This is a genomic window from Pseudomonas saxonica, from assembly GCF_007858365.1.
GTDB classification, from domain to species: domain Bacteria; phylum Pseudomonadota; class Gammaproteobacteria; order Pseudomonadales; family Pseudomonadaceae; genus Aquipseudomonas; species Aquipseudomonas saxonica.
Genome location: NZ_VFIO01000004.1, coordinates 56,020 through 112,205 on the forward strand (window position 1 = coordinate 56,020; position 56,186 = coordinate 112,205).

A 56,186-nucleotide genomic window follows, 5' to 3' on the forward strand; every position below is an offset into this window, starting at 1 on the left:
GAACGTGAGTGCCTTGACGTGATCAAGGTCTGCCCTGTTGCGCTTCAGGCCGGCGGCACAGTCTACTGCGCAGCCCCCAACGTCAAAAACTCCACCAGATCCGTCAGCGGCAGCGGTTTGCTGATGAAGTAGCCCTGTACCTGGTCGCAGCCAAACTCGCGCAGCAACGATAATTGCTCGGGGGTTTCGACGCCCTCGGCGACCACTTCCAGTTCCAGGTTGTGAGCCAGGTTGATCATGGCTAAAACCAGCTTGCGGTTTTCTTCACGGTCTTCCATGCCGCCCACGAAGCTTTTATCAATTTTAAGCAGTGCAATTGGCAGGCTGTTGAGGTGAACAAACGATGAGAAACCCGTACCAAAGTCATCCAGAGAGAAACGTACGCCCAGTCGCCCCAGCGCATCCATCGTCTGCTTGACCAAATCACTGCGGCGCATCACGGCGGTTTCCGTCAGTTCGAACTCAAGCCAGTTGGCTTCAACGCCACGCTCGGTGATCAGGCGGCTAAGGGTCGACAGTAACTGACTGTCTTGAAACTGGCGGAACGAGAGGTTGACGGCCATATGCAAGGGCGCCAGCCCTCGCTCGCGCAGCGCCTGCATATCACGCAGGGCACGCGAAATGACCCAGTAACCCAGCGGCACGATCAGCCCGCTTTGCTCGGCCAGTGGCACGAACTCATTGGGCGCGAGCAATCCGCGCTCGCCATGTCGCCAGCGCACCAGCGCTTCCAGCCCCACGATATTTCCCGTGATCAAATCCAGACGCGGCTGGTAATGCAACTCCAATTCGTCGCAGCGCAAAGCACGGCGCAGTTCACTTTCGAGGTCGGCCAGGCTTCGGGCATTGCGATTGATGCGCTCGTCAAACAGATGATAAGTACAGCCCTGGGTGCTTTTGGCCTGTTGCATGGCGATGTGCGCATGCCACATCAAGGGGTCGGCCCCGGCATTGACGCGGGCATGGGCAATCCCGAGGCTGCAACCGAGCAGCAGGCTTTCGCCGTCGATCCAGTAAGGCTCGGACAACACCTCGATGATACGTTCGGCCATCCACTCGGCACGCTCCGGCGCTCGCCGGGTATCGATCAAGAGTGCGAACTCATCGCTGCCTAACCGCGCCAACTGATCACCGGCTTCAAGTCTGCTTTTAAGGCGTGCAACCACCTGCAGAATCAATCGGTCACCGGCCTGATGCCCCAGCGCATCGTTGGCGTGACGGAAGTTGTCCAGATCCAGATGCCCAAGCGCCAGGCCCCGCCCTTCGTTTTCAGCAAGGCGTACGGCCAGCAGGGTCTGGAAGCCCTGGCGGTTGGCGATACCGGTGAGCGGGTCCTCTTCGGCCAGACGCTGCAAGGTGTATTCAAGAATGCCGCGCTCACGCACATGGCGTAGACAACGTCGCAGCACATCAGTGGTCAGACTCGGCCTGACCAGCCAGTCGCTGACGTCCTGAGGTGAAGTTTTGGGCTCCGCGTCCAGTAATAATACGGTGGGCAAGCGGCAACGACCCGGAGCAGGTTGCAAGGTGCGCGTAGTCAGGAGCAGTGCGTTTCGATCATTCTCAAACAGGTAGCTGACAGACTCCCAGTTTGGCGCGCACAACAAAATGACTGAGCCTCCCATCGGCAGCAGGCACTTTCGTACCAAAGCTTCCCAAGAAGGGTCTTCAGCCAGTAAAAGCAAACGCAAGGGTTCGACATGCTCAGACAAGCTAACTCCCTGGACTCTACTTAATGGAGTGATGGGCATTATGGTGCTCCCGTGGGTCATGGCACAGAGACCATTTGTCTGGAGCACGCGACCTGAACCTACCGTAAGGTAGACGCAAAATAAGGGGGTAGCCTGCGACAAACGCATAAAAGCGGCAAATTTAGATCAAGAGCCGTGTCACACCGTCGCACAGAGGCAGCATTATCTGCTCAGCCTGTTAAAATGCTCGCCCTTTTTACACACGACTCCCTAACTCGTCATGTCCCGACTCAATCCCCGGCAGCAAGAAGCCGTGAGCTACGTCGGCGGCCCTCTTTTGGTGCTCGCCGGCGCAGGCTCCGGCAAAACCAGCGTGATTACCCGAAAAATCGCGCATCTGATTCAGAACTGCGGCATCCGTGCCCAATACATCGTCGCCATGACCTTTACCAACAAAGCCGCCCGGGAGATGAAGGAACGGGTCGGAACGCTGCTTAAAAAGGGCGAAGGCAGAGGCTTGACGGTGTGTACGTTCCACAATCTGGGGCTGAACATCATCCGCAAGGAACATGCGCGATTGGGTTATAAGCCGGGCTTTTCGATCTTTGACGAAGCCGACGTCAAGGCGCTGATGGCCGACATCATGCAAAAGGAATACTCGGGCGACGACGGGGTCGATGAAATCAAGAACATGATCGGCTCGTGGAAAAACGACCTGATCCTGCCGCCCGAGGCGTTGGAAAATGCGCGTAACCCCAAGGAACAGACGGCCGCCATTGTTTACACCCATTACCAACGCACGCTCAAAGCCTATAACGCCGTGGACTTTGACGACCTGATCCTGCTGCCGGTCAAGCTCTTCGAAGAGCACGCCGACATTCTGGAAAAGTGGCAAAACAAGGTGCGCTACCTGTTGGTGGACGAGTATCAGGACACCAACGCCAGCCAGTACTTGCTGGTGAAATACCTGATTGGCACGCGCAACCAGTTCACTGTGGTTGGCGATGATGACCAGTCGATCTACGCATGGCGCGGTGCCCGCCCGGAAAACCTGATGCTGCTCAAGGACGATTATCCGTCCCTGAAAGTGGTCATGCTGGAGCAAAACTATCGCTCCACCAGCCGCATCTTGCGTTGCGCCAACGTGCTGATTGCCAACAACCCGCATGCCTTCGAGAAACAACTGTGGAGTGAGATGGGCCACGGTGATGAAGTGCGGGTGATTCGTTGCCGTAACGAAGACGCCGAAGCAGAGCGCGTGGCGGTTGAAATTCTCACGCTGCACCTGCGCACCGACCGGCCTTACAGTGACTTTGCGATTCTCTACCGCGGGAACTATCAGGCCAAACTGATTGAATTGAAGCTTCAGCATCATCAAATCCCGTACCGTTTGTCGGGTGGCAACAGCTTTTTTGGACGTCAGGAGGTTAAAGACCTGATGGCCTACTTCCGCCTGATCGTAAACCCGGATGATGACAACGCCTTCTTGCGGGTTATCAATGTCCCACGCCGAGAAATCGGTTCGACTACGCTGGAAAAGCTCGGAAACTACGCCACCGAACGCAAGATTTCGATGTATGCGGCCACCGATGAAATCGGCCTGGGCGAGCACTTGGACGCTCGCTTCACCGATCGTCTGGTGCGTTTCAAACGTTTTATGGACCGTGTGCGAGAACACTGCTCGGGTGAAGATCCGATTGCGGCACTGCGCAGCATGATCATGGACATCGACTACGAGAACTGGCTGCGCACGAACAGTTCCAGCGACAAGGCGGCTGACTACCGTATGTCCAACGTCTGGTTTCTGGTCGAGGCGTTGAAAAACACCCTCGAAAAAGACGAAGACGGCGCCATGACCATTGAAGAAGCCATCGGCAAGCTGGTGCTGCGCGACATGCTTGAACGCCAGCAAGAAGAGGAAGACGGTGCCGAGGGCGTGCAAATGATGACGTTGCATGCCTCCAAAGGCCTGGAGTTCCCTTACGTGTTCATCATGGGCATGGAAGAAGAGATCCTGCCGCACCGTTCCAGCATTGAAGCAGACACCATCGAAGAAGAGCGCCGCCTTGCCTACGTGGGCATTACCCGCGCACGTGAGACGCTGGCGTTTACCTTCGCCGCCAAGCGCAAGCAGTACGGTGAGATCATCGACTGCGCGCCGAGCCGCTTCCTTGATGAGTTGCCCCCGGACGATTTGGCCTGGGAAGGCAACGATGACACCCCTACCGAAGTTAAAGCGGTTCGCGGAAATACGGCATTGGCCGATATACGCGCCATGCTAAAACGTTAAAATCGACTATTTTTCACTCTACCTTCAGCGCATATGCGCTATTTGAGGACGTTACGTTGGAAGCACTGCACAAGAAAATTCGCGAAGAAGGCATCGTGCTTTCCGATCAAGTTTTGAAGGTCGACGCCTTTTTGAACCATCAGATCGATCCGTACCTGATGAAGCAGATTGGCGATGAGTTCGCGCGCTTGTTCAAGGATGCGGGCGTCACCAAGATCGTCACCATCGAAGCCTCGGGCATTGCCCCGGCCGTGATGACTGGCTTGAACTTGGGCGTGCCGGTGATTTTTGCACGCAAGCACCAGTCCCTGACCCTGACTGAAAACCTGCTGACAGCGTCGGTGTACTCCTTCACCAAGCAAACTGAAAGCACCGTGGCTATCTCGCCGCGCCACTTGCAGGCCACTGACCGCGTGCTGGTAATCGACGATTTCCTGGCGAACGGCAAAGCGTCGCAGGCACTGATTTCGATCATCAAACAAGCCGGCGCAGAAGTTGCCGGCCTGGGTATCGTGATCGAGAAGTCGTTCCAGGGCGGCCGCGCTGAACTGGACGCCCAGGGCTACCGCGTTGAATCGCTGGCCCGGGTTAAATCCCTGGCGGGTGGCAAAGTCACGTTTATTGACTAAACCCGATCTGTAGTCGCTGCCGCTGTCAGCGATTGACAGCGCAGCGCACCCTGATTGCAGCCTGCGGCAGCGACTACTGAGTTACGGGGTGATGTTGCGCGTTGCCTCCAATCCCGCCAGCAGCAAACGCTGGTACAGCTCTTCACGCAGACCGTCTGGGTTTTCCAGCCCCATGCGTTCGAGGTGCTCAGGGAATGACTGCGGTGAGGGCGCTTCCAGCGTGGCTTTGCCCAGTTCATAGATCTGCGTGAGCTTGAATTTGCTTTTAAGCCAGTTCAACGCCCGCAGCAGGTCTTGTTCTTGCGCGCTGAAATCGCTCCCCAGCGGATACTCCGGGAATAAATGCGGGTGCCGTTCGGCAATCCCCTGAAGGCGCTCCGGGCAGTTGTCCGTAAACCGTGGGTCAAGGCAAAAATCTTCCGGCAACTTACGGAAGAACTGGGCCTGGGCAATCAGTTCGGCCTGAAAGCGTGAATCGGTGATATTGAGCAACGCTTCGATCACTTGACGATCCGTTTTGCCACGCAAGTCCGCGATGCCGTATTCGGTGATCACAATGTCGCGTAAATGGCGCGGGATGGTGCAATGACCGTATTCCCAGACAATATTGGAATTTACTTCCCCGCCTGACTCACGCCAGCTGCGCAGAAGGATAATGGAGCGCGCGTCGTGTAATGCATGGCCTTGGGCAACAAAATTATATTGGCCGCCCACCCCGCTCAGCACTCGACCGTCTTCCAGTTGATCAGACACGGTGGCCCCGAGCAGCGTCATGGTGAATGCGCTGTTCACAAAACGGGCATCTCGCCGTTGCAAACGCTTCAGGTCTTCCTGGCCGTACAGCTCATTGATGTAGCTGATTGCGGTCATGTTGAATTCAGCACGCTGGCTGAGTGGTAACGCCCTTAAGCGCTGGTAAAAACTGTCTGGCCCCAATATGAAACCACCATGAACACTGACCCCATCGGTGTGCAGGGATTCGTCCAGAGTGCCAGCATTGGCTTGGCTCTGGCGCTCGACATCGGGGTAGACCTTGCGTCGAACAATGCCCGCATCCACCAGCACCATCAGCCCACTTACAAACATTTCACTGCATCCGTACAGGCCCTGGGCAAAGGGCCGGGTGCCACCTTCGCGCTCAATCAGGGCCTGCCACGGGGTTACATCGATCGTGTCCAACAGGGCGCGATAGCCTTCACCGTCGGATTGTCGCGCGAGCAAGGCCGCGGTCAATGCATCCCCCATCGAGCCGATACCAATTTGTAACGTACCGCCATCGCGAATCAAGGTGCTGGTATGCACGCCGATGAAATGATCTTGCAGGGTGAGCGGCATGTTGGGGGTTGAGAACAAACGTGTGCGCTCAACGTCGTCGATCAGGTAATCGAAGTCAGCGGCATTGACCTCTGAATCACCCGGCATATACGGCAAGTCGCCATGAACCTGCCCCACCATCAGAATGGTTTCGCCTGCGGCTCGGCGTTTGGCGATCATGGGCAGCAAATCAAGGGTGATGTCGGGGTTACAACTGAGGCTCAAACGGCTGGAGTCCTGCGGGTCGCAAGCAATCAACTGCGCAATCACGTTCAAACCACTGGCATTGATGTCACGGGCAGCGTGGCTGTAATTGCTGCTGACGTAGTCCTGCTGCGCTGGCGGGCTATCCAGCAAGCTGCCCGCCTGCATATAGAATTGCTGAATGTGAATATTGGCCGGCATACGGTTGTGGCGCAGGTCAGCCAAATAATCGAGCTCGATATAATCGCCGAACACCCTTTCGACAAAGGGCTCAAGAAAGCGTTGCTGCAACCCATCACCCAACGGCGGGCGACCGAGACTCAAGGCGGTATAAATCGTTAACTGGCGCTCAGGCAGACCTTTGATCCGCTGATACAGCGCATTGATCAACCGATTGGGCTTGCCCAACCCCAGCGGAATACCCAGGCGAATATGGGCTGGCAAACATGCGAGCAGCTCATCAACTGTGCGCTCGATCGAACAGGACTGCACCATCTGACCCTCCTTTACCATCCGTGTATAGAGATGTGACAGAGAGTGACTGTAGTAGGTTGCAAAGGCCAGCAATGTGCGCGCCTGTTTGCACGAACGGCGCCCGCTGTTTTTTCAGGAGGGAAACGTGTGCCCGCGCGTTGAATCGCACGGGCACAACACACTTTGACGCGGGGTGTTACAGCTTGATCCAGGTGGATTTCAGCTCGGTGTATTTGTCGAACGCATGCAACGACTTATCGCGGCCATTACCGGATTGCTTGAACCCGCCAAACGGCGCAGTCATGTCACCGCCATCGTATTGGTTAACCCACACGCTACCGGCCCGCAGCGCTTTGGCGGTCAGGTGCGCCTTTGAAATATCGGCCGTCCAGACCGCGGCAGCCAGGCCATAAGGGGTGTCGTTGGCAATCTGGATCGCTTCAGCAGCTGTATCGAAGGAGATGACCGACAGCACGGGGCCAAAGATCTCTTCCTGGGCGATTTTCATGGCATTGCTGACGCCGTCGAAGATGGTCGGCTCAACGTAAGTCCCGCCCGTTTCTTGCAGGATTTGCTTACCGCCCGCGACCAGTTTGGCGCCTTCGCTGTGACCCGATTCGATGTACGACAGCACTGTATTCATTTGCTGTGTATCGACCAGAGCGCCCACAGTGGTTTCAGGGTCCAGCGGGTTGCCTGGCTTCCAGCCTTTGAGGGCTTCGATCACCAATGGCAGGAAGGTGTCTTTGATCGAGCGCTCGACCAGCAGGCGCGAACCTGCGGTGCAGACTTCGCCCTGATTGAAGGCGATCGCGCTGGCGGCGGATTCGGCTGCAGCCTTAAGGTCTGGCGCGTCGGCGAAGACGATATTAGGGCTTTTACCACCCGCCTCCAGCCAGATGCGCTTCATGTTCGATTCGCCAGAGTAAATCATCAGCTGCTTGGCGATCTTGGTCGAACCGGTGAACACCAGGGTGTCGACATCCATGTGCAAGGCCAAGGCTTTGCCGACGGTGTGGCCATAACCGGGCAGCACGTTAAGAACACCTGCCGGGATACCTGCCTCAACAGCCAGTGCAGCAATGCGGATAGCCGTCAGTGGCGATTTTTCTGAAGGTTTGAGGATGACCGAGTTACCCGTAGACAACGCAGGCCCCAGTTTCCAGCACGCCATCATCAGCGGGAAGTTCCACGGCACAATGGCGCCGACCACGCCGACCGCTTCACGGGTAACCAGGCCCAATTGGTCATGTGGGGTGGCGGCCACTTCATCGTAAATTTTATCGATGGCTTCACCGCTCCAGCTCAGTGCACCGGCGGCGCCGGGTACGTCGATGTGCAGCGAATCGCTAATAGGCTTACCCATGTCCAGGGTTTCAAGCAGCGCCAGCTCCTCGGCGTTTTGCTTGAGCAGATCGGCAAAACGAATCATCACCGCTTTACGCTTGGCAGGGGCCAGCCGCGACCAGACGCCTGACTCGAAGGTTTTGCGGGCGTTTTCAACAGCACGCTTGGCGTCGGCGGCGTCGCAACTGGCGACCTTGCCCAGCAAGCGGCCGTCGACCGGGCTGAGGCACTCGAATGTTTCATTGGAGACTGCGTTGGTGTATTCACCGTTGATAAACGCACGACCTTCGATTTTTAGCTGTTGGGCCCGTTGTTCCCAATCAGCACGCGTCAGGGTGGTCATTCGAGTGTCCTCCTCATTGTTCAATGGAAGTGCCACCCTAACGAGTGGCCCTGGAACTTTCAATATATTTGACACATGGGGCGCGAATGGCTTGGCTTGTTCGTTTTAATAAACATAATCTTGTGTCTTTAAAGCCCACACATCACACATTCACGGGGGACAAGCACCATGAGTATCGAAAGTATCGTCGATTTCAGCACGGCCAACACTCAGACGGAGCGCTTCAGCCCGGCTCCAGAAAAAGTGCTCAAGGGCTCTCCTGAGCAAGTCATCCACAATCACTACAACAGTCCTTGTGGGCAGATGAATGCTGGCGTGTGGGAAGGAGCGGTAGGTCAATGGACCGTCAATTACACCGAGCATGAATACTGCGAAATCATGCAGGGCGTTTCAGTTCTGCGTGACCATCAAGGGAATGCCAAGACACTCCGTGCTGGTGATCGTTTCGTAATCCCGGCCGGGTTCAGGGGCACATGGGAAGTACTGGAGCCATGTCGGAAGATTTACGTCGTATTTGAGCAGACCCCTCCCACGCTCTGATTTAGACCACTTGAAAGCCTCGCCCTGATGACAGGGCGGGGCTTTTTATTGCCTGCTCTGGCACCCCTCAATGCACAAACGCCGAAACACCTCAGGCAATGCGCGCGGGTCAAATTAAGCCAGTCTTTGGAGGCAGGAGCTGCGGAGCCAAACACTCATGGACGAGAAGGCACTGACAGTCTCACCGCTCATACTCAATGACTGACAAGGATGACTTATGTCGACTTTTACTGTGGTTAAAGGTGCAGCACTGGCTGCATATGTAGCAATTTCGGCGTTTTCACTGCCATCGATGGCTGCTGAAGACGGGCTGTGCAATAAAAACATGGCAATCAACTATTTTTTGGCACCAGAGGCAACGCCTGAGCTGGTTGAGTGGTTACGCCATGCTTACGGCGCACGCGAGGTTCGCGTAGAACGGCCGGGAGAAGCCTTCACCAAAGAGTTCAACGCCTTTCGCTTGAGAGTGCTGGTGGACGAAGAGAATGTGTTGATCAAACAAATGTGTGGGTAAAGGCGCTTGGGGTCTTTTTGAGGGGCACGCAAACGCAGTGAACTGCTCTGCTGAAGCCCCCGCAAATACCTGCTTTTAATCAATCAAAAATCTATCTATGCAAGGAAGCTACACGATGACGTTAATGAAACTGAAAACAACAGCGCTGGTCGGCTTGGTAGCGCTTGGCTTGGGTGCTCTGGAGGCATCCGCAGCGGAGACGGTCGCAGGCAAATGCCACCTTGAGTTTGCGTTGACCAAAATGATGCACCCGGCCACGCCGGAGTTTCTGGAAGATATCCGTAACCGTTCGGGCTCAGCCACAGTACGCGTTGAAAAACCGGGTGAGAATTACACGCAAGAATTTCGCGATGATCGCTTGCGTGTCATCGTCGACAAAAACAACATCATGCAGCGCTATCTGTGCGGCTAATGGCATGACGCAGGCTTAGCTGTTGAGTCCCCTTCAAACACAAAAAAGGCCCGTATCTCGCGATACGGGCCTTTTTTGTAAGAAGAAAAACCAATTACTTGATTTTGGCTTCTTTGTAGATCACGTGCTTGCGAACCCGCGGATCGAATTTTTTGATTTCGATTTTGTCCGGAGTGGTGCGCTTGTTCTTATCAGTGGTGTAGAAATGGCCTGTACCAGCGCTCGACACCAAACGGATCAATTCACGCATGATTAGCTCCCTTAGATCTTGCCAGCACGGCGGATTTCGGCCAGCACGACAGTAATGCCGCGCTTGTCGATGATACGCATGCCTTTAGCAGATACGCGCAGACGAACAAAACGTTTCTCTTCTTCAACCCAGAAGCGGTGATGCTGCAGGTTCGGCAGGAAACGACGACGGGTTTTGTTATTTGCGTGGGAAATGTTATTCCCAGTCACCGGACCCTTACCGGTAACTTGACAGACTCTCGACATGCCTCAGCCCTCTAAAACCACATGCCCAACCCGGCATGGGTTGGCCGCTTAATCTCTCAGTCATGGCGCCAGGCGCCGCGTTTCTTTAAGGGTCTTACCGGCTACACCTACAAACGCAGGAACCGGGCCCCTAGAAAAGAGCGCTGCTTTATACCAGAAAGACTAAAGAGCAACAACAAGCGATGTGATTTGCTGTAATTAATTTAGCGCGCATTCTAGCGCCAATCTGCGCTAAAGCCTATGTCCGGCTATCTACTACCGCTCGTCGCGAGATGAAAGGTTTCAGTCCGAATTGAGCAAGGCCAAGGGTGCTGCGTAAATTCTGGCTACGCAGGGATGCCACAGATTACGCGTTAAAACGGTAGTCATTTGTCTACCTGCACACTACGGTAGGACTTTTCCAGACTGCACTCGCAGATGGGCCCCATCGACTTGCAAAGGAAACACACCATGCGCCTCGCTGCCGCCCCCTTTTTGCTGACAATGTGCTTGAGCCCGTGGGTTCACGCGGCCCCATTGACCGTTTGCACCGAGGCAAGCCCAGAAGGGTTCGACGTGGTGCAGTACAACTCGCTTACCACCACCAATGCCTCCGCAGACGTGCTGATGAACCGGCTGGTGGACTTTGACGCGCAAACGGGCAAGTTGGTGCCGGCGCTGGCGCAAAGCTGGTCAGTGTCCTCTGATGGCCTTGTGTACGATTTCAAATTGCGCCCGGGGGTCAAATTTCACACCACTAAATATTTCACCCCAAGCCGGGAACTGAATGCCGAAGATGTGCGTTTCAGCTTTGAGCGCATGCTGGACCCCGCCAACCCCTGGCACAAGGTTGCCCAAAGCGGTTTCCCTCACGCGCAATCCTTGCAGTTGCCAGCACTGGTCAAAAAAATCGAGACACCTGACCCGCTCACCGTGCGCTTTACCCTTAGCCATCCAGACTCCACATTCCTGCCCGCTCTGAGCATGGGTTTCGCCTCGATTTATTCAGCCGAGTATGCCGACAAGCTGCTCAAGGCTGGCACCCCTGAGCTGATGAACAGCCAGCCAATTGGCACAGGCCCATTTGTGTTCTCTCGTTTTCAGAAAGATGCGGTGGTGCGCTACAAGGCCAATCCTGATTATTTCGCGGGCAAACCTTCGGTTGACGGGCTGATTTACGCCATCACCCCAGATGCCAACGTACGACTGCAAAAACTGCGTCAGAACGAATGCCAGATAGCCCTTTCGCCAAAACCGCTGGACGTGGACAGCGCCTCCAAAGACCCGGCATTAAGCGTCGCTCAGACCCCCGCTTTTATGACTGCGTTTGTGGCCATCAACAGCCAGCATCCGCCGCTGGACAAACCTGAAGTGCGTCAAGCGATCAACCTGGCATTCGATAAAGATACCTACCTTAAAGCCGTGTTTGAAAACAGCGCTCAGGCGGCTAACGGCATCTACCCGGCCACCACCTGGAGCTATGCCAAGGACTTGCCGGGGTACGCTTACGATCCGAAAAAAGCCAAGGAACTGCTGGCCAAGGCGGGCCTCAAGGACGGTTTCAAAACAACCATCTGGACACGCCCAACAGGCAGCGTGCTAAACCCCAACCCAAGCCTGGGTGCGCAGTTATTGCAGGCTGACTTGGCCAAAGTTGGGATTCAGGCTGATATTCGGGTGATTGAATGGGGCGAATTGATTCGCCGTGCCAAGGCCGGCGAGCATGACTTGCTGTTTATGGGCTGGGCCGGGGATAACGGCGACCCGGACAACTTCCTCACACCGCAATTTTCCTGCGCAGCCGTGAAGTCCGGGACTAACTTTGCGCGTTATTGTGACAAAACGCTGGACAGTTTGATCAGCGAGGGCAAAACCCTCACCGATCAGGACAAACGCAGCGCGCTGTATCAAAAAGCTCAAGGGCTGATTCAGCAACAAGCGCTTTGGCTCCCCCTGGCACACCCAACGGCTTACGCGCTCACCCGCAAAAACGTACAGGGTTATCAGGTGAACCCGTTTGGCAGACAGGATTTTTCGACCGTCAGCGTCAAACCGTAATCCTTACATCCAGCCGTGCTCAACCATTGAAAGCGGCTGGCCTTCGCCAACAATAAAATGATCAAGCACTCGCACCTCAATCAAATCCAGTGCCTCGGTGAGGCGCTGAGTCAGCGTGCGGTCGGCCTCGCTGGGCAAACTAATACCTGACGGGTGGTTATGGCAGAAAATCACTGCCGCGGCGTTGTGCGCAAGGGCTCGCTTGACCACTTGGCGCGGATACACGCTGGCGCTGTCGATAGAGCCCCGGAACAACACCTCAAAGGCTAGCATTCTGTGTTTGGTGTCCATAAACAGACACCCGAACACCTCATGCTGTTCATGGCGCACTTGTGAGGTGAGAAAGTCTCGAACCGCTTGCGGGCTTTCCAGTGCGCAATCACGGCGCAAGCGCTCAGCCAAGTGACGACGGCCCATTTCGAGGACGGCCTGTAATTGGGTGAACTTGGCTGGCCCAAGCCCAAGCGGTCGGCAAAATGAGCTCAAGTCTGCCTCCAGCAAAGCCCGCAGACTCCCGAACTCATTGAGTAGATGGCGGGCCAGATCAACAGCGCTTTTGCCTGAGACTCCGGTGCGCAGGAAGATTGCCAATAGCTCGGCATCAGAAAGACTGGATGATCCATGCTCTAAAAGTTTCTCGCGCGGTCGTTCGGCCGCGGGCCAATCTCTGATACTCATAACACCTCCGTGTGAGTGGTCGCCCGCTGTTCCCTGGCAGGCGCTGTGTTATCTTAGCCCATCATTTTTGCGTGGCATTTGGCCATTTTCCGCGCAGTCATCATCGAACTAAAAGGCAGGCCTATGCAGCGGCTGTATCGAAAACGCATTGTTTTGGGCGTCGGCGGCGGCATCGCGGCTTACAAGAGTGCAGAGCTGGTTCGTCGTCTGCTGGATCAAGGCGCCGAAGTCCGCGTTGTGATGACGCGCGGCGGCAGCGAATTCATCACCCCCCTGACCATGCAGGCCCTTTCCGGTCACCCCGTTCATCTGGACTTGCTCGACCCGGCGGCAGAAGCCGCCATGGGTCATATCGAGCTGGCCAAGTGGGCCGATCTGGTGCTTATCGCGCCAGCGACCGCTGACCTGATCGCACGCCTTGCCCAAGGGTTGGCCAATGATCTGCTGACCACGCTGGTGCTCGCCACTGATGCCACGGTTGCCATTGCGCCCGCGATGAATCAGGCCATGTGGCGCGATCCTGCCACTCAAGCCAACACTCAATTGCTGCAAAGCCGCGGCTTGCGCGTGTTTGGGCCGGCCTCCGGGAGCCAGGCCTGTGGCGACGTGGGCTTTGGACGCATGCTGGAAGCCGATGATCTGGTGCATTGCGCAGCAGAGTGCTTTCAGCGCCAGCTGTTGACCGGCAAACACGTGCTGATTACCGCTGGACCGACGCAGGAAAACATCGATCCGGTGCGTTACATCACTAACCACAGCTCGGGGAAAATGGGCTTCGCCCTCGCCGAAGCGGCGGTTGAGGCCGGTGCCCGCGTGACCCTGATTACAGGCCCGGTGCACTTGCCGACCCCGGATCGGGTGAGCCGCATTGACGTCGTCAGTGCCCGCGACATGCTCGCGGCATGTGAAGCAGCGATCCCGTGTGACGTGTTTATTGCCTCGGCTGCCGTCGCGGATTACCGCCCAGAAGTCGTCGCCCCGCAAAAACTCAAGAAAGACCCTACCAAAGGTGACGGCCTGTTGCTGCAAATGGTGCGCAACCCCGACATCCTGGCCACCATTGCTACACGCCCTGACCGTCCATTCAGTGTCGGCTTCGCCGCAGAAACCGAGCACTTGCTCGATTACGCTGCGCGCAAGCTGAAGGACAAGAACCTTGACCTGATTGTCGCCAATGACGTGGCTAACCCCAGCATTGGCTTCAACAGCGAAGAGAACGCGTGCAGCGTGATTGATCGTCAATTGCACGCCACTGTGTTTGCCCAGACCAGCAAGGGCAAGATTGCCCGCCAGCTGATCACTTTTATCGCCGAACGTCTGAACCAGGTTTAACTCGTATGCACGCTTTACAAGCAAAAATTCTCGACCCACGCATTGGCAACGAATTTCCGTTGCCGCAGTACGCCACACCCGGCTCCGCGGGCCTTGACCTGCGCGCCATGCTCAAACAGGACACGGTGCTGGAGCCAGGGCAAACCCTGCTGATTCCCACTGGCCTGTCGATTTACATTGGTGATCCGGGCCTCGCGGCGCTGATCTTGCCGCGCTCGGGCCTGGGCCATAAGCACGGTATCGTGCTGGGTAACCTGGTCGGTCTGATCGACTCCGATTACCAGGGCGAACTCATGGTGTCGTGCTGGAACCGTGGTCAGACCGCCTTCAACATCACCATCGGTGAGCGCATCGCTCAGTTGGTGCTGGTGCCGGTCGTACAGGCACACTTTGAGATGGTTGAAGCGTTTGACGAAAGCCAACGTGGCGCCGGCGGTTTCGGGCACTCCGGCAAGCTTTGATTGTGAAGTATCCGCTCGGGCGCCCTGCCTGAGCGGATGTGTCTGACGGGTTAATTCAGGATGATTCTCGCCCGGATGGGGATACCTTTTTCAGCCTCGAATTCAATGGCAGCCTTGTGCCATAAGCCCAGTGATGCCAAATGGCCTCTCGAACTCTCGCGCCAAAACACCGTCCAAACCTTCAGTTTGCGTTCAACAGCCTACCTTCACCCCCGTGATTGCAGGCCGTAACGCCCAGTCGTTTTAGCGCGCCTGATCGTTTCAACGCGTCGATTGAATTCTCTGAAAGACAATGGAGTCCCCCTGTAATGAGCAGTCCAGCTACGGTTGCACCGAAGTTCCCTGACAGTATCTTTCGCGCCTACGACATTCGAGGCGTCGTGCCAACCACGTTGACTGCTGAAACTGCCTACTGGGTAGGACGGGCCATCGGCTCCCAGAGCTTGGCTCAGGGCGAACCCAATGTGTCGGTAGGGCGCGACGGCCGCTTATCTGGCCCGGAACTGGTTGAGCGTTTGATTCAAGGTGTAGCGGACAGCGGCTGCCACGTCAGCGATGTGGGCCTGGTGCCAACACCCGCGCTGTATTACGCCGCGAACGTGCTGGCAGGCAAGTCGGGGGTGATGCTCACAGGCAGCCATAACCCGTCGAACTACAACGGTTTCAAAATCGTCATCGCGGGCGACACGCTGGCCAACGAGCAGATTCAGGCGCTGCATACACGCCTTAAAACCAATGATTTGACCTCAGGCGAAGGCAGCATCACCCAAGTCGATATTCTGCCGCGCTATTTCGATGAAATTACCAAAGACATCAAGCTGGCCAAACGCCTGAAGGTGGTGGTCGACTGCGGTAACGGCGCGGCCGGGGTCATCGCGCCCCAACTGATCGAAGCGTTGAATTGTGAAGTGATACCGCTGTTCTGCGAGGTAGATGGCAACTTCCCCAACCATCATCCGGACCCGGGCAAACCTGAAAACCTGGTGGATTTGATCGCCAAGGTCAAAGAAACCAACGCTGATCTCGGGCTGGCCTTCGATGGCGACGGCGACCGTGTAGGCGTGGTGACCAATACGGGCACGATGGTGTTCCCTGATCGTTTGTTGATGCTGTTCGCTCAGGATGTGCTAACACGTAATCCAGCTGCCGAAATCATCTTCGATGTGAAGTGCACGCGTCTTCTGACCCCTCTGATCAAAGAATATGGCGGCCGTCCCCTGATGTGGAAGACCGGCCATTCGTTGATCAAAAAGAAAATGAAAGAAACCGGAGCTTTGCTGGCCGGCGAGATGAGCGGGCATATTTTCTTCAAAGAGCGCTGGTTCGGCTTTGATGACGGTATTTACAGCGCGGCCCGCCTGCTGGAAGTGCTCAGCAAGCAGCAAATGAGTGCCGAAGAACTGTTTGAGACCTTCCCGAACGATATTTCTACGCCAGAAATCAATATCGATGTGACGGATGAGAGCAAATTCAGCATCATTGACGCCTTGCACGACGCTCAATGGGGTGACGACGCCAAGCTGACCTCTATTGATGGTGTCCGCGTCGACTACCCGCACGGCTGGGGCCTGGTTCGCGCATCCAACACCACCCCGGTGCTGGTGCTGCGATTTGAGGCTGAGTCCGAGACCGAACTGCAACGTATCAAGGATGTTTTTCACGCTCAATTAAAGCGTGTGGCACCTGACCTCTCCCTACCGTTTTGATCGACTTTGTAATACCGGAGCCCTGAATGACCCTCGAACGTGATGCCGCCTCCAACGTCGCCAAGGTTTTGTCCGAAGCGCTGCCCTACATTCGCCGTTACGTCGGCAAGACGCTGGTGATCAAGTACGGCGGCAACGCGATGGAGAACGATGAGCTGAAAACCGGCTTTGCCCGCGACATCGTGCTGATGAAGGCTGTGGGTATCAACCCGGTGGTCGTTCACGGTGGCGGCCCGCAAATCGGTGATCTGCTCAAGCGTTTGTCCATCGAGAGCCATTTTATCGACGGTATGCGCGTGACCGACTCGCAAACCATGGACGTGGTTGAGATGGTGCTGGGCGGTCACGTCAACAAAGAGATCGTCAACCTGATCAACCGCCATGGCGGTAGCGCCATCGGCCTGACGGGTAAAGATGCCACGCTGATTCGCGCCAAAAAAATGCTGGTGACTCGCCAGACGCCAGAAATGACCACCCCGGAAATCATCGATTTTGGTCATGTCGGTGAAGTGGTCGGTATCAATACTGATCTGCTAAACATGCTGACCAAGGGTGATTTCATCCCGGTGATCGCACCGATTGGCGTGGGCGAGAATGGTGAGTCTTACAACATCAACGCCGATCTGGTGGCGGGTAAAGTTGCCGAAGCGCTGAAGGCCGAAAAGCTGATGCTGCTGACCAACATTGCCGGTTTGATGGACAAAGAAGGCAAAGTGCTGACCGGTCTGACCACCGCGCAGGTCGATGACCTGATTGCCGATGGCACCATCTACGGTGGCATGCTGCCTAAAATCCGTTGCGCACTGGAGGCGGTACAAGGTGGCGTGACCACCGCGCACATCGTCGACGGCCGTGTACCCAATGCGGTACTGCTGGAAATCTTTACCGACACCGGTGTCGGTACGCTGATTACCAACAGCAAACCTGCATAACCCATGTAAAAAAGCCCCCGCCCGGACATTCCGGGCGGGGGCTTTTTTGTGTGCGCTGTTTTGCTGTGCGGGTTAGATCCCGTACTGCGCGCGATAGGCTTCTACCGCTGGGAGGTGCTGTTTGAGTGTTGCGTCTTGGGCCAGAAACTCCAGTACCTGGTTGAGCGAAACAATGCTGACGACCGGAATTTTGAAGTCACGCTCAACTTCTTGAATGGCCGACAGCTCGCCGTTGCCACGCTCCTGACGGTTCAGGGCAATCAGTACGCCTGCTGCGTTTGCGCCTTGGGCCTGAATGATCTGCATGACCTCACGGATGGCGGTGCCCGCCGTAATCACGTCGTCGATGATCAGCACGTCGCCTTCAAGCGCAGAGCCAACCAGACTGCCGCCTTCGCCGTGAGCCTTGGCTTCCTTACGGTTGAAACACCACGGCATATCGCGTTCGTGATGTTCCGCCAATGCCACAGCCGTGGTCGCCGCCAAAGGAATACCTTTGTAAGCCGGGCCAAATAGCACGTCGAAGGAAATACCGCTGTCTACGATCGCGGCGGCATAGAAGCGCCCCAGTTGAGCCAGCGCTGAACCGGTGTTGAACAAACCGGCATTGAAGAAGTAAGGACTGGTACGCCCGGACTTCAAGGTGAACTCACCGAAGCGCAAAACGCCGCGATCAATGGCAAAACGGATGAAGTCGCGCTGATACGTTTGCATGAAAAAGGCCCTGGATACCACGGATTTAGCTAATTAGTATGACGGCGTGTATCATACACGCACGTGATTTTTGGGGCCATTTATGCGGATCATCAGTGTGAACGTTAATGGCATTCAGACGGCAGTCGAGCGCGGTTTGCTCAGTTGGCTGCAAGCTCAGAATGCCGACGTTATTTGCCTGCAGGACACCCGCGCCTCCGCCTTTGAGTTGGACGATCCGGCCTACCAGCTGGATGGCTACTTTCTTTATGCCTGCGAAGCTGAAGTTCCTGCCCAAGGTGGCGTGGCTTTGTATTCGCGGTTGCAGCCGAAAGCCGTCATCACGGGGCTTGGCTTCGAAACGGCGGATCGCTACGGGCGCTACCTGCAAGCTGATTTCGACAAGGTCAGCATCGCGACCTTGCTGCTCCCTTCGGGGCAGAATGGCGATGAAGACTTGAATCAAAAATTCAAGTTAATGGACGACTTTGCACGCTATCTGGATAAACAGCGCCGCAAACGTCGCGAGTACATCTATTGCGGCTCGCTGTATGTGGCGCAACAGAAACTCGACGTCAAGAACTGGCGTGACGGCCAGCAATCTCCTGGTTTCCTGGCGCCTGAGCGGGCCTGGATGGATGAGATTGTCGGCAACATGGGCTATGTCGATGCCCTGCGTGAAGTCAGCCGCGAAGGCGACCAGTACAGCTGGTGGCCGGATAACGAACAGGCCGAGATGCTCAATCTGGGCTGGCGTTTCGATTACCAGTTGTTGACGCCGGGCCTGCGCCGCTTTGTCAGAAGCGCTCGTTTGCCGCGTCAGCCACGCTTCTCGCAACATGCGCCGCTGATCGTTGACTACGACTGGACACTGACTATCTAAGTGTTTTCGCCGTCAAAAAAAGGCCCGTATCGGAAGATACGGGCCTTTTTTGTATGCCGAATTTGTCGGGGCCGAGTGATCCGGCGGTCATGCTGTGGCGTTGAGGGATACAGTGCCTACATACCAGGAAACAGCCTGCCAAATTAAGGGAAATGGCTGATAGCAACTTAATAAAGCTGCCCGATACAGTCCGCGGACTTCATCGGTTAGGCCTGTAGAGGTCGCGGTGTCTCCGGCACTTTATTAAGGACATACGCTATGTACATGAGACTTATTCGTCGAGATGATCGCGAACGGCTGGGTATTGGTTTACACCGGATTGAGTCACCATTTTTTGCCCAAAGTAAGGTTGAGAGCGCCTTAAGGTCGCCTTTCAGCACGCTGAGCTTATTTGACATTGACACCACGTGGCCAAGCGGCCGGCCGCTAACGCATCAAGAAATAGTAAAAGGCGTCGAAGAAGGTACGTTTTTGTTGGTGACGGATGATCCTTTTAGTCCGTTGAGTGAAGACACCTTCAATAAGTATTACCACATCACTGGCCGAGGCTGGCCAGGAAGTTTTGCTGCGCCTGCAGAGCCTGAGAAACCGACGCCGGCAAAGACAGAACCTGTTCTTAGACAAAAGCCGAAGCCACAACCCGAAGAACCTGGCTTCTATATCGTCATGAAAAGCACCACGGGCGAACGATTGAAAACCGCATTGTTCGCGGCTCAAGATCCTGCAGTAATGAGTAAGTTTGAGGCCTTAAATCCGAACCTCGGCAACATCAACGCGGGGACCATGATCGTATTAAGCGATCCGAATAACCTGCACTGCACCCGAGAAGAAGCCATCTTGATGCAGGCGGCGGCCAAAACCAACGATGCAATCAAAGAACTCAGCCCAGAAGAAGCGGACTTTATGGTGAGGCACCGTGAAGAGTTCGAATCCTTTTTTGCTCACGCGTCGACGTCCATCGGCATGGGCGAGGCGATGTTTGCCAAAAACCTGGACGATGTGAAACAGCTCATGAAGGATATTGAAGCGCTGCATGTCAGGACATTTGAAGCCAGTGGTGGCCTAAGAACCGCTGAGTTCTTTGCCGAACGTAAGCGTTTGCTGTCACAGCTTAATACGCATCTCACCGCTCTGACCCGCAAAAGTATCGGGTTCCCTGACCACCCTAATCTCAAAAGTGCGCTGGGCATTTCCAGCCGCAGCCTGGTTCATCGCTGGACGTTGGCAGGCGGAGCGGATCAAATTCCCGGGTATGCAACTCATATTGAAGGCGTGTCCAGGGCTGCCAAGTATGTGAAGTACGGTGGCTGGATTGGCACCGCTATTGGTGGCGGCGCGTCAGTCATGAAGGTTCAGGATGTGTGTGCAGCGGGTGATGCAGAGGCTTGCAGGAAAGTTAAATTTACCGAGGCGGGAGGGTTCGTTGGCGGCATCGCTGGAGGTGCAGCTGCGGGCGCAGCTCTAACAGGAACAACTGTCGGAATGGCGTGTTTAGCTGTTGGCCCACCAACTGTTGGTATTGGCACATTAATCTGTGGCGTGTTAGTTGTCGGGACTGGATCTCTTGTCGGAGGTTTAATTTTGGGTGCGGCCGGAGAAGAGCTCGGCGAGGTTATTTATGAGCACAGCAAATGAGTACCGCTGAATACATTTTTGGCTATACCGGAGGATTGGTTCTACTGGGTGTTTTAGTTTGGATCAGTATCGCTCTTCATTTGGCCTATACCAAGATAGATCTGATATTGACTCATTTAAAAAACTGCCCTGCGATAATGGTAAGAGCTCCATTGCGACATGGAGGACCGTGGGGGAAGTTATTGCTGGTTGGAGGAATTTCAGGAATTATCACATTCCCGAATTTTTACTTAAAAAGGGGTGAGTTAAACGCAGACGATTTATCCAAGCTGCCCTTCATGCTGAGACGAAAGCTCTTAATTATGCACTGGAGTGTCATTCTGCTTTTAAGCGCCGCTTTTATACTATGGGTTATCGGGAAAATCGTTGGCTGGCATCATTAAACCCGCTCCAATCCCAGTTTTGCTCTTACTGACTTATAAGCTCACCTCAGCGTGCAACGCTGTTCACTAAAGCAAAAACGGCGCCTACCCAAAAATGAATAAGCGCCGTTTTTCTTGGTCTTCACCGCAGCTCTGAACAGCAAGACACTCGGTCAGTGTCTTAAGTAAACAGCAGTGCGCCCCTGCGTGGGCCTTTTTGTCTGGAACCGCGCAGTAACCTTTACTTGATCGGTCGCCACGTGAAGGGATAGCGATAAGCGATCCCGTCATTAGCCTTGACCCCGGCAATCACCACCAGTACGACGGCGCCAATCAGCACCAGCCCCAGCAAGGCAAAGCCGATCAGCACGAACATCAGTACGTAGCAAATAGCCGAAGCTATCGCCACAGTGATCTGGAAGTTCAGGGCTTCCTTGCCTTGGTCGTCGATGAAGGGGTCGCTGTCGCGCTTGAGTTGCCACACGATCAGCGGCCCGATCAGGCTGCCAAACGGGAACCACATCCCCAGGAACGCCGAGAAGTGACAAAACATGGCCCATTTACGAGCGTCGCGGCTCGGTTCGGGTTTTGAAAGGTCCAGCTCGTTCATGGCGTTCTCCAGATAGGGGTTGAAGGCTTGGGCAATCAGTCCGCCAATGCAGCTTGCTGCAGAGCGAAAATCTCGTTCATGCCTTTTTGTGCCAATGCCAGCATGGCGTTCAGCTCTTCAGGCTGGAACGGCGCGCCTTCGGCAGTGCCTTGAACTTCAATGAAACCACCGCTGCTGGTCATGACCACGTTCAGGTCGGTCTCGGCTGCCGAGTCTTCAGGGTAGTCGAGGTCAAGCACAGGCACGCCTTGATACATACCCACCGATACCGCTGCAATCATTTGCTTGATCGGGTCGCCACCTTTGAGGCCGCCACGTTTCTTAATGACTTTGAGGGCGTCAACCAGCGCCACCATGGCACCCGTGATCGAGGCCGTGCGCGTGCCACCATCCGCCTGGATTACGTCGCAGTCGACGTACAGGGTAATGTCGCCCAGCTTGGACATATCGAGTGCGGCGCGCAGGGAGCGGCCGATCAGGCGCTGGATTTCGAGTGTGCGCCCGCCTTGTTTGCCGCGGCTGGCTTCACGCTGATTCCGGTCACCGGTGGCGCGTGGCAGCATGCCGTACTCGGCGGTTAACCAGCCTTGGCCTTGGCCTTTCAGAAAGCGCGGCACGCCGTTCTCGACGCTGACGGTGCAGATGACTTTGGTGTCACCGAACTCGACCAGTACAGAACCCTCTGCGTGTTTGGTGTAGTTGCGGGTGATGCGGATCGAGCGCAGCTGATCGGCAACGCGACCACTTGGACGTTTCATGTGGGATACCTGTACGGGACGGAAAACTGTCGAGCATTATAAAGGGCATGGCTTCATAGAACACGCCTAAAAGCACCCGCTGCCCCTGGCCGCAGCTATACGCCCCTTTGAGCATCGAAAACGGCCTGAACGGCATCAGATATTTCATCTGCGAAAGCTGGCTGAAAGCATTCCCCTCTAACATCCCGTCATCACCGGCATAAGACCGGCCGGCCTGAACTGCATTGCCTCACGCAGTCAGCGCCAAACCCACAACAATAATAAGGGTGACTTTATGCTGACCTTCCTTGGCTTTGCCATGGTCATTACGTTCATGTACCTGATCATGACCAAGCGCCTCTCGGCGCTGATCGCCTTGATTCTGGTGCCTATCCTGTTCGCCGTGTTCGGCGGTTTTGCCCCGAAAATCGGCCCGATGATGCTTGAAGGCATCACCAAACTCGCCCCTACCGGGGTGATGTTGATGTTCGCCATCCTCTACTTCGCCTTGATGATCGACTCCGGCCTGTTCGATCCGGCCGTGCGCAAAATACTCAAACTGGTCAAGGGCGACCCGCTGAAAATTGCCGTGGGCACCGCCGTGCTGGCGCTGGTGGTGTCTCTGGATGGCGATGGGGCAACCACCTACATGATTTGCGTGGCGGCCATGCTGCCGCTCTACCGCCGTATCGGGATGAGCCCGCGGATCATGGCCGGGTTAATCATTCTGGCCGGGGGCGTGATGAACATGACCCCGTGGGGCGGGCCTACTGCGCGCGCTGCCAGTGCGCTGCACGTTGATCCATCCGACATCTTTGTACCCATGATCCCGGCCATGCTCGCGGGCTGTGCGGCCATTCTGGCCATCGCCTGGTGTTATGGCCTGCGTGAACGTGCCCGCCTGGGCGAATTGCACCTGCAAGGCGATGACGTCGATCACAGCGAAATCAGCGTCTCGCAGTTCCCGGATGCACGCCGTCCGAAGCTGATCTGGTTTAACGGTGCGCTGACCCTTGCCTTGATGGTGGCCTTGATTGCGGGTCTGCTGCCCTTACCTGTGTTGTTTATGGTTGCGTTCAGCATTGCCATGATCGTCAACTATCCGTGCCTGCAACAGCAAAAGGATCGGGTCGCGGCCCATGCGGGCAGTGTGCTGGCCGTGGTCGGGTTGATTTTTGCGGCGGGTATTTTTACCGGAATCCTGTCCGGCACGGGCATGGTAGACGCTATGTCCAAAAGCTTGCTGGCGGTTATCCCGCCCGCGCTCGGGCCTTACCTGGCAGTCATTACCGCGTTGGTGAGCATGCCGTTCACCTTCTTCATGTCCAACGATGCGTTCTACTACGGGGTATTGCCGGTGCTGGCAGAAGCCGCCAGTCATTACGGAATTACCGCCGCCGAAATGGCCCGTGCGTCCATTGTCGGGCAGCCCGTGCATTTGCTGAGCCCGTTGGTGCCTTCGACCTACTTGCTGGTGGCGCTGGCCGGTATCGAATTTGGCGATCACCAGCGATTTACCCTCAAATGGGCGATTCTGGTGTGCCTGTGCATCATGGTCGCGGCATTGCTGCTGGGCACCTTTCCATTGTTCAGTACGCTTTAAACCCACACGCACCCGTAGCAGCTGCCGCAGGCTGCGTTCGGTTGCGAAGCGGCCGTAAATTCAGAGCGCTCGGTTCTACCGACACGCTGAGGCTTCTGTTTTTTTACGATGACGCTGTCGCCGGACGCAGCCTGCGGCAGCTGCTACGGAATGTCGCACTGGCAATATATTTCAGAAATGTTTCAAGAACACGCCAGCTATGCGAAGCTGGCGCTAAGCTCGTTTGCCTACTACATCTTAAGAAACATCTGTAGGAATTCCCCGCAGCTATCTGATCCTTCGACACATCCATCACAGGGAGCCAGCATGCTGACCCTGCTCAATTTACTTTCCGCTGTGGCCCTGCTGATCTGGGGCACGCATATCGTACGAACCGGCATTTTGCGGGTTTACGGCACCAACTTGCGTCATGTCATCGGGCGCAATGTTTCCAAACGCATGTTTGCCTTTGTCGCAGGCATTGTCGTGACGGCCATGGTGCAAAGCAGTAACGCCACGGCCATGCTGGTGACGTCCTTCGTCGGCCAAGGGCTGATGGCGCTCACCCCCGCGCTGGCAACCATGCTGGGCGCTGATGTCGGTACCGCGTTAATGGCGCGAGTGCTGACTTTCGACCTTTCATGGCTGTCGCCGCTGCTGATTTTTCTCGGGGTGATTTTCTTTCTCTCACGCAAGCAGACCCGCGCCGGGCAATTGGGCCGCGTCGGTATCGGCCTTGGGCTGATCATTCTTGCGCTACAACTGATTGTTGAAGCCGCAGGCCCCATCACCCACGCCCAAGGCGTGAAGGTGATTTTCGCCTCACTCACCGGCGACTTGCTGCTCGATGCCTTGGTGGGAGCGCTTTTCGCGATGGTCTCCTACTCAAGCCTGGCGGCCGTGCTTCTGACCGCAACCCTGGCGGGCGCGGGGGTGATCAGCTTGCACGTGGCCATCGGCCTGGTGATTGGCGCCAACATCGGCAGCGGCGTGCTGGCCCTGCTCAGTACGAACATGCAAAACGCGGCGGGCCGACAAGTAGCGCTGGGCAGCTTGTTGTACAAGTTGATCGGTTTACTGCTGATCATGCCGGTGCTAGATCCGCTGGTTGAATGGATGGATAGCCTCAATTACAGCGCCCAAGAGCTGGTGATCGGCTTTCACCTGCTCTACAACACGGCGCGGTGCTTTTTGTTGTTGCCCACCGTTGGCGTTATGGCCCGGCTGTGCGCCTGGATGCTGCCCGAGCGCGAACAAACCAATGGCGTCATCAAGCCCCGCCATCTTGATCCCGCTGCTCTCGACACACCCAGCCTGGCACTCACCAACGCCGTGCGTGAAACCCTGCGCATTGGCGACGTGATCGACACCATGCTGGTCAATATGCTCGACGTACTGCGCGGTAAACAAACAGCGATCACCCAGCAAATGCGTACCCTCAGCGATGAGGTCGAAGTGCTCTACAGCGCCGTCAAACTCTATCTGGCGCAAATGCCCCGCGAGGACTTGAGCGAGCAGGACAGTCGACGCTGGGCCGAAATTATCGAACTGGCGATTAACCTCAAACTCGCCAGTGACCTGATCGAACGGATGCTGCGTAAAGTCCAGCAGCAGAAAACGTCACAGCGCCGGGCGTTCTCTGAAACCGGGCTTGAAGAGCTGGTGGGCCTGCAAACACACTTGATCGAAAACCTGCGCTTGGGACTGACGGTATTTCTCAACTCAGACCCGCACAGCGCTCGCCAACTGCTGCGCGAGAAACGTCGCTTTCGTGCACAAGAACGGCGTTTGGCCCACGCTCACGTCAGTCGCCTGCAACGAAAAATCACACAAAGTATCGAGACCAGTTCTGTGCATCTTGAACTGATCGCCGATATGCAGCGCCTTAACTCGCTGTTTTGCGGCAGTGCCTATGTGGTGCTTGAAACCTCTGAAATCGGCGCGCTGGAGCTTAATGAAACGGCGGACACTCAACATTCGCCGTGAACGTTGCACGCCGGGACGTTGTCAGTCTGTAAGCAGCGACTAACCTGCACAGTCTGTTTGACCACCCCGTAGGGATTCAGGGATTTTTTATGCGTTGCCTGCTGTTAATTTGCCTGTTGCTGGGCACCGCCAAAAGCTATGCACTCGATCGTTACAGCGTGGAGGGCTACCAGCTCCCCAATGGCTTGCAACTGATACTCAAGCCGGGCAGCGAGCGCGGGCACGTGGCCATCCGGTTGGTCGTCGGCGTAGGGCTGGACGACTTCAGCTGCGCAGAGCAACAGTTGCCGCATCTGCTGGAGCACTTGCTGTTCAGCGGCACTGACGACACCGGCGAAGGCGGCCTTGAAGAACGCATGCAAGCCCTGGGCGGTGAATGGAATGCCTTTACCAGTCATGCCGACACCACCTTTGTGATCGAAGCACCGGCCAAAAACCAACGAAAAGTGCTCGACCTGCTGCTGGGTCTGCTCACGCGTACCCCGCTGACAGAGAAGCGCATCATCGAAGCCAAGCACGTGGTTGAGCGTGAGGACGGTGGCCACTATTCGCACCTGCAACGCTGGCTCGATCGACAGGACTTGGGCCACAGCGCCAGTAATCAGCTGGCAGTTGAGTTAGGTCTCAAATGCGCCGAGCGCGCCGAAGTGCACAACCTGACCCGCGAGCAACTTCAAGCGGTGCGTCAAGACTGGTACGCCCCCAACAATATGACGCTGATCATTGTGGGTGATCTGGATCGCCTGCTGCCGGCCTACCTGGAACGCACCTACGGCGCTCTCGAACCGGTGGAACCCAGCGAGCACAAACCGCTTGCGGCGATTGATGCCAAGGCCGATGCCGAGCGGGTGCTGATCCGTGGGGTGGTGGGCAATACCGCCAAACTCCACTGGTTACTGCCCGAACCCGTCATTGAGGGCCAAAGTGACGACACGTGGAACCTGCTCAGGGATTATCTGGAGTGGGCGTTGTACAGCGAGCTAAGGCTCAAACAGGGACTGTCGTATGGGCCTTGGGCTGAGCGCGAAGTGTTCGGAGGGGTCGGCTTTTTGAGCCTGAATGCGGACCTGGAGCGCGACGATGTCCCCCGCGCCCGTGACGTCGTTGAGCAACTCAAGGCGAACCTGCTGAAGAATGGCCTCAACCCTGAAATATTTGCCCGCCTCAAAAACGCGGCCGTTTCTCGCCAGGCGTGGGCGTCGCAAGGTAACAGCGCGCTGGCCGATTATTACTGGGCCTCGCTGGGCGACTACGAAGACGGCCACTTTAGCGATCCGGCCAAGCAGCTACAGGCAATCAGCCTTGATCAGGCCAACGTCGCCATGCGTGAGCTGTTCGCTGAACCGGGGTATGTGCGCATCGAGAAGCCTATGTTCAGTTACAACAGCCTGAGTCTAGCCATTTTGGGGGCTCTGGGGGTCATCCTGGTGCTGACCCTGAGTTGGCGGGTGTGGCGCCATCGTCGGCACTGAGCACTAATTGTCACAACCTGAAACGCTTTGATACCGTAAAATAATTGCCATTCGCGGCTGTTCAAATCAGCCGCCAGTGTGCGGAGTATGCATCGTGAGTGATCGTTCCCATCCTTGGCAATTGCAAACCATCGTCAGCCAACTGCGCTCGGCACGTAACCAGTGGCGCACGCAAAACGGGCGCGTCAGCGGTGAGTTGGGCGGCCGTGAGTTGCCCTCGCGTGCGGCAATGGCAGACATTCTGGAAGCCCTGTGCGGCGCCTTGTTTCCGATGCGTCTGGGGCCGGTTGACCTGCGTGAAGAAAGCGAAGATTTCTACGTTGGCCACACGCTCGACGTCGCGCTTAATGCGTTGCTGATTCAGGCGCGGCTGGAGTTGCGTTACGTAGCGCGTCAGGGCGGTCTGCCCGATGATGGCGTGGATGCAACCGCGACGCTGTTGATTCAGGACTTTGCATTGGCCCTGCCCGAACTGCGCAGCATTCTGGACACAGACGTACTGGCGGCTTACCACGGCGACCCGGCAGCGCGCAGCGTCGATGAAGTGTTGTTGTGCTATCCGGGGATTCTGGCGGTGATTCATCACCGGCTGGCTCATCATCTGTACCGTGCCGGGCTGCCGCTGCTGGCGCGCATCAGTGCGGAGATCGCCCATTCGGCCACCGGTATCGACATTCACCCCGGTGCACAGATTGGCCGCAGTTTCTTTATCGACCACGGAACCGGTGTCGTGATTGGTGAGACCGCGATCATTGGCGAGCGGGTAAGGATTTATCAGGCAGTGACCTTAGGGGCCAAGCGTTTCCCGGCCGATGAATCAGGGCAACTACAGAAGGGGCATCCACGCCATCCGATTGTTGAGGATGATGTGGTGATCTATGCCGGTGCAACCATTTTGGGGCGCATTACCATCGGGCAAGGATCGACGATTGGCGGCAATGTGTGGCTGACCCGTAGCGTGCCCGCAGGCAGCAACCTGACCCAGGCCAACTTGCTGCACGATGACGGCACACAGAAATAAAACAGCGCCGTGGGCGAGGGGCTTTTGCTTAAGCCCTTTCCCACACTTCAAAGGTGAACGCGGGCTTACCATCGGCCGCTGCATGCAATTCTTCTGACACCAGCGTCCAGTGCGTCTGATCAAACTCAGGAAACCACGCATCGCCCACCGGGCTCAGGCCCACCCGCGTCAAATACAACCGGTCGGCATGCGCCAAACCCTGGCTGTACAGTTGCGCCCCACCAATCAGCATCACTTCGCTGACGCCCTGCTCTACAGCCCATTCCTCTGCGCGCTCAATGGCAGCTTCCAGAGAGGCAAACACCTCGGCACCTTCAAGCTGCAGATCGGTCTGACGACTGACCACCAGATTCAAGCGACCCGGCAATGGGCGGCCCAGCGAATCCCAGGTTTTGCGACCCATAATGATCGGCTTGCCCAGCGTAGTAGCTTTGAAATATTTGAAATCCGCAGGCAAATGCCACGGCATGCTGTTATCGACGCCAATCACGCGGTTTTCAGCAAGGGCCGCGATCAGGCTAAGAGGGAGTGTTTTTTTCATGGCGCGAGAATACCAGAGCCAGCCGCACCCGCAGTACCCCGCCTGACTAACAGCGGTTATGCTCATGGCTCACTTGAATGGACTGGCCTGTGACTCAACTCTCCCCATTACAACGCCTTTGGTTGACCGAAACCGTGCGTCTGCGTGAAGAACACGCCGGCCCGCTGGACGACCTTGAAGCCAATCGCCATGCCCGCGCCAGTGGCGCAGACTTGCCCACACGTATTCAAAACCGTGCCCTGTGGCTGGCCAAACGCGATGGTTTGCTGGACGCCATGCAGCATTGGTTGCAAGGCGCACGGCTGGCCTTGCTGGTGTTGGCCATAGTGGCCGTTGTCAGCGGTGCCGGGCTGGCTTTTGCTGCGCTGGGCGATGGCAAAGCGCCCGTTAACGTCTTCTGGGCGCTGGGTAGCTTGCTGGGCTTGAACCTGATTCTGCTGGTCAGTTGGGCGCTCGGCGTGTTGTTTGCCGGGGAGCACGGTGCCAGCCTGGGCCGACTGTGGTTATGGCTGAGCGAAAAGCTTGCGCGTGACGCCAAGGCGGCGCAATTGGGCCCCGCATTAGTACTGTTGCTGCAACGGCGCAAGCTCAATCGCTGGGCACTCGGCGCACTGGTCAATGGCCTGTGGCTGTTGGCGATGCTCAGCGCGCTGGTGATGATGCTCTTGTTGATGGCGACCCGGCGCTACGGCTTTATCTGGGAAACCACCATTCTGGGGGCGGACGTCTTCGTCGCTGCCACCCGCGCACTGGGGGCGCTGCCGAACTGGCTGGGGTTCAGCGTGCCGACCGTGGAGATGATCCGCGTCAGCAATGACACCGCCCTCTACAACAATGAAGTGGTGCGTCAGGCATGGGCGGTCTGGTTGGTGGGTGTGGTGCTGATATACGGCGTGATGCCGCGTCTGTTGCTGGCAGCCTTCTGTCTGTGGCGCTGGAAAAGCGGGCGCCAGGCGCTGCAACTGGACCTCAACCTGCCCGGTTACAGCCCGTTACGCGAGCGCCTGATGCCCAGCAGTGAACGGCTGGGCGTCAACGATACCGCACCCGACCACCTGCATAACGTGAGCGCCGGCAGCAGTGACCTGCAAACCGATGGCGCCTTGATCGTGGCCATTGAATTGGACGATCAGCACCCGTGGCCACCCCAACTCCCCGCAACGGTCAAGGACGCAGGCATCCTCGACAGCCGCGAATCGCGACAAAAGCTGCTGGAGCAGATGACCCGCTTTCCCCCAAGCCGACTGGCCATCGCCTGCGACCCGCGCCGCTCACCCGATCGCGGCAGTCTGGCGTTGATGGGTGAGCTGGCCCGCAGCGCCAGCGAAACCCGCGTCTGGCTGTTGCAAGCCCCGCCCGGCCAGGCGCTGGACGCTGATCGCCTGAGCGACTGGCACACCGCACTGGAACAGCTAGGGCTGCCGTACGCCGCCAGCGCGCCGTTGAACTGGTTGGAGAAGGGTCATGACTAAACCACTTACGCTGGCCGTGGTGGGCCATACCAACGTTGGTAAAACTTCGTTGCTGCGCACCCTGACCCGTGATGTTGGCTTTGGTGAAGTGTCCCATCGCCCCAGCACCACACGTCATGTTGAGGGTGCACGACTATCAGTGGACGGTGAACCGCTGCTGGAGCTCTACGACACACCGGGGCTGGAAGACGCCATTGCGCTGCTCGACTATCTGGAACGCCTCGACCGCCCCGGTGAGCGGCTTGATGGCCCGGCACGGGTGGCCCGCTTTCTCGACGGCAGCGAGGCGCGTCAGCGCTTTGAACAAGAAGCCAAAGTGCTGCGCCAACTGTTGGCCTCTGATGCCGGCCTGTACGTGATCGATGCCCGCGAGCCAGTGCTGGCTAAATACCGCGACGAATTGAGCGTGTTGTCCAGCTGCGGCAAGCCGCTACTGCCCGTGCTCAACTTCGTCAGCAGCCCGCAGCACCGCGAGCCGGAGTGGCGTGACGCCTTGGCCCGGCTGGGCCTGCATGCACTGGTGCGGTTTGACAGCGTGGCCCCGCCTGAAGATGGCGAGCGCCGTTTATATGAAAGCCTCGCCCTGTTGCTGGAGCATTCTCGGGACGCCTTGCAGCGCTTGCTGACCGACCAGGAAGCACAGCGCGAAGCCCGCAAGCGCAGCGCCTTGCGCCTGATTGCCGAATTGTTGATCGACTGCGCGGCCTGTCGCCGCAGCGTGGCCAGCGAGAAGGCCATTGAACAACAGGCGATCAATCAACTGCGCGAAGCCGTGCGCCAGCGCGAACAACGCTGTGTTGAAGCCTTGCTCAAACTCTATGGCTTTCGCTCCAATGACGCCTCGGCTAGCGACCTGCCATTGCTGGACGGACGCTGGGGCAACGATTTGTTCAACCCCGAAACCCTCAAGCAGTTGGGCGTGCGTGTAGGCAGCGGCGTTGCCGCGGGTGCCGCTGCTGGCGCGGGTGTGGACTTGATGGTCGGTGGTCTGACACTGGGCGCCGCCGCACTGGCGGGCGCAATTGCCGGGGGCGCGCTGCAAACCGCGCGCAGTTATGGCAGCCGCCTGCTTGGAAAACTCAAGGGCCAACGGGAATTGACCGTGGATGACAGCGTGCTGCGCTTGCTGGCCCTGCGCCAACGTCAATTGCTGCATGCGCTGAATGCGCGCGGGCATGCGGCGGTAGACAGCATCAAAGTGGCTACGCCTGAGGACAAAACCTGGCGCGAAGGCAAACTGCCCGAGGCGTTAAAAAAAGCCAGGGCACACCCGCAATGGTCGTCGCTAAACCCGCATCCCAAGCTAAGTCAGGCCGAGCGACAGGAGCAGATTGAGGCATTGGCACAACAGATATAGCATCGCCACTTTTGCGTAGCCGTTGCCGAAGGCGACGTCCGGCTGCAACGCAGTCGTCTAACCGGGGACTCCATGATTTTACGACCGCTTTGCGCTCGGGGCAGCCTTCGGCAGCGGCTACCGAGTAAGCAGGCGCAGGGCTTTGTCCTTGAGCATGTGCAGATCAATCAACGGCACGTGCACTTGCTTGGCCTGCTCGTCCCACGCCCGCATTCGCAAACTGATGGCACACAACGGGTCGCGCTCGAACGCATCCGCCTCGGCTTCAGTCATGATTCCCCCCTGATACGCCAAGGTGCGAATACTCGCTTCACTCAACAGCGCGTAATAGCCGGGTTGCCGCAGGGTTAGATAGCGCTTGGCCTGCACGTGATATTCCACCAGTCTGGCAACCCGTTCACTGAACCCTGCCCGACGCAAATAATCCGCGCCCAAGCGCTCGTGACTGACCACCCCGTATCCGCCCATGTTCTGTGCCTCTTCGCCACAGAAGTGCCCAATATCGTGAAAAAAAGCCGCCAACACCACTTCATCATCACAGCCTTCATCGAGCGCCAGCTGCGCGGCCTGTGACATGTGCTCAATCTGTGACACCGGCTCACCGATGTAATCTTCAGCGCCGTGTTGCTGATACAACCCAAAAACGGCTTCAACCACGTGCTGCGCAGCCGTCATGCTGTTTCTCCCAGCAGGCGAGCGATATGAGCCTCAGCCATCGCAGGCCCGACACTCATGCCAACCCCCGTTTGCATCAGCGCAGCACTCAACCCCGGCTCAACGTCCAGACACGTGAAGGGCTTGGCACCCCGAGCGCCGTATACGCCCTGCCAACGCTCAATCACCTGAACTTCGCAACCAAGGGTCTCTTCACACAGTTGCAGCATCCAGTTATCGACCTGTTCGCCGTTGAACGGTGAGGAATCGCGACTGTAATCATGGGAATCGCCGATGATGAGATCACCATAAGGGGTGGGACTGACCAGCAGATGGATGCCGTGCTGATCCAGATGAGGGCAGTCACGCAGGATTTCCGACTGCACGGCCGCTGCTTGCGGCAAGTCGGCAAACGCACCGTAATGCACGCAACTAAGCCCGGTCAGCAACGCATGCTGCAAGTTCAGTTCGACCTTGGGGCGCACCCGCAGCATTTGCAGGCGACAGGTCTGCGGGTTGAGCCTGGCCAGCGGTTCGGCCAAGAGCGTCAGGTAGTCGTGACCTGCACAGACAATTACCTGTGCACCATGGAAGCGGCCTGCCGTCGTGTGAACCTGCCCAGGCTCAACGTCGCGGACCAGGGTCGAGAAGTGGAATTCCACCCCCAGCTCGCGTTGCAGGTAGTGGACCAGCGCCGGGATGGCTTCGCGTGAATACACCAGTTGGTCGTCAAGGCCGTGCAATGCGGCCCGGTGATGATTGAACCGGCCGTCGTAAAGGGTATTGAGCTCGGCACCGCGCAGCAGCTCGACACGGTAGTCATACTCGCGCGCCCGGCCTTGGCAAAATGCCTCCAGCACGTGTTCTTCAGCTTCAGTGCGGGCGAACAGGTACGAGCCGTTACGCTTGAGATCAAAGCCCGCGTGGTGCGACCACTCGGCCCAGATGCTGCGGCTGGCACGGGCCAGATCGAGCATTTCGCCCGGCGGCTGGCCGGTGACCAATGCCTGGCCAAAGTTACGCACTGAGGCACCCAGTGGCGTACCGGTGCGCTCGAAAACCTGAACCTTGAGTCCCCGTTTGGCGGCAGCGAATGCGTGGGACAACCCCAGAATGCCTGCGCCAACGATAAGGATTGATTGCGAGTGGGGCATGTTGAAGTCCTTGAATAACCACGACCCTCACCCCAGCCCTCTCCCAGAGGGAGAGGGCGCAGATATGGGTCGTACACACGATTGAGTCACTCCCTCGGTCCAGCCCCCTCTCCCTCTGGGAGAGGGTTGGGGTGAGGGTGATTATTGCGCCGCTTTCTCAGACTTGCCGTCATAGCGCTTGCGCCACTCAGCCAGAATGCTGTCGCGGTTCTTCGAAGCCCAGGCGAAATCATTTTTGATCAGCCGCTGCTCATAATCCGCAGGCAATTCAGTTTGCGGCTTGGCAATCCCCGGCTGCGCCAGCACGGCAAAGTTCTCTTTATAAAGGTCCATCGCGGCTGCGCTGGCAGAGAAATCAGCCAGCTTTTTCGCCGCTTCTTCGTGCGGTGTACCTTTGATCACCGCCGTGGCTTCAATCTCCCAGCCCAAACCTTCCTTCGGTAACACGATGTCCAGCGGCGCGCCCTGACGCTTCAGCTGCACGGCCGGGTATTCAAACGAAATCCCGATCGGGAATTCGCCCGCAGCCGCCAATTTGCACGGCTTGGAACCTGAATGAACGTACTGGCCGATGTTCTGGTGCAACTCGTCCATAAACTGCCAGCCCTGCTTCTCGCCGAAGGTCTGCAACCAAGCGCTCACATCCAGAAAACCCGTGCCGGATGAGGCGGGGTTGGGCATTACGATCTTGCCCTTGTACTCGGGTTTGGTCAGGTCCTGCCAACTCACCGGCTTGGTCAGCCCCTGCTTTTCAGCCTCGATGGTATTAAAGCAAATGGTCGCGGCCCACACGTCCATCCCTACCCAGGCTGGCGGGTTGGCCGTATCGCGGTAGTTAGGGCCGATTTTGCCCAGATCTTTGGGCGCGTAACTTTGCAACATGCCCTGCTGATCAAGAATAGCCAGGCTGGACGCCGCCAGCCCCCAGACCGCGTCAGCTTGCGGGCGGTCTTTTTCAGCCAGCAATTTGGCCGTGATGATGCCGGTGGAATCGCGCACCCATTTGATTTCAATGTCCGGGTTGGCTTTCTCGAAAGCCTGCTTGTAGGTTTTCAACTGCTCGGCTTCAAGGGCCGTGTATACGGTCAATCCGGTTTTCGCAGCAAACGCATTAAAGCTAAAGGCAGTGAGGACAGCAGCGGCAAGAGCCAGTGGCTTGAACATGGTGCGGTTCCTTTGGGGTTTTTATGAGTTATTGCTCAGGAGCGCCCTGACGCCAGGCTTGGGAGCGACGCAGTACGCCACGTGAGGCCCAGGCCAACAGCAGGGAAACACCCACTGAAGTGAACAGAATCAGGGTCGACATGGCCGCAGCACCGCCCACGTTGCCTGCGTCGTCCATGTTCAGTACTGCCACCGCCGCGAGGATCGTATCGGGGCTGTAGAGGAAGATCGCTGCCGAGACCGTGGTCATCGCCGAGACAAACAGGTAGCGCACAATATCGAGCAGCGCAGGCAGGCAAATCGGCACGGTGACGCGCCAGTAATGCCGATACAGCGGCGCCTTGAGCGACAACGCAGCGGCTTCGAACTCACTGTCGAGCTGACGCAGGGCTGTGGTGGCGGTCATTTGAGCGGTGGTCAAATAGTGAGCAATGGTGCACACCACCAGCAGCGTCATGGTCCCGTAGAACACATGAAGCGGGTTGTCCGGCAGGTTGAAAAAGAACACATAGCCCAACCCCAGCACTAAACCCGGCACCGCCATCGGCACAAAGCTGAGCATGCGCAATGCCAGGTTCAGGCTCTTCTGGCCCTTGGTTTTTTCCATCAGGTAAGCGCCGGTGAAAATCACCACGCTGCCAATCAAGGCGACACAAACCGCCATCGTTACGCTGTTGCGATAGGCCAGCCAGCCGCCACCGGCCGTGTCATTGAACTGGTAGTGACTCAGCGATAACGACAAGTTATACGGCCAGAATTTGACCAGCGATGAGTAGACCGCCATGCCGAACACCAGCAGCAAGATGGCGCAAATCAGCAGCACAATGGCCAGATAGCAGCGGTCACGAACCTTCGACGGCTGCGGCTTGAACACTTGAGCTCGACCGCTCATAGCGTCGCCGTGCTGGCGGCGCAGCCACGCATCAACCCCGAAGCTGAACAGCGCAGGCAGCAGCAGCACCATGCCTATCAAGGCACCCCGGCCAAATTGTTGCTGCCCCACTACCGCTTTGTAGGCTTCCAGCGCCAGCACTTGATAGTCGCCGCCCACCACAACGGGTACACCGAAGTCGGTTATGGTCAGTGTGAACACCAGGCAGAAGGCCGCAAACACGGCTTGCTTGGTGCCCGGCCAGGTAATGCTGCGAAACGCTTTGAAAGGGCCAGCGCCCATGCTTGAGGCTGCGTCGAATAACCGGGCATCGGCCAACGACAGCGCTGACAGCAAAATCATCAACGCATGGGGAAAGGTGTAAATCGCCTCGCCCAGCACGATCCCCCAAAAACCGTAGATGTTGTCCGCAATCAGCCCGCGCAACAGGCCCTGATTACCGAACAGATACACCAGCGCAATACCCGGCAACATCGACGGTGCCATCAGCGGTAACAACGACAGCCCGCGCCAGATGCGCTTGCCGGGAATCATTGTGCGTTGCAGGGCGTAGGCAAACAGGTAGGCCAGCGGCACCACAATCGCCGCCACGCTGAGGGACACTTTCAAACTGTTGCCGACCAACCAGTGGAAGTTGTCGCTGGTGACTAACTCCCGCGCGGCAATCCAGCCACCCCCCAGGCCCTCTTCGGCGCTGAAGCCGCGCCAGAAAATCGCCAGCAACGGCATCAAGACCGCGACGATCAATAACAGCAGTAGCAGCAGCTTGCCGCCCACCACGAATATCCGGTCACCCAGTTCAGCCCTTGAGACCTGTCTGCCGGGCAATGGCAGCGCCCTGTCAGCGGCCATCTTAAGCGAAGACCTGCAAGCTGCTCGGCGGCAAGGCTACAAAGATGTCCTGCGTGCCAAGACGCGGCATGTCTTGGGTGCCCACTTCAACGGTCAGCGCATGACCGGGTAGATGATTGAGCTCAAAACTCATGCGACAACGATTGCCCAGAAAGGTGATTTCCTGGATCCGCGCCGGGAACAGGTTCTCTTCATGGTGCTGCGGGTTGACGCTGATTGCTTCGGGCCGGCAAAACAAGCGACCCGAAGCCGCTCGCCCAGCATCGGCGGCCAGACGCATGTTCAGGCCACCGACCTGGGCATGGGTGTCGTTGCGATGTTGAAAAGGCAACCAATTACCTTGCCCCACGAACTCGGCTACAAACGGTGTGGCAGGTTTGTCGTAAATCTCTTGCGGGGTGGCGTATTGCTCAACCTGACCATTGTTCATGACGGCGATACGATCAGCCATCAACATGGCTTCATCCTGGTTGTGGGTAACCATCAACGTAGTGATGCCCAGGCTGCGCTGCAGTTGGCGCAATTCGGTGCACAAATGCTCTCGCACACGGGCATCGAGCGCCGACATCGGCTCATCGAGCAGCAACAAAGAAGGCGCCGGTGCCAAGGCGCGAGCCAGTGCGACACGCTGCTGCTGGCCGCCTGAAAGCTGGCCGGGAAATTTCTTTTCACTGCCGGTCAGTCCCACCAGTTCCAGCATCTCGGCCACACGTTTACGCAGCACCTCGCGTTGACTGCCGACGAGGCCGTAGGCGATGTTCGCTTCTACAGTCAGATTGGGAAACAGTGCGTAGGACTGGAACAAGATGCCGTAATCGCGCGCCTGCGGAGCCAGGTCAGACACATCGCGATCGCCCAAATAGAGAACACCGCTGTCCTGACGTTCAAGGCCTGCTATGCAGCGCAGCAGAGTGGTTTTACCGCAACCGGATGGCCCCAGCAGGCACACCAGTTCACCTGCGGCCACCTCCAGCGAGACGTTATCCAGTGCGGTGAAAGCGCCAAAGCGCTTGCTCACATCACGCACCGTCATCGGTACGCCGGGTTGGGTCAAAGCGGTTGCAGTCGAACGGTTCATGGATGCACCTCATCAAGCAGATGAAGGCCATCCTAGAGAGGCAATGCGTACGGGATGTGGCAGCAAGGCAAAAACTGCCGATAGTGGTATTGGTGGATTTGGCTAGCCCCTCACCCCAACCCTCTCCCGGAGGGAGAGGGAGCTCGCTGTTGCCTTTAGTCCCCTCTCCCTCTGGGAGAGGGCTAGGGTGAGGGGCTTTTGAGGTTAGTCAGCACCCGCCATTTCCTGCGCCAAGCCCAAAAACGCCGCCGGCAAGCGCGCCGATTTACGCTCTTTAAGGCAGTACAGGTACTCGGAGATCACCGGCGCATTTTCCAGCGTCAGCACCTTCAGTTGCGGGTCATGCGGCACTTCCTGACGGGCAATGATGCTGATACCGATATTGCGCAGCACTGCTTCGCGGATCGACTCGCGACTGCCAATCTCCAGCAACGGGCCATAGCCAACACCCGCCTCTTCAAGCAGTTTTTCAGTGAGCTTACGCGTCGTCGAACCCGATTCGCGCATCAATAAACAATGCCCCGCCAGCGCGCTCAGCGGCACATGATCAAGCTTGGCCAACGGATGAGTGCGGTGCACCGCCAGCACCAGCGGATCGGCGCCCAGCAGCCGGCGGATCAGCCTTGGGTCTTCGAGCAGCTGCGATGATGCAGCAATATCGACCCGGTATTCGTCCAGCGCCTCCAGCACTTGCTGCGAGTTGCCAATGTCCACCGACACGTCAATCTGCGGCAAGCGTTGGCGAAAGGTTTTTACCAGGTCAAGAATGTAATACGGCGCTGTGGCGGCAAGGCGCAAGGTGCCGCTGCCCTGACCACTGTTGCGCAGAAAGAACTCAATCTCGGCTTCTTGTTGCATCAAGGCCTTGACCATCGGCAACAAACTTACGCCTTCATCGCTGAGGGTCAGGCGCCGACCGCCGCGGAAAAACAGCTCCACGGCGTATTGACTCTCAAGCTGTCGAATCTGTGTGGTCACGGTTGGCTGACTAAGCCCAAGCTTTTTAGCGGCCTGAGTAATGCTGCCCAGTTGGGCGACCCGGTAAAACGCTTTCAGCTCGGCACTCAGCACTGCGGCCTCTCTTGGTCTATTTACGCAACAGGCGCAAACCGTTAAACACCACCAACAAACTGACGCCCATGTCGGCAAAGACGGCCATCCACATGGTGGCCATGCCGAGGAAGGTTACCGCAAGGAAGATCCCTTTGATGACCAAGGCCAAGGCAATGTTCTGCTTGAGGATGCTGGAGGTCTGACGTGACAAACGAATGAATGCCGGTATCTTGCGCAGATCATCGTCCATCAAGGCGACATCGGCCGTCTCAATGGCGGTGTCTGTGCCGGCAGCGGCCATGGCAAAGCCGATCTCGGCACGTGCCAGGGCAGGCGCATCATTGATCCCGTCACCCACCATGCCAACGTGATGACCTTGGGCGTACAGCGCTTCAATCGCCTTGAGTTTATCCTCCGGCAGCAAGTTGCCTTGCGCCTGGTCGATGCCCACTTGCTCTGCGATTGCCTTGGCTGTATGCGGGTTGTCGCCGGTCAGCATCAGGGTTTTGATGCCCAGTTCATGCAACTCGCGTATAGCCTGGCGGCTACTGTCCTTGACGGTATCGGCGACTGCAAACAGCGCCATCGGCCCTGAACGGTCGCACAACAGAATAACGGTCTTGCCCTGTTCTTCCAGCGCAAAGAGTTTTTCTTCAAGCTCGGGCGAACACAGCTCCAGTTCTTCCACCAGACGATGATTGCCCAGGTGGTACAGCTTGCCGTCGATTTCGCCACGTACACCACGCCCTGCCAGGGCCATGAAGTTATCCACAGCGAGTAACGACACGTTGTTATCCACAGCCGCGGTGGCCACGGCCAGTGACACCGGATGGTCCGAACGGCTGGCCAGGCTTGCGGCAAGTAACAAGGCCGTGTCAGCAAACAGCGGATCAAGCACCACGTAATCGGTTTGCACCGGTTTGCCGTGGGTGATCGTGCCGGTCTTGTCGAGGGCCAGAAAGTCGAGTTTGTGGCCACTTTCGAGGTAAACCCCGCCTTTGACCAAAATGCCCTTACGCGCCGCTGCCGCCAACCCGCTGACAATCGTCACCGGGGTCGAAATCACCAGTGCACACGGGCATGCCACCACCAGCAGCACCAACGCGCGATAGACCCAGTCAAACCACACACCGCCCATGAAAAGGGGCGGAATCACAGCCACCGCCAACGCGAAGATAAACACCACAGGGGTATAGATTTTCGCAAAGCTGTCGACAAACCGTTGCGTCGGCGCCCGTGCACCTTGTGCTTGCTCTACGGCGTGAATGATGCGCGCCAGCGTGGAGTTGCTGGCCGCGGCCGTGACCCGGTACTCCAGTGCTCCAGCCTGATTGATGGTGCCGGCAAACACTTTGTCGCCCACCGTTTTCTCGATGGGCAGGCTTTCGCCGGTAATCGGCGCCTGATCAATGGTTGAGCTACCCGCCACCACTTCGCCGTCCAGCCCGATTCGCTCACCGGGCCGCACACGCACGATCTCCCCTAGCGCGACGTCTTTCACCTCGCGCTCTACCCACGTGCCATCCGCTTGCTGCACGGTGGCTTTATCCGGAGCCATTTGCATCAGCCCCCCGATGGCATTGCGTGCCCGGTCGAGGGATTTGGCTTCGATCAGTTCAGCCACGGTAAACAGGAACATCACCATGGCCGCTTCAGGCCATTGACCAATCAATACCGCGCCGGTCACGGCGATACTCATCAAGGCATTGATGTTCAGGTTGAGGTTCTTCAGGGCAATCCAGCCCTTTTTGTACGTGGTCAGGCCGCCGCTCAGAATAGAAACCAACGCCACCAGCGCAATGACCCAAGTCGGTGCAGCATCGGTGAAGTGCAGGACTTCAGCGGCCAACGCACACACACCGGCCACGGCCAGCGGCCACCAGTGTTTCTTGGCAACGGGTGCTGGAGGGGTGTCGGAGTCCGACTCCAGCGGATCGGCCTGCATGCCGAGGGACTTGATGGCCGCAACAATCGGATCAGTGGTCGGCAAATCGTGGGTGACACCCAGCACCCGATTGATCAGGTTGAACTCCAGCTGTTGCACACCGGCCAGCTTGCCCAACTTGTTCTGAATCAGGGTCTGCTCGGTCGGGCAATCCATGGCTTCAATGCGAAAGCTGCTCAGGCGAGCGCCCGCTGTTGGCGCCGCGCTCAGCTTGATCACGCTTGGCGCAGCGGTGCTTGAACAGCAACTGTGCCCATGGCTGGCATGATCATGTTTTTCTTCATGGCCGTGATCGTGGTCATGGTCATGGTCATGGTCATGGTCATGGTCATGGTCATGACCTGCGTGGGGTTTATGCGGGGTGTGAATGGAGTCGCTCATCAGGTTGCGTCCAATAAAGGTGCTTATTGCCAAGTAAAGACCCTGTAGCCACTATAGGGTCAAGCACCCTTTCGGAGATTGTCGCGATGAAAATTGGCGAACTGGCGAAACTGACTGACTGTCAGGTCGAAACGATTCGATATTACGAGCGTGAAGGGCTGCTACCGGAGCCGGCGCGCAGTGATGGCAATTACCGCTTGTACACGCAGGCGCATGTTGAGCGCCTGACATTTATCCGCAATTGCCGCAGCCTCGACATGACCCTGGAAGAGATCCGCAGCCTGCTTAACCTGCGCGACAGCCCACAAGACCAGTGCGAAAGCGTCAATGCGCTGATCGACGAACATATCCACCACGTCAAGGCACGGATCGACAGCTTGCAGGCATTACAGGCACAACTGCTCGACCTGCGACAACGCTGTAGCGCGGGCGCAGACAAGGATCATTGCGGGATTTTGCAGCGTCTGGAGGTAAGCGGCTCGGTAACCGCACCCGAAGGCGAGCCCAGCCATGTGGGCAGAAGCCACGGGCATTGACCTACACCCGTAGCAGCTGCCGCAGGCTGCGTCCGAGGGCGCAGCCGTCGCAAAACCGTTGATCGCGGTACAAGCAACAGACCGCGACGCCTGACTTTACGACGGCTTCGCCGCCGGACGCAGCCTTCGGCAGCTGCTACGGATTAAGCCGGGGGGGTTACACCGCCATTGGTGCGGTCATGGGGGCGTGGTGCTGATAGCCTTCAAGGCTGAAGTCACTCGGCTCAATCAGGCCTAGCCATTCAGGCTGGTAGATACCGGTTTTAGCAAATTCCGGGACGCGATCGGAGATCACCAGTTTGGGCATCGGGAAGGGTTCGCGAGTCAGCTGCTCGTTGAGCATGTCCAGGTGGTTTTCATACACGTGGGCATCGCCGATAAAGTAGGTGAACCAGCGCGGCGTATAACCGGTCAGGCGCCCGATCAGGCTCAGCAGTGCCGCGCCTTCGGTCAAGTTGAACGGTGTACCCAGGCCCAGGTCATTGGAGCGAATGTACAGCGTCAGAGAGATTTCCCGCGTCTCGACATTCGGGTGAAACTGGTACAGCAAATGGCACGGTGGCAATGCCATCTCATCAAGCTGGGCGCAGTTCCAGCCGTGAAACAGGATGCGGCGGCTGCCGGGGTCATTGATGATGGTGTCCACGCATTGGCGCACTTGATCAATGGCTTTGTACAACACCACGTAGGCCTGACCGTCTTCTTCACCTTCAGCAATCTGGCGATAACCCTGGCTCAGGCACAGCTCGATAGCGGCCACGTTGCTGCGCTCGACTTGCTTGTAGGCAGGCCATTTACGCCATTGCACACCGTAAATTTCGCCCAGATCGTCTTCGCCCTGACGGAACGGGTTGGCCAGCCACTGTGCATTTTCATTGGCGTTTTGGTCCCATACCTTGCACCCCAGCGCGCGAAAGTCTGCCGCGCTGTTCACTGGGCGCAAGAAACCACACATCTCGCCAATGGCCGATTTGAAGGCCATGCGACGGGTAGTGATGGCCGGGAAACCTTCCTTGAGGTCATAGCGCAACATGGCGCCGGGCAGACTGATGGTCTTCACACCGGTACGGTTGGCTTGCAAGGTGCCATTTTTAATAACGTTGGCAACGAGGTCGAGATATTGCTTCATGGTTTTCCTACCGTTTGAATGCAGGGCTTCTATAAACCCTGCCATTCGAATGTATTACGCCGCTTTTTGAGCCACGGAGTCGCGCTGGTAAGCCCACCAGATGAGGAACAGGCCACCCAAAATCATTGGGATACAGAGAATTTGCCCCATCGTTACCCAACCGAATGCCAGATACCCCAGTTGTGCATCGGGAACACGGACGAATTCGACGATAAAGCGGAAGATGCCGTAAAACAGCGCGAACATCCCGGAAACCGCCATAGTTGGGCGTGGTTTACGCGAATACAGCCAAAGAATGATGAAGAGTGCCACACCTTCCAGGGCGAACTGGTAAAGCTGCGACGGATGACGCGCCAATTGTTGCGGGTCGGTCGGGAAAATCATCGCCCACGGCACATCACTGGCTTTGCCCCACAATTCGGCGTTGATGAAGTTGCCGATACGTCCGGCGCCCAGACCGATTGGCACCACAGGGGCGATAAAGTCCATGATCTGGAAGAACGACTTGTTATTGCGCTTACCGAACCACCATGTGGCCAGCATCACGCCAATCAGGCCACCGTGGAACGCCATGCCGCCTTTCCACACTTCAAAAATCAGCAGCGGGTTGGCGAGGTAAGCACTCAGGTCATAGAACAGCACATACCCTAAACGACCGCCGACAATCACACCCATCGCCACCCAGAACACCAGATCCGAGAGCTTTTCTTTGGTCCACGTGGGATCAAAGCGATTAAGGCGGCGCGACAGGATCAGCCAAGCGGCGCCGATACCGATCAGGTACATCAAACCGTACCAATGGATTTTCAGCGGGCCGATGGCCAATGCCACCGGATCAATCTGCGGGTAAGGCAGCATTACGACTCCTCGTTAGATCAGGAAACTCAAACCGACACAGAACAACAGTGCGGCAAACAGCCGTTTCAGCAGGCGCGGCGACAATTTATGGGCCAAACGCGCACCAAAACGGGCGAAAAACATACTGGTCAGGGCAATCCCGAGCAGCGCCGGCAAGTAAACAAAACCTAGACTATGCGCGGGCAAGTCAGGATTGTGCCAGCCAATGATCATGAAACTTAATGCGCCCACCAGCGCAATGGGTAAACCGCAGGCTGCCGAGGTGCCCACGGCTTGCTGCATCGGCACACTGCGCCAGCTGAGGAACGGCACCGTCAGCGAACCGCCACCGACCCCGAAAATAGCCGAGGCCCAGCCAATCACAGTGCCGGCGACCGTCAGTCCGACTTTACCGGGTACCGTGCCAGTGGCTTTGGGTTGCAGCCCCAGCGCCATCTGAAGGGCAATGACAATGGCGAATACGCCGATGATTTTCTGCAAATAAGGGCCGGAAATGGCTTCAGCTGTCAGCGCACCGATACCTGCGCCTATCAAAATGCCGACTGTCAGCCAGATAAACAGCGGCCAGCGCACAGCGCCTTTGCGGTTGTGCTCACGAATCGAATTGATCGACGTAAAAATGATCGTTGCCAATGATGTACCGACGGCCAGGTGGGTTAACACTTCGCTGTTAAAGCCCTGCAAAGTGAAGCTGAACACCAGCACCGGCACAATGATGATCCCGCCACCGACCCCGAACAACCCGGCCAGTACGCCCGCAAAGCCTCCAAGCACCAGATAGAGCAGAAATTCCATAACGCCCCCCCAAATTTGACCCGCATGGTAACGGAGCAAAGGCCAAGGCTCCACTCAATGGCGCGACACGGCAGAGCAATCTATAAGTAGTGGGGTTAAAAAAACATTAAGGAGTGCCTGCCCATGTGCCTGATTGTTTTCGCTTGGCGCCCCGGCCACGCTCAGCCGTTGGTCGTTGCGGCCAACCGTGATGAGTTTTACGCACGTCCCAGCAAACCGCTGGCCCATTGGGCCGAGTCGCCGCAGGTGTATGCCGGTCGTGATCTTGAAGCCAGCGGCACGTGGTTGGGGATTGGCCCCAACGGCCGATTTGCTGCGCTGACCAACATTCGTGAACCGCACAAGCCACCGGCCCGACGCTCACGAGGCGAACTGGTGTCTGATTTTTTGAGCGGTGACATTTCGATCGGTGAGTATTTCAAGAATGTGGGGCAACGGTCAGTGGATTACGCAGGGTTCAACTTATTGTTGGGCACCGCTGATCAACTGTGGCATTTCAATTCCAGGGATGTGACTGCACAACCCGTGGAGCCAGGACTTCACGGCATATCAAATGCTGGCCTGGATACACCCTGGCCCAAACTGCTCAAAGCCAGGGCAGCGCTGAATGAAGTGCTTGTCGACCCACAGCCTCAAGCGCTGTTGGCGCTGCTCAAAGATTCGCAGACTGCGCCCTTTAGCGAGCTGCCGGATACCGGAGTAGGGTTGGCTACCGAGAGTCTGCTTTCGAGTGTGTTTATTGCCAGCCCCACCTATGGCACACGTGCCAGCACCGCGCTGATCGTCAATGCAGACGGCTCGAGGGTTATGGTGGAACGCAGCTTTGGCCCGTCGGGGGCACGTTTGGGGGAAGTGACGTTGACGGTGTGACCGCTACCCTCACCCCAACCCTCTCCCATAGGGAGAGGGAGCTGATTCGGGGCGCTGCGCAAATCTGTTGTTGCCTTTAGTCCCCCTCCCTCAGGGAGAGGGCGCTGATACGGGGTGCTGCGCAAATCTGCTGTTGCTTTTAGTCCCCCCTCCCTCAGGGAGAGGGAGTTGATACGGGGCGCTGCGCAAAATCTGCTGTTGCCTTTAGTCCCCCCTCCCTCAGGGAGAGGGAGTTGATACGGGGTGCTGCGCAAATCTGCTGTTGCTTTTAGTCCCCCCTCCCTCAGGGAGAGGGAGTTGATACGGGGCGCTGCGCAAATCTGCTGTTGCTTTTAGTCCCCTCTCCCTCCGGGAGAGGGTTAGGGTGAGGGGCTTTTGATTTTCAGCGTGCCTTGCGCACACCTTCCGCCAGTGCCGCGCACAAGCTCAGCACACCATCCACCGCTTGCTCAGGCGTTGCAGCATTTTCGATCTTGTCGATCAACGCTGACCCCACCACCACACCGTCAGCCAGTCGGGCAATCGCAGCGGCCTGCTCCGGGGTGCGAATCCCGAAACCAACGCTGATCGGCAAATCGGTATGGCGACGCAGACGCTCGATCGCCGTGCTCACCTGCTCAGTCGTCGCAGAACCCGCACCGGTCACACCCGCTACCGACACGTAATACACAAAGCCCGAGCTGCCGGCCAAGACCGTCGGCAGACGTGCATCGTCAGTAGTCGGCGTGGTCAGACGAATAAAGTCCAGACCTGCCACCTGGGCCGGGTCGCACAACTCACCGTTGTGCTCAGGCGGCATGTCGACAACGATCAGGCCATCCACGCCCGAGTCTTTGGCCTCTGCAATAAAACGCGCCACACCATAGTGGTGAATAGGGTTGAAATAGCCCATCAGCACCAACGGCGTATCTGTGTTGCCTTCACGAAATTCGCGAACCATTTGCAGGGTTTTCGCCAGATTCTGCTTGGCGCCCAAGGCCCGGATATTAGCCAGCTGAATGGCTGGGCCATCCGCCATGGGATCAGTGAAGGGCATGCCCAACTCGATCACATCAGCGCCCGCTGCAGGCAACCCCTTGAGAATGGCCAGGGAGGTGGCGTAATCCGGGTCACCCGCCGTGACGAAGGTCACCAGCGCAGCGCGGTTTTGTTCTTTAAGGTCAGCAAAACGTGTTTGCAGGCGGCTCATCAGTGTTTCTCCTGCTGGGACTGTTCCATGTGGTGCATCACAGTTTGCATGTCTTTGTCGCCACGGCCCGAAAGGTTGACCACCATCAGGTGATCCGCCGGCAGCGTCGGTGCACGCTTGAACACTTCGGCCAGGGCATGGGCGCTCTCCAGTGCCGGGATGATGCCTTCAAGACGGCAGCATTTATGGAACGCATCCAAGGCTTCGTCGTCGGTCACCGAGGTGTACTCAACGCGACCAATGTCGTGCAACCACGCGTGTTCAGGGCCGATACCCGGATAGTCCAGGCCTGCGGAAATCGAATGTGCGTCTATGATCTGTCCATCGTCGTCCTGGAGCAGAAAAGTGCGATTGCCGTGCAGCACGCCCGGCACGCCACCATTGAGGCTGGCCGCGTGCTTGCCGGTTTCAATGCCGTAACCCGCCGCTTCAACGCCGATAATTTCAACGCTGGTGTCATCCAGAAACGGGTGGAACAGGCCCATGGCATTGGAGCCACCGCCGATACACGCCACCAGACTGTCTGGCAGACGACCTTCCTGTGCTTGCATCTGGTCGCGGGTTTCCTTGCCGATCACGGCTTGGAAATCTCGCACCATCGCAGGGTAAGGATGTGGCCCGGCCACGGTACCGATCAGGTAGAACGTGTCATCAACGTTAGTCACCCAGTCGCGCAGGGCTTCGTTCATTGCATCTTTGAGGGTGCCAGTGCCCGCCACAACCGGGATGACTTCGGCGCCCAGCAACTTCATGCGAAACACGTTGGCCTGTTGACGCTCGATGTCAGTGGTGCCCATGTAGATCACGCATTGCAGGCCAAAACGCGCGGCCACAGTGGCCGTAGCCACGCCGTGCATGCCGGCACCCGTCTCGGCGATGATGCGTTTTTTACCCATGCGCCGGGCCAGCAGTATCTGCCCGATGCAGTTGTTGATCTTGTGCGCACCCGTGTGATTCAACTCTTCGCGCTTGAGGTAAATCTTGGCGCCACCGCAGAACTCAGTCAGACGCTCGGCGAAGTAAAGCGGGCTTGGGCGACCGACGTAATCACGCTGGAAGTAGGCCAGCTCTTTAATGAACTCAGGATCAGTCTTGGCCAGCTCGTACTCACGATCCAGATCAAGGATCAGCGGCATCAGGGTTTCGGCCACGTAGCGGCCGCCGAATGCGCCAAACAGGCCATTGGCATCAGGGCCGGTACGCAAATTTGATTGGGTCATGTGACACTCCAGCTGAAAAGGTAAGAAGGTCGATGGGCCTGACTTTAACCGCGACAGCGCTGGATGAAAACCGATAAGATCGCCACAACCTGTCAGGAAAACTCACAGATACCATGAGCCGCGACCTTCCCCCTCTTAATGCCCTTCGTGCGTTCGAAGCGACGGCCCGCTTGGGCAGTGTCAGCCTTGCAGCGGATCATTTGAATGTCACCCACGGCGCCGTTAGTCGGCAATTAAAAGTGCTCGAAGAGCATTTGGGGGTCAGCCTGTTCGTGAAGGAAGGCCGCGGCCTAAAGCTCACGGACGCCGGTATCCGTCTACGCGATGCCAGCAGTGAAGCCTTTGAAAGACTGCGCAATGTATGCGCCGAAATCACACAAAGCCACGACAACGCGCCTTTTGTTCTCGGGTGTTCAGGCAGCTTGCTGGCGCGCTGGTTTATCCCCCGGCTGGGCCGCTTGAATGCCGACTTGCCGGATTTGCGCCTGCACTTGTCAGCCGGCGAAGGAGATCTGGACCCGCGTCGACCCGGCCTTGATGCGTTGCTGGTGTTTGCCGAGCCGCCTTGGCCAGCTGACATGCAGGTGTATGAATTAGCCAGTGAGCGCATTGGGCCGGTCATCAGCCCGCGTTTCGCCCGCTATGAGCAACTGCGCAAGGCACCTGCCAGCGCGCTGCTTGAAGAACCGTTGTTGCATACCACGTCGCGGCCACAGGCATGGCCAAGATGGGCGCAACAAAACGCGTTAGAGCCGGGAGATTTGAAATACGGCCAAGGGTTCGAGCATTTGTATTATTTGCTTGAGGCAGCGGTGGCGGGACTGGGTGTCGCGATCGCTCCCGAGCCGTTGGTGGCTGAGGACTTGAAGGAGGGTCGCCTGGCTGCGCCTTGGGGTTTCAAGGAAACCCCGGCACAGCTGGCGTTGTGGCTGCCCAAGCGCGCCGCAGACGGGCGCGCCCGGCAACTGGCGCAATGGCTCAAAGCTGAGCTTGCGCGCAGCGCGGCGAATTAGTTACCGCGCTTGCACATCAGAAATGCGGCCAGCAGACCCAGCGCGCCGATTGCAACACCCGCCGTGGCATAGGGATGCTCCTGCGCGTATTCGCGGGTAGCCACTGCTGTTTCGCGGGTTTTATCTTTCACTTCTTCGTATGCATCGCTGATCAGATGACGCGAGTGCTTCAGTGCGCTTTCTGCATTGCTTTTGAGCACTTTAAGCGTTTTCTGGGACTCTTCGGAAGCGTCGTGCTTGAGGCTTTCCAGAGACTTGAGCAGGCTTTCGATCTCTGCTTCCATACTTTGCAATGATGCTTTACGTAGAGAATTGCTAGCCATTGGGGCTCTCCTGCATTGATGAGTGAGGTGCTTGTTAAGTCCGACTACGGGGGTTTGAGAAAGTGCAGTTGAACTGAACTTTTCCTTTCAAATCGTCCACAAAGTATTTAGCACAATCGCTGCTAGGCTTTGATCTACGACAAAGGAGAACGTTATGTCTGACCACCACACCTACAAAAAAATCGAACTGGTAGGCTCGTCCCCGAGCAGCATAGAAGACGCCATCAGTAATGCACTGGCCGAAGCCAACAAAAGCATCAAACATTTGGAATGGTTCGAGGTGATGGACACTCGCGGGCATATCAAGGACGGCAAGGTGGCGCACTATCAAGTCACGCTTAAAGTCGGTTTCCGGATTGCCAACAACTGATCCGAAGCAAGCCTTTCGACTTGCGGACTGGCCGATTGCCATAAAGTCCGCTACACCATCAGGGTGCAACGCGGCACATACGCGTTGCACCCTTTTGTTTTGACTAGGGAATGTGACCGATGAAAAAGATTTTATTGGCGGCAGCCTTACTTAGCCTCGCCGGAACCGCGTTCGCAGCGGGCAAGCCGTGCGAAGAGCTGAAAAGTGAAATCGCCGCGAAGATTGATGCCAAGGGTGCGGTTGGCTATTCGCTGGAAGTCGTTGATAAAGGCACCAGCACTAATGGGAAAGTCGTAGGCTCGTGCGAAGCGGGCACCAAAGAAATTGTTTACAAGCGCGGTTGAGTGTCAAAAAAGCCGACATACGTGTCGGCTTTTTTGTGTCTCAAAAACGTAGGATTACGCCTCGTTTAAAACCTGCGCCAGCAACTCATAGGAATGAATGCGGTCGGCGTGCTCATACAAATCACAGGTAAAAATAAGTTCGTCCGCCTGAGTTTGCTCAACCAGCACCTCAAGTTTGGCGCGAATTTTCTCTGGGCTACCGACCATCGCCAGGCCCAAAAAGCTCATCACCGCCTCTTTCTCATGAGGCAGCCATAGACCGTCCATTGTCTCTACAGGCGCACGCTGAACCAGACTTTGACCGCGCATGAGCGCCAGAATCCGCTGGTACACGGAGGTTGCCAAATACTCGGCGCGCTCATCCGTGTCGGCAGCCACCAAGGGCACCCCGAGCATGACATAAGGCTTGTCGAGAACGGCTGAAGGCTTAAAGTGATTGCGGTAGACGCGAATCGCTTCATGCATTAAACGCGGTGCGAAATGTGACGCGAAGGCGTACGGCAAACCGCGCTCACCGGCCAATTGCGCGCTAAACAGGCTGGAACCCAGCAACCAGATAGGCACATTGGTGCCCGTTCCCGGCATGGCGATCACCCGTTGATCAGGCGTGCGTGGGCCCAGGTAACGGGCCAGCTCAGCCACATCCTCGGGGAAGTCATCTGAACTGCCGGAACGCTCGCGGCGTAAAGCGCGGGCGGTCATCTGGTCAGACCCCGGCGCGCGGCCAAGGCCCAAATCGATACGCCCCGGATACAGACTTTCAAGGGTGCCAAACTGCTCGGCAATCACCAGCGGCGCATGATTGGGCAGCATTACACCCCCCGAGCCTACGCGAATGGTCGACGTACCGCCCGCCAGGTAACCAATTAAGACTGACGTCGCAGAGCTGGCGATGCCGTCCATGTTGTGGTGTTCCGCTACCCAGAAACGGTTGTAGCCAAACTTTTCCACATGCTGTGCCAGGTCCAGCGAATTGCGCAGCGACTCGGCGGCACTGCCATTTTCACGCACAGGCACCAGGTCGAGAGTCGAGTATTTGATATCACACAAACGTGTCATGGCTGGCTTCTCCTTAGGGGACGCAGGCCATGACGCTCGCCAGAACCTGCCAGTGTTAATTCAATATGGGCATATACCCGAGTTTCAATAGCGGCCTAAGAATTGAGCTACAAAAAAAGACGATTGGTCTGACAAGGTGAACTTTGTGATGACGTCTACCCTCACACCTCCAGTCAGGCGTGAAATCTTTGCGCCGCTCTTCAGGAGGCACGTATGAGTATCAAAAAGAAAGCATCGGCTCATTGGGAAGGCGACCTTAAAACCGGCATCGGCTCCATCTCCACAGAAACCGGCGTGCTGCGCGAAGCCCCGTATGGCTTCAAGGCACGTTTTGAGGGCGGTAAAGGCACCAACCCCGAAGAACTGATCGGCGCAGCCCATGCGGGTTGTTTTTCCATGGCGCTGTCGATGATTCTCGGCGATGCCGGGCTTAAAGCGGACAGCATCGATACAACAGCCGAAGTAACGCTGGATCAGGTCGATGGCGGTTTCGCGATCACTGCCGTTCACCTTGTACTCAAGGCCAAGGTTCCAGGAGCAACCCAGGAGAAGTTCACCGAGCTGACCAACAAGGCCAAAGAAGGTTGCCCGGTGTCCAAGGTGCTCAACGCCAAAATCACCCTCGACGCGACACTGCTGAGCTAAACCGGCACTGGCTGCTCCGTTGTGCGAGAGCGCAACGCGGGTAGCCATTCGGCCCTGGGTTGCGGCAAATCAGATGCGCGGGGCGCTAAATGTGATTGGATGATCACTCATCGCGTCAGACCATGACTTAGCGTTGTGCCATAAGGGAGTTTCCACCATGAAACGTTTCGCTTTAGCTGTCATCTGCTGCGCCATGACCACCTCGATACTCGCCGCGCCAAAACCGTGCGATGAACTGAAGGCTGAAATTGAAACCAAGATTCAGGCCAATGGCGTGGCAGCCTACACATTGGAAGTCGTGACCAACGACGAAGTGCACGACCAGAACATGGTGGTGGGCACGTGTGAAAACGGCACCAAAAAGATCATTTATCAAAAGAACGACGCCTGATAGCTACGGCAAGCAGTTAACCAGTCGCTCCTCGCTCACCACCTTACCCTGGGCGTTGTACAGCCGGGCGTAAGCGTTGAATCCCAGAGAGCGAGCTTGCAGCCGGTAACGTTGTCCCGGCTGGAAGTTATCGTAATCAAGCGTGATGTAGCACAGGCGCTCCTGAGGGTCGCTGAACAGACTCCTGCCACCGACTATCACCTCGAAATCAAAACGCACCATCAACTCATGCCCGCCGGGCGTGACTTGAAAGTAGCGTCCATCTGCCACGCGCTGGCCATCCAGACGTTCGGCCATCACCAACTTGCCCGTAAGTGTCTGAAAATCGACCCACGCCATGTTCGGGTCAACCGGGGGCAGCGGTGTGCTGGCACAGGCACTGAGCACGCAGCCAACGAGCAACAATAGAAAGGTGCGCATGGCGTTATCCACAAGGTAATGAAAGACAAGCATAGCGTTCAACGCCCGCAGGTGCTGCAAGGCTGTTCTCTTGCGTGTGCTCCCAGTAGTCTTGCGTCACGCCCCCACTGGATCGCGTTATGACGCTGCGAATTCGCTACCTGTTGGCCGTCGCCATGCTGTTACTGCTCAGTGGTTGTTCCAGTGTGCGCTATTACTCACAACTGGCCAGTGGCCAATGGCAGTTGCTGAAGTCACGCGAGCCGGTTGATGCGCTGATTGCCGACCCGCAACAGCCCAGCGCATTGCGCCAGCAACTGACCCGGGCACAGGCGGCGCGCACCTTCGCCACCCAGCAGTTGCACTTGCCCGATAACCAGAGCTATCGCCTGTACGCCAATCTTCAGAGGCCCTTTGTGGTGTGGAATGTCTTCGCCACGCCTGAATTTTCACTCACGCCCATTACCCATTGCTTCCCGATTGCCGGATGTGTGGCTTACCGGGGCTATTACAGTCAGGGCGGCGCACGAGGCGAAGCGGCCCTTGCGCGCCAGCAAGGCAGAGATGTGTTTATCAGTGGCGTTGAGGCCTATTCCACTTTGGGTTGGTTCGACGACCCGATCCTCAACACCATGCTCAGCTGGGGCGATGAGCGTTTGGCGACGCTGATTTTTCATGAGTTGGCGCATCAGCGGGTTTACGTCAAAGACGACACAGAGTTCAACGAGTCTTTCGCCAGCTTTGTTGAGCAGGAAGGCACGCGCCAATGGCGAGCTCACCAAGGCTTGCCACCCCTCAGCACGACAGGCACGCAACAACGCGATCAATTTATTGAGCTGGTGTTGGGCACCCGTCAGCGCTTGCAAACACTCTATGAACAACCCTTGCCAGCGCCCGTCATGCGCCAGCGTAAAGAGCAAGAATTTGAGCGTATGCGCCATGAATACCGACAGCTTCGCGACCAGCAATGGGGCGGTAATCGCCGATATGACGCTTGGGCTAATTCGCCGATGAACAACGCAAAGCTTCTGCCGTTTGGCCTCTATGACCAATGGGTACCCGCCTTTGCTGCGCTGTTCAAAAAATCGGGAAATGATTGGCAGGTGTTCTATGCCGAAGTTGAACAGGTGGGCCAATTACCGCCTCTTCAACGCACCGCTGCTTTACGCCAGTGGGCCGCACATTAGCTGGGCTTGAACCAGCCCACCAGGGCACAAGACGCAAAGGAGCTCGTGCTGCAAGCGCCACTGCTCAGGGCTGTACGTAGTTGTGGAATATCGGCATTCATCATGTAACTCACCCCATCCTTGAAGTGCGAATTCTCGCCATAACCGCCCTGAATCATCTCCTGCAGGGCATCTTCTTTACTCCAGTCCTGTACGACCACGCGATACATTGCGGCTATCAACCCGGTGCGGTCCACGCCGTGCTTGCAGTGCATCAGCACCGGGCCGTGCGCTTGTGCTGTCTGAATGGCACGCAAAGCAGCCAATACATCAGCGTCATCGACATGATTGGTGCGATACGGCAACTGGACTGTTTTGATGGCTGAGGTTTTCAACCAGGTGTCATCGGACTCAGGCAAGAAGTTGATGACGGTGCCGATGTGCAGCTCGTCCAGCAGGGGGTTAGCGGCTTCGTCCGGTAAGGCGCTGCGGTACAAGGTCGGCGACATTTGATACAGGTTGTAGTGCTCATTAATGGGTTGGGCCCATTGATCGGGCCGCGGTGCAGTTGTCTCGTCGGCCCACGTCAGGGGCATCGCACACGCGGTTAAAAGTGTCAGGCACAACGCAATCAAAAACCGGGGCTTAGGCATTTCTATTCGACCACTTCATCTAGAAATTATTGTTGGAAGTGATCAGGTTGAGCGAATCACGATCAAAATCGCGTGAGCAGTTTGTAAAAAAATCATGACGGGGCTGATTTTAGGTGCGGCAAAATTACGCATGAAACGGTTCATCCACACGCCTGGCCTGTTAGTATTTGTAACTAATAGTTGCCTGCGTGTGCTGTTTGCCGACCGATTTCGGTCCGTGCTGCTACCAAAACGACAAACTGCCATTGAGCAGTTGTAACCCGTGATTGCCCGATGAGAGGCCCCTCGAATGTCTGATCAAGACAACCCGCGGCGTGAGTTTTTGCGCAAAACCCTGACCCTGATTCCCGTGGTCACCGTGGCCAGCACCGGTCTGGGTGGCACCATGATGATGGCGACCCCTGTAGTCGCCGCGCCTGAGCCAGAACAACGCCTTGCAAGCCCTGCTGAAGCTTACGAGCCAACCTGGTTCACCGCCGAAGAGTGGGCGTTTGTAAACGCGGCCGTAGCACGCTTGATCCCGGCTGACGAGCAAGGGCCTGGCGCACTGGAAGCGGGCGTTCCTGAATATATCGATCGGCAGATGAACACCCCCTACGCCACCGGCGCTCTGTGGTTCATGCAAGGCCCTTTCAATGCGGATGCCGCACCCGAGATGGGCTGGCAGAGCAAACTGGTGCCTCAGCAGATTTATCGCTTGGGCATTGCCGCTACGGAGGCACTGTGCAAAAAGACCTATAACTCAACATTTGCTGGCCTAGACAGCGCTACCCGAGACAAAGTGCTCATGCAGTTGGAGGCTGGCAAGCCTGCCTTCGAGAGCGTCCCGGCCAAAATGTTTTTCAGCTTTTTGCTGCAAAACACCAAGGAAGGCTTCTTTTGTGACCCCATTCATGGCGGCAACAAAGGCATGGTCGGCTGGACCATGATCGGCTTCCCCGGCGCTCGCGCTGACTTTATGGATTGGGTAGAACGCAACGAGCAGTACCCCTTCCCCGCAGTATCCATCCGCGGCGAGAGGGCTTGAGCATGTCGACCGTTATGAAAAAAGTTGATGCAGTGATTGTCGGTTTCGGCTGGACCGGCGCGATCATGGCCAAAGAGCTGACAGAAGCGGGCCTGAATGTTGTGGCCCTTGAGCGTGGCCCGATGCAGGACACTTACCCGGACGGCAATTACCCGCAGGTCATCGACGAACTTACCTACAGCGTGCGCAAGAAGCTGTTTCAGGACGTCTCGAAAGAAACCGTGACTATTCGCCACAGTGTCAACGATGTGGCGCTACCCAACCGTCAGTTGGGCGCCTTCCTGCCCGGCAACGGTGTCGGTGGCGCGGGCTTGCACTGGTCGGGTGTGCATTTTCGAGTCGACCCCATAGAGCTGCGCATGCGCAGTCATTACGAAGAGCGCTACGGCAAAAAATTCATTCCTGAAGACATGACCATTCAAGACTTCGGCGTCAGCTACGAAGAGCTGGAACCGTTTTTTGACTATGCCGAAAAAGTCTTCGGCACCTCGGGTCAGGCCTGGACCGTCAACGGCCAATTGGTGGGGCAAGGCAAAGGCGGCAATCCTTACGCGCCGGATCGCTCCCATCATTTCCCGCTTGAATCACAGAAAAATACTGTCTCTGCGCAGTTGTTTCAGAAAGCCGCCAATGAAGTCGGTTACAAGCCTTACAACTTGCCATCTGCCAACACCTCGGGGCCTTACACCAACCCGTATGGCGCGCAAATGGGGCCGTGCAATTTCTGCGGCTTTTGCAGTGGTTATGTCTGCTACATGTATTCCAAAGCATCACCTAACGTGAACATTCTGCCGGCCCTCAAGCCGCTGCCAAACTTTGAGCTGCGCCCCAATGCTCATGTGATCCGGGTCAATCTGGACAGCACTAAAACCAAAGCCACGGGTGTTACATACATCGACGCATCGGGCCGCGAAATCGAGCAACAGGCCGATCTGGTGATTTTGGGCGCGTTCCAGTTTCACAATGTGCGGTTGATGCTGCTCTCGGGTATCGGCAAACCTTACGACCCGAAAACCGGTGAAGGCGTGGTGGGCCGTAACTTCGCTTACCAGAACATGGGCACCATCAAGGCCTATTTCGATAAAGACGTGCACACCAATAACTTTATCGGCGCAGGTGGCAACGGCGTGGCGATTGACGATTTCAACGCCGACAATTTCGACCACGGGCCGCATGGCTTTGTCGGGGGTTCGCCGATGTGGGTGAACCAGGCAGGCAGCCGCCCGATTGCAGGCACCTCAAACCCGCCGGGTACCCCGGCATGGGGCAGCGCCTG

Annotated in this window: 55 protein-coding genes and 1 pseudogene (2 of these 56 only partly in view); 30 read left to right on the top strand and 26 right to left on the bottom strand. The window is 57.1% G+C overall.

Annotation, left to right across the window (positions count from 1 at the left end; genetic code table 11):
* On the top strand, positions 1-22 hold the end of the coding sequence (locus tag FJD38_RS12575; RefSeq protein ID WP_146385578.1) for a NorM family multidrug efflux MATE transporter. 1,382 nt of this gene lie to the left of the window's left edge; the window shows 22 of its 1,404 coding nt (coding positions 1,383-1,404); its start codon lies off the left edge, out of view; it ends in the stop codon at positions 20-22.
* Positions 23-62: 40 nt separating this feature from the next.
* Here the strand turns inward: FJD38_RS12575 and FJD38_RS12580 are convergent, their stop codons facing one another.
* Positions 63-1,712, bottom strand: coding sequence for a putative bifunctional diguanylate cyclase/phosphodiesterase (locus FJD38_RS12580; RefSeq protein ID WP_146385580.1), 1,650 nt, complete (start codon positions 1,710-1,712; stop codon positions 63-65).
* A gap of 259 nt (positions 1,713-1,971) precedes the next feature.
* Here FJD38_RS12580 and rep point away from each other — a divergent pair, with 259 nt between their 5' ends.
* Together rep and FJD38_RS12590 are read left to right on the top strand one after the other, a co-directional pair.
* On the top strand, positions 1,972-3,981 hold the full coding sequence (gene rep, locus FJD38_RS12585; protein WP_122786272.1) for a DNA helicase Rep: 2,010 nt from the start codon (positions 1,972-1,974) through the stop codon (positions 3,979-3,981).
* Between the two features lie 56 nt (positions 3,982-4,037).
* On the top strand, positions 4,038-4,610 hold the full coding sequence (locus tag FJD38_RS12590; protein WP_122786271.1) for a xanthine phosphoribosyltransferase: 573 nt from the start codon (positions 4,038-4,040) through the stop codon (positions 4,608-4,610).
* An 81-nt stretch (positions 4,611-4,691) separates the two neighbouring features.
* Here the strand turns inward: FJD38_RS12590 and FJD38_RS12595 are convergent, their stop codons facing one another.
* A complete protein-coding gene (locus FJD38_RS12595; protein WP_146385582.1) occupies positions 4,692-6,623 on the bottom strand; it encodes an acetyl-CoA hydrolase/transferase C-terminal domain-containing protein in 1,932 nt (643 codons plus the stop codon).
* A 175-nt stretch (positions 6,624-6,798) separates the two neighbouring features.
* The gene (locus tag FJD38_RS12600; RefSeq protein ID WP_122786269.1) at positions 6,799-8,292 is read right to left on the bottom strand and encodes an aldehyde dehydrogenase; all 1,494 of its coding nucleotides are present in this window, start codon (positions 8,290-8,292) and stop codon (positions 6,799-6,801) included.
* A 168-nt stretch (positions 8,293-8,460) separates the two neighbouring features.
* Here FJD38_RS12600 and FJD38_RS12605 point away from each other — a divergent pair, with 168 nt between their 5' ends.
* From FJD38_RS12605 to FJD38_RS12615, 3 genes are all read left to right on the top strand, one after another.
* Positions 8,461-8,832, top strand: coding sequence for a cupin domain-containing protein (locus FJD38_RS12605; RefSeq protein WP_122786268.1), 372 nt, complete (start codon positions 8,461-8,463; stop codon positions 8,830-8,832).
* 217 nt (positions 8,833-9,049) lie between these two features.
* Positions 9,050-9,346 carry an I78 family peptidase inhibitor gene (locus FJD38_RS12610; RefSeq protein WP_146385584.1) on the top strand — a complete coding sequence of 99 codons (297 nt, stop codon included), beginning with the start codon at positions 9,050-9,052 and terminating at the stop codon, positions 9,344-9,346.
* 115 nt (positions 9,347-9,461) lie between these two features.
* Positions 9,462-9,758, top strand: a complete 297-nt coding sequence (locus FJD38_RS12615) for an I78 family peptidase inhibitor (RefSeq protein WP_158637863.1) — start codon at positions 9,462-9,464, stop codon at positions 9,756-9,758.
* 94 nt (positions 9,759-9,852) lie between these two features.
* Here FJD38_RS12615 and rpmG read toward each other — a convergent pair whose 3' ends face one another.
* Complete coding sequence (gene rpmG / locus FJD38_RS12620; protein WP_003437824.1) at positions 9,853-10,008, bottom strand: 50S ribosomal protein L33; 156 nt, start codon at positions 10,006-10,008, stop codon at positions 9,853-9,855.
* 11 nt (positions 10,009-10,019) lie between these two features.
* A complete protein-coding gene (gene rpmB / locus FJD38_RS12625; RefSeq protein WP_019410280.1) occupies positions 10,020-10,253 on the bottom strand; it encodes a 50S ribosomal protein L28 in 234 nt (77 codons plus the stop codon).
* Positions 10,254-10,703: 450 nt separating this feature from the next.
* Here rpmB and FJD38_RS12630 point away from each other — a divergent pair, with 450 nt between their 5' ends.
* Positions 10,704-12,290 (top strand): ABC transporter substrate-binding protein, encoded by a 1,587-nt coding sequence (locus FJD38_RS12630; protein WP_146385586.1) that lies wholly within the window; start codon positions 10,704-10,706, stop codon positions 12,288-12,290.
* 3 nt (positions 12,291-12,293) lie between these two features.
* Here the strand turns inward: FJD38_RS12630 and radC are convergent, their stop codons facing one another.
* The gene (gene radC / locus FJD38_RS12635; protein WP_122786264.1) at positions 12,294-12,968 is read right to left on the bottom strand and encodes a RadC family protein; all 675 of its coding nucleotides are present in this window, start codon (positions 12,966-12,968) and stop codon (positions 12,294-12,296) included.
* A gap of 123 nt (positions 12,969-13,091) precedes the next feature.
* Between radC and coaBC the strand changes: the two genes are divergently transcribed.
* From coaBC to argB, 4 genes and pseudogenes are all read left to right on the top strand, one after another.
* Positions 13,092-14,300, top strand: a complete 1,209-nt coding sequence (coaBC, locus tag FJD38_RS12640) for a bifunctional phosphopantothenoylcysteine decarboxylase/phosphopantothenate--cysteine ligase CoaBC (protein ID WP_122786263.1) — start codon at positions 13,092-13,094, stop codon at positions 14,298-14,300.
* A gap of 5 nt (positions 14,301-14,305) precedes the next feature.
* On the top strand, positions 14,306-14,761 hold the full coding sequence (dut, locus tag FJD38_RS12645; protein WP_122786262.1) for a dUTP diphosphatase: 456 nt from the start codon (positions 14,306-14,308) through the stop codon (positions 14,759-14,761).
* A 329-nt stretch (positions 14,762-15,090) separates the two neighbouring features.
* Positions 15,091-16,467: pseudogene (locus FJD38_RS12650) on the top strand (phosphomannomutase/phosphoglucomutase); the annotation flags it as partial.
* 26 nt (positions 16,468-16,493) lie between these two features.
* Complete coding sequence (argB, locus tag FJD38_RS12655) at positions 16,494-17,399, top strand: acetylglutamate kinase (RefSeq protein WP_122786260.1); 906 nt, start codon at positions 16,494-16,496, stop codon at positions 17,397-17,399.
* A 72-nt stretch (positions 17,400-17,471) separates the two neighbouring features.
* Here argB and pyrE read toward each other — a convergent pair whose 3' ends face one another.
* The gene (gene pyrE, locus FJD38_RS12660) at positions 17,472-18,113 is read right to left on the bottom strand and encodes an orotate phosphoribosyltransferase (protein WP_122786259.1); all 642 of its coding nucleotides are present in this window, start codon (positions 18,111-18,113) and stop codon (positions 17,472-17,474) included.
* Between the two features lie 82 nt (positions 18,114-18,195).
* On the opposite strand from pyrE, the gene FJD38_RS12665 reads away from it, so the two are divergent.
* The 3 genes from FJD38_RS12665 (at position 18,196) to FJD38_RS12675 (ending at position 20,993) form a co-directional block, all read left to right on the top strand.
* Positions 18,196-18,975, top strand: a complete 780-nt coding sequence (locus tag FJD38_RS12665) for an exodeoxyribonuclease III (protein WP_122786258.1) — start codon at positions 18,196-18,198, stop codon at positions 18,973-18,975.
* Between the two features lie 264 nt (positions 18,976-19,239).
* Positions 19,240-20,610 (top strand): hypothetical protein, encoded by a 1,371-nt coding sequence (locus tag FJD38_RS12670; RefSeq protein ID WP_244302726.1) that lies wholly within the window; start codon positions 19,240-19,242, stop codon positions 20,608-20,610.
* A complete protein-coding gene (locus FJD38_RS12675) occupies positions 20,607-20,993 on the top strand; it encodes a hypothetical protein (RefSeq protein WP_146385590.1) in 387 nt (128 codons plus the stop codon). The genes FJD38_RS12670 and FJD38_RS12675 overlap by 4 nt, the downstream gene beginning before the upstream one ends.
* A 220-nt stretch (positions 20,994-21,213) precedes the next feature.
* On the opposite strand, the gene FJD38_RS12680 is transcribed toward FJD38_RS12675, so the two are convergent.
* The gene (locus FJD38_RS12680) at positions 21,214-21,582 is read right to left on the bottom strand and encodes a DUF4870 domain-containing protein (RefSeq protein ID WP_146385592.1); all 369 of its coding nucleotides are present in this window, start codon (positions 21,580-21,582) and stop codon (positions 21,214-21,216) included.
* 35 nt (positions 21,583-21,617) lie between these two features.
* Entirely contained in the window at positions 21,618-22,340 is a 723-nt protein-coding gene (gene rph / locus FJD38_RS12685; protein ID WP_122786255.1) for a ribonuclease PH, read from the bottom strand.
* A gap of 274 nt (positions 22,341-22,614) precedes the next feature.
* Between rph and FJD38_RS12690 the strand changes: the two genes are divergently transcribed.
* The 4 genes from FJD38_RS12690 (at position 22,615) to epsC (ending at position 28,380) form a co-directional block, all read left to right on the top strand.
* Positions 22,615-23,922 (top strand): CitMHS family transporter, encoded by a 1,308-nt coding sequence (locus FJD38_RS12690; protein ID WP_146385594.1) that lies wholly within the window; start codon positions 22,615-22,617, stop codon positions 23,920-23,922.
* Positions 23,923-24,228: 306 nt separating this feature from the next.
* A complete protein-coding gene (locus FJD38_RS12695) occupies positions 24,229-25,887 on the top strand; it encodes a Na/Pi cotransporter family protein (protein ID WP_122786253.1) in 1,659 nt (552 codons plus the stop codon).
* An 89-nt stretch (positions 25,888-25,976) separates the two neighbouring features.
* Positions 25,977-27,359: a M16 family metallopeptidase gene (locus tag FJD38_RS12700; RefSeq protein WP_146385596.1), complete on the top strand. Its 1,383-nt coding sequence runs from the start codon at positions 25,977-25,979 to the stop codon at positions 27,357-27,359.
* A gap of 94 nt (positions 27,360-27,453) precedes the next feature.
* A complete protein-coding gene (gene epsC / locus FJD38_RS12705) occupies positions 27,454-28,380 on the top strand; it encodes a serine O-acetyltransferase EpsC (protein ID WP_122786251.1) in 927 nt (308 codons plus the stop codon).
* Positions 28,381-28,408: 28 nt separating this feature from the next.
* On the opposite strand, the gene FJD38_RS12710 is transcribed toward epsC, so the two are convergent.
* Positions 28,409-28,921, bottom strand: coding sequence for a dihydrofolate reductase (locus tag FJD38_RS12710; protein WP_146385598.1), 513 nt, complete (start codon positions 28,919-28,921; stop codon positions 28,409-28,411).
* An 89-nt stretch (positions 28,922-29,010) separates the two neighbouring features.
* Here FJD38_RS12710 and FJD38_RS12715 point away from each other — a divergent pair, with 89 nt between their 5' ends.
* Together FJD38_RS12715 and FJD38_RS12720 are read left to right on the top strand one after the other, a co-directional pair.
* Positions 29,011-30,393 carry a DUF2868 domain-containing protein gene (locus tag FJD38_RS12715; protein ID WP_146385600.1) on the top strand — a complete coding sequence of 461 codons (1,383 nt, stop codon included), beginning with the start codon at positions 29,011-29,013 and terminating at the stop codon, positions 30,391-30,393.
* Entirely contained in the window at positions 30,386-31,750 is a 1,365-nt protein-coding gene (locus tag FJD38_RS12720; RefSeq protein ID WP_146385602.1) for a GTPase/DUF3482 domain-containing protein, read from the top strand. Before FJD38_RS12715 ends, FJD38_RS12720 begins: the two co-directional genes overlap by 8 nt.
* A gap of 117 nt (positions 31,751-31,867) precedes the next feature.
* On the opposite strand, the gene FJD38_RS12725 is transcribed toward FJD38_RS12720, so the two are convergent.
* The 7 genes from FJD38_RS12725 to FJD38_RS12755 form a co-directional block, all read right to left on the bottom strand.
* The gene (locus FJD38_RS12725; protein ID WP_146385604.1) at positions 31,868-32,425 is read right to left on the bottom strand and encodes a phosphonate degradation HD-domain oxygenase; all 558 of its coding nucleotides are present in this window, start codon (positions 32,423-32,425) and stop codon (positions 31,868-31,870) included.
* Complete coding sequence (locus FJD38_RS12730) at positions 32,422-33,558, bottom strand: TIGR03364 family FAD-dependent oxidoreductase (protein ID WP_146385606.1); 1,137 nt, start codon at positions 33,556-33,558, stop codon at positions 32,422-32,424. Before FJD38_RS12730 ends, FJD38_RS12725 begins: the two co-directional genes overlap by 4 nt.
* A gap of 141 nt (positions 33,559-33,699) precedes the next feature.
* On the bottom strand, positions 33,700-34,722 hold the full coding sequence (locus tag FJD38_RS12735; protein ID WP_146385608.1) for a putative 2-aminoethylphosphonate ABC transporter substrate-binding protein: 1,023 nt from the start codon (positions 34,720-34,722) through the stop codon (positions 33,700-33,702).
* Positions 34,723-34,750: 28 nt separating this feature from the next.
* Positions 34,751-36,466, bottom strand: a complete 1,716-nt coding sequence (locus FJD38_RS12740; protein WP_146385610.1) for a putative 2-aminoethylphosphonate ABC transporter permease subunit — start codon at positions 36,464-36,466, stop codon at positions 34,751-34,753.
* Position 36,467: 1 nt separating this feature from the next.
* The gene (locus FJD38_RS12745; RefSeq protein WP_146385612.1) at positions 36,468-37,544 is read right to left on the bottom strand and encodes a putative 2-aminoethylphosphonate ABC transporter ATP-binding protein; all 1,077 of its coding nucleotides are present in this window, start codon (positions 37,542-37,544) and stop codon (positions 36,468-36,470) included.
* 204 nt (positions 37,545-37,748) lie between these two features.
* Positions 37,749-38,615, bottom strand: coding sequence for a LysR family transcriptional regulator (locus FJD38_RS12750; protein ID WP_146385614.1), 867 nt, complete (start codon positions 38,613-38,615; stop codon positions 37,749-37,751).
* A 16-nt stretch (positions 38,616-38,631) separates the two neighbouring features.
* Positions 38,632-40,923: a heavy metal translocating P-type ATPase gene (locus FJD38_RS12755; protein ID WP_146385616.1), complete on the bottom strand. Its 2,292-nt coding sequence runs from the start codon at positions 40,921-40,923 to the stop codon at positions 38,632-38,634.
* Between the two features lie 86 nt (positions 40,924-41,009).
* Here FJD38_RS12755 and cadR point away from each other — a divergent pair, with 86 nt between their 5' ends.
* The gene (gene cadR, locus FJD38_RS12760) at positions 41,010-41,459 is read left to right on the top strand and encodes a Cd(II)/Pb(II)-responsive transcriptional regulator (protein ID WP_146385618.1); all 450 of its coding nucleotides are present in this window, start codon (positions 41,010-41,012) and stop codon (positions 41,457-41,459) included.
* A 157-nt stretch (positions 41,460-41,616) separates the two neighbouring features.
* Here the strand turns inward: cadR and FJD38_RS12765 are convergent, their stop codons facing one another.
* Genes FJD38_RS12765 through FJD38_RS12775 form a run of 3 tightly spaced genes read right to left on the bottom strand, consistent with a single transcriptional unit; the run spans position 41,617 to position 44,241 of the window.
* A complete protein-coding gene (locus tag FJD38_RS12765; protein ID WP_146385620.1) occupies positions 41,617-42,588 on the bottom strand; it encodes a thymidylate synthase in 972 nt (323 codons plus the stop codon).
* A gap of 54 nt (positions 42,589-42,642) precedes the next feature.
* A complete protein-coding gene (lgt, locus tag FJD38_RS12770; protein ID WP_122786238.1) occupies positions 42,643-43,446 on the bottom strand; it encodes a prolipoprotein diacylglyceryl transferase in 804 nt (267 codons plus the stop codon).
* Between the two features lie 12 nt (positions 43,447-43,458).
* Positions 43,459-44,241 (bottom strand): sulfite exporter TauE/SafE family protein, encoded by a 783-nt coding sequence (locus FJD38_RS12775; protein WP_122786237.1) that lies wholly within the window; start codon positions 44,239-44,241, stop codon positions 43,459-43,461.
* A gap of 123 nt (positions 44,242-44,364) precedes the next feature.
* On the opposite strand from FJD38_RS12775, the gene FJD38_RS12780 reads away from it, so the two are divergent.
* A complete protein-coding gene (locus FJD38_RS12780; RefSeq protein ID WP_122786236.1) occupies positions 44,365-45,111 on the top strand; it encodes an NRDE family protein in 747 nt (248 codons plus the stop codon).
* 382 nt (positions 45,112-45,493) lie between these two features.
* Here FJD38_RS12780 and trpA read toward each other — a convergent pair whose 3' ends face one another.
* Complete coding sequence (gene trpA / locus FJD38_RS12785; RefSeq protein ID WP_146385622.1) at positions 45,494-46,300, bottom strand: tryptophan synthase subunit alpha; 807 nt, start codon at positions 46,298-46,300, stop codon at positions 45,494-45,496.
* Positions 46,300-47,520 (bottom strand): tryptophan synthase subunit beta, encoded by a 1,221-nt coding sequence (gene trpB, locus FJD38_RS12790; protein ID WP_122786234.1) that lies wholly within the window; start codon positions 47,518-47,520, stop codon positions 46,300-46,302. The genes trpA and trpB overlap by 1 nt, the downstream gene beginning before the upstream one ends.
* Positions 47,521-47,633: 113 nt before the next feature.
* Here trpB and FJD38_RS12795 point away from each other — a divergent pair, with 113 nt between their 5' ends.
* A complete protein-coding gene (locus FJD38_RS12795) occupies positions 47,634-48,533 on the top strand; it encodes a LysR family transcriptional regulator (protein ID WP_146385624.1) in 900 nt (299 codons plus the stop codon).
* Here the strand turns inward: FJD38_RS12795 and FJD38_RS12800 are convergent.
* Positions 48,530-48,856, bottom strand: coding sequence for an ElaB/YgaM/YqjD family protein (locus tag FJD38_RS12800; RefSeq protein WP_122786232.1), 327 nt, complete (start codon positions 48,854-48,856; stop codon positions 48,530-48,532). The two genes, FJD38_RS12795 and FJD38_RS12800, sit on opposite strands and share 4 nt — an antisense overlap.
* A gap of 154 nt (positions 48,857-49,010) precedes the next feature.
* Between FJD38_RS12800 and FJD38_RS12805 the strand changes: the two genes are divergently transcribed.
* Positions 49,011-49,226, top strand: a complete 216-nt coding sequence (locus tag FJD38_RS12805; protein WP_122786231.1) for a dodecin — start codon at positions 49,011-49,013, stop codon at positions 49,224-49,226.
* Between the two features lie 119 nt (positions 49,227-49,345).
* A complete protein-coding gene (locus FJD38_RS12810; RefSeq protein WP_146385626.1) occupies positions 49,346-49,570 on the top strand; it encodes a DUF1161 domain-containing protein in 225 nt (74 codons plus the stop codon).
* A gap of 54 nt (positions 49,571-49,624) precedes the next feature.
* Here FJD38_RS12810 and FJD38_RS12815 read toward each other — a convergent pair whose 3' ends face one another.
* Positions 49,625-50,629 (bottom strand): LLM class flavin-dependent oxidoreductase, encoded by a 1,005-nt coding sequence (locus FJD38_RS12815; protein WP_122786229.1) that lies wholly within the window; start codon positions 50,627-50,629, stop codon positions 49,625-49,627.
* Between the two features lie 213 nt (positions 50,630-50,842).
* On the opposite strand from FJD38_RS12815, the gene FJD38_RS12820 reads away from it, so the two are divergent.
* Together FJD38_RS12820 and FJD38_RS12825 are read left to right on the top strand one after the other, a co-directional pair.
* On the top strand, positions 50,843-51,274 hold the full coding sequence (locus FJD38_RS12820) for an OsmC family protein (protein ID WP_122786228.1): 432 nt from the start codon (positions 50,843-50,845) through the stop codon (positions 51,272-51,274).
* A gap of 157 nt (positions 51,275-51,431) precedes the next feature.
* Positions 51,432-51,665 carry a DUF1161 domain-containing protein gene (locus tag FJD38_RS12825; RefSeq protein ID WP_146385628.1) on the top strand — a complete coding sequence of 78 codons (234 nt, stop codon included), beginning with the start codon at positions 51,432-51,434 and terminating at the stop codon, positions 51,663-51,665.
* A gap of 3 nt (positions 51,666-51,668) precedes the next feature.
* Here the strand turns inward: FJD38_RS12825 and FJD38_RS12830 are convergent, their stop codons facing one another.
* Positions 51,669-52,085, bottom strand: a complete 417-nt coding sequence (locus FJD38_RS12830; RefSeq protein WP_122786305.1) for a PA0061/PA0062 family lipoprotein — start codon at positions 52,083-52,085, stop codon at positions 51,669-51,671.
* A gap of 119 nt (positions 52,086-52,204) precedes the next feature.
* On the opposite strand from FJD38_RS12830, the gene FJD38_RS12835 reads away from it, so the two are divergent.
* The gene (locus FJD38_RS12835; RefSeq protein WP_146385630.1) at positions 52,205-53,251 is read left to right on the top strand and encodes an aminopeptidase; all 1,047 of its coding nucleotides are present in this window, start codon (positions 52,205-52,207) and stop codon (positions 53,249-53,251) included.
* Here FJD38_RS12835 and FJD38_RS12840 read toward each other — a convergent pair.
* A complete protein-coding gene (locus FJD38_RS12840; RefSeq protein ID WP_146385632.1) occupies positions 53,248-53,883 on the bottom strand; it encodes a dual specificity protein phosphatase family protein in 636 nt (211 codons plus the stop codon). The genes FJD38_RS12835 and FJD38_RS12840 overlap by 4 nt on opposite strands.
* Positions 53,884-54,172: 289 nt before the next feature.
* Between FJD38_RS12840 and FJD38_RS12845 the strand changes: the two genes are divergently transcribed.
* Positions 54,173-54,910, top strand: a complete 738-nt coding sequence (locus FJD38_RS12845) for a gluconate 2-dehydrogenase subunit 3 family protein (protein WP_146385634.1) — start codon at positions 54,173-54,175, stop codon at positions 54,908-54,910.
* Between the two features lie 2 nt (positions 54,911-54,912).
* Positions 54,913-56,186, top strand: the 5' portion of a protein-coding gene (locus FJD38_RS12850) for a GMC family oxidoreductase (RefSeq protein ID WP_122786223.1). The gene runs 511 nt beyond the window's last position; only the first 1,274 of its 1,785 coding nucleotides appear in the window; its start codon is at positions 54,913-54,915; its stop codon lies off the right edge, out of view.

Excerpts from the sequence above, each read along its gene's own strand:
- rep (WP_122786272.1), top strand. The coding sequence starts at position 1,972 with ATGTCCCGACTCAATCCCCGGCAGCAAGAAGCCGTGAGCTACGTCGGC.
- FJD38_RS12595 (WP_146385582.1), bottom strand. The coding sequence starts at position 6,623 with ATGGTGCAGTCCTGTTCGATCGAGCGCACAGTTGATGAGCTGCTCGCA.
- FJD38_RS12600 (WP_122786269.1), bottom strand. The coding sequence starts at position 8,292 with ATGACCACCCTGACGCGTGCTGATTGGGAACAACGGGCCCAACAGCTA.
- FJD38_RS12605 (WP_122786268.1), top strand. The coding sequence starts at position 8,461 with ATGAGTATCGAAAGTATCGTCGATTTCAGCACGGCCAACACTCAGACG.
- FJD38_RS12610 (WP_146385584.1), top strand. The coding sequence starts at position 9,050 with ATGTCGACTTTTACTGTGGTTAAAGGTGCAGCACTGGCTGCATATGTA.
- FJD38_RS12615 (WP_158637863.1), top strand. The coding sequence starts at position 9,462 with ATGACGTTAATGAAACTGAAAACAACAGCGCTGGTCGGCTTGGTAGCG.
- rpmG (WP_003437824.1), bottom strand. The coding sequence starts at position 10,008 with ATGCGTGAATTGATCCGTTTGGTGTCGAGCGCTGGTACAGGCCATTTC.
- rpmB (WP_019410280.1), bottom strand. The coding sequence starts at position 10,253 with ATGTCGAGAGTCTGTCAAGTTACCGGTAAGGGTCCGGTGACTGGGAAT.
- FJD38_RS12630 (WP_146385586.1), top strand. The coding sequence starts at position 10,704 with ATGCGCCTCGCTGCCGCCCCCTTTTTGCTGACAATGTGCTTGAGCCCG.
- radC (WP_122786264.1), bottom strand. The coding sequence starts at position 12,968 with ATGAGTATCAGAGATTGGCCCGCGGCCGAACGACCGCGCGAGAAACTT.
- coaBC (WP_122786263.1), top strand. The coding sequence starts at position 13,092 with ATGCAGCGGCTGTATCGAAAACGCATTGTTTTGGGCGTCGGCGGCGGC.
- dut (WP_122786262.1), top strand. The coding sequence starts at position 14,306 with ATGCACGCTTTACAAGCAAAAATTCTCGACCCACGCATTGGCAACGAA.
- argB (WP_122786260.1), top strand. The coding sequence starts at position 16,494 with ATGACCCTCGAACGTGATGCCGCCTCCAACGTCGCCAAGGTTTTGTCC.
- pyrE (WP_122786259.1), bottom strand. The coding sequence starts at position 18,113 with ATGCAAACGTATCAGCGCGACTTCATCCGTTTTGCCATTGATCGCGGC.
- FJD38_RS12665 (WP_122786258.1), top strand. The coding sequence starts at position 18,196 with ATGCGGATCATCAGTGTGAACGTTAATGGCATTCAGACGGCAGTCGAG.
- FJD38_RS12670 (WP_244302726.1), top strand. The coding sequence starts at position 19,240 with ATGAGACTTATTCGTCGAGATGATCGCGAACGGCTGGGTATTGGTTTA.
- FJD38_RS12675 (WP_146385590.1), top strand. The coding sequence starts at position 20,607 with ATGAGTACCGCTGAATACATTTTTGGCTATACCGGAGGATTGGTTCTA.
- FJD38_RS12680 (WP_146385592.1), bottom strand. The coding sequence starts at position 21,582 with ATGAACGAGCTGGACCTTTCAAAACCCGAACCGAGCCGCGACGCTCGT.
- rph (WP_122786255.1), bottom strand. The coding sequence starts at position 22,340 with ATGAAACGTCCAAGTGGTCGCGTTGCCGATCAGCTGCGCTCGATCCGC.
- FJD38_RS12690 (WP_146385594.1), top strand. The coding sequence starts at position 22,615 with ATGCTGACCTTCCTTGGCTTTGCCATGGTCATTACGTTCATGTACCTG.
- FJD38_RS12695 (WP_122786253.1), top strand. The coding sequence starts at position 24,229 with ATGCTGACCCTGCTCAATTTACTTTCCGCTGTGGCCCTGCTGATCTGG.
- FJD38_RS12700 (WP_146385596.1), top strand. The coding sequence starts at position 25,977 with ATGCGTTGCCTGCTGTTAATTTGCCTGTTGCTGGGCACCGCCAAAAGC.
- FJD38_RS12710 (WP_146385598.1), bottom strand. The coding sequence starts at position 28,921 with ATGAAAAAAACACTCCCTCTTAGCCTGATCGCGGCCCTTGCTGAAAAC.
- FJD38_RS12720 (WP_146385602.1), top strand. The coding sequence starts at position 30,386 with ATGACTAAACCACTTACGCTGGCCGTGGTGGGCCATACCAACGTTGGT.
- FJD38_RS12725 (WP_146385604.1), bottom strand. The coding sequence starts at position 32,425 with ATGACGGCTGCGCAGCACGTGGTTGAAGCCGTTTTTGGGTTGTATCAG.
- FJD38_RS12730 (WP_146385606.1), bottom strand. The coding sequence starts at position 33,558 with ATGCCCCACTCGCAATCAATCCTTATCGTTGGCGCAGGCATTCTGGGG.
- FJD38_RS12735 (WP_146385608.1), bottom strand. The coding sequence starts at position 34,722 with ATGTTCAAGCCACTGGCTCTTGCCGCTGCTGTCCTCACTGCCTTTAGC.
- FJD38_RS12740 (WP_146385610.1), bottom strand. The coding sequence starts at position 36,466 with ATGGCCGCTGACAGGGCGCTGCCATTGCCCGGCAGACAGGTCTCAAGG.
- FJD38_RS12745 (WP_146385612.1), bottom strand. The coding sequence starts at position 37,544 with ATGAACCGTTCGACTGCAACCGCTTTGACCCAACCCGGCGTACCGATG.
- FJD38_RS12755 (WP_146385616.1), bottom strand. The coding sequence starts at position 40,923 with ATGAGCGACTCCATTCACACCCCGCATAAACCCCACGCAGGTCATGAC.
- cadR (WP_146385618.1), top strand. The coding sequence starts at position 41,010 with ATGAAAATTGGCGAACTGGCGAAACTGACTGACTGTCAGGTCGAAACG.
- FJD38_RS12765 (WP_146385620.1), bottom strand. The coding sequence starts at position 42,588 with ATGAAGCAATATCTCGACCTCGTTGCCAACGTTATTAAAAATGGCACC.
- lgt (WP_122786238.1), bottom strand. The coding sequence starts at position 43,446 with ATGCTGCCTTACCCGCAGATTGATCCGGTGGCATTGGCCATCGGCCCG.
- FJD38_RS12775 (WP_122786237.1), bottom strand. The coding sequence starts at position 44,241 with ATGGAATTTCTGCTCTATCTGGTGCTTGGAGGCTTTGCGGGCGTACTG.
- FJD38_RS12780 (WP_122786236.1), top strand. The coding sequence starts at position 44,365 with ATGTGCCTGATTGTTTTCGCTTGGCGCCCCGGCCACGCTCAGCCGTTG.
- trpA (WP_146385622.1), bottom strand. The coding sequence starts at position 46,300 with ATGAGCCGCCTGCAAACACGTTTTGCTGACCTTAAAGAACAAAACCGC.
- trpB (WP_122786234.1), bottom strand. The coding sequence starts at position 47,520 with ATGACCCAATCAAATTTGCGTACCGGCCCTGATGCCAATGGCCTGTTT.
- FJD38_RS12795 (WP_146385624.1), top strand. The coding sequence starts at position 47,634 with ATGAGCCGCGACCTTCCCCCTCTTAATGCCCTTCGTGCGTTCGAAGCG.
- FJD38_RS12800 (WP_122786232.1), bottom strand. The coding sequence starts at position 48,856 with ATGGCTAGCAATTCTCTACGTAAAGCATCATTGCAAAGTATGGAAGCA.
- FJD38_RS12805 (WP_122786231.1), top strand. The coding sequence starts at position 49,011 with ATGTCTGACCACCACACCTACAAAAAAATCGAACTGGTAGGCTCGTCC.
- FJD38_RS12810 (WP_146385626.1), top strand. The coding sequence starts at position 49,346 with ATGAAAAAGATTTTATTGGCGGCAGCCTTACTTAGCCTCGCCGGAACC.
- FJD38_RS12815 (WP_122786229.1), bottom strand. The coding sequence starts at position 50,629 with ATGACACGTTTGTGTGATATCAAATACTCGACTCTCGACCTGGTGCCT.
- FJD38_RS12820 (WP_122786228.1), top strand. The coding sequence starts at position 50,843 with ATGAGTATCAAAAAGAAAGCATCGGCTCATTGGGAAGGCGACCTTAAA.
- FJD38_RS12825 (WP_146385628.1), top strand. The coding sequence starts at position 51,432 with ATGAAACGTTTCGCTTTAGCTGTCATCTGCTGCGCCATGACCACCTCG.
- FJD38_RS12830 (WP_122786305.1), bottom strand. The coding sequence starts at position 52,085 with ATGCGCACCTTTCTATTGTTGCTCGTTGGCTGCGTGCTCAGTGCCTGT.
- FJD38_RS12835 (WP_146385630.1), top strand. The coding sequence starts at position 52,205 with ATGACGCTGCGAATTCGCTACCTGTTGGCCGTCGCCATGCTGTTACTG.
- FJD38_RS12840 (WP_146385632.1), bottom strand. The coding sequence starts at position 53,883 with ATGCCTAAGCCCCGGTTTTTGATTGCGTTGTGCCTGACACTTTTAACC.
- FJD38_RS12845 (WP_146385634.1), top strand. The coding sequence starts at position 54,173 with ATGTCTGATCAAGACAACCCGCGGCGTGAGTTTTTGCGCAAAACCCTG.